Raw genomic sequence first — 57,671 nt, forward strand, 5'->3', positions numbered from 1 at the left:
ATGGAAAATTTCTGGCAGACCTGCTCCGCCCAACTGGAGCAGGAACTGACGCCGCAGCAATTCAGTGCGTGGATCAAACCGCTGGCCCCGCTCGATTTTGACGGCGGGATCTTGCGCATTGCCGCGCCCAACCGCTTCAAGCTGGATTGGGTCAAGACGCAATTCGCCAGCCGCATCAATACCCTCGCAACCCAGTTCTGGGAAATGCCGATTGATGTGCAATTCGTGCTGGACCCAAAGCTCAATGCGCCGCGTCGTCCAAACGTGAGCGCGCCTGCCGGCGATCCGATGGGCGCGCCCGTGCCGACGGATGCGCAACTGCGCTTTACCGAAACGCCGGCAGAGCCTGCGCCGCGGCGCGATCAGAGCCGTATCAATACGGCGCTGACGTTCGATAGTTTCGTTACCGGCAAGGCCAATCAGCTGGCACGCGCCGCCGCGATCCAGGTCGCCAATAATCCGGGCGTTTCGTACAACCCGCTGTTCTTTTACGGCGGCGTCGGGCTCGGTAAAACGCATTTGATCCACGCCATCGGCAATCAAGTGCTGGCCGATCAGCCGAACGCAAAAATTCGCTACATTCACGCCGAACAATACGTGCGCGACGTAGTGACCGCTTACCAGCGCAAGGGTTTCGATGAATTCAAGCGCTATTATCATTCGCTCGACATGTTGCTGATCGATGATATTCAGTTCTTCGGCGGCAAGAGCCGGACCCAGGAAGAATTCTTCTATGCGTTCGAAGCCCTGATTGCGGCAAAGAAGCAAATCATCATCACCAGCGATACCTATCCCAAAGAAATTACTGGCATGGATGATCGCCTGACCTCGCGCTTCGATTCCGGCCTGACGGTCGCGATCGAGCCGCCGGAACTGGAGATGCGGGTCGCGATTTTGCTGAAAAAAGCGACTCAGGAAGGCGTCACGCTATCGGACGATGTGGCATTCTTCGTCGCCAAGCATCTGCGCTCCAACGTGCGCGAACTGGAAGGTGCGTTGCGCAAAATCCTCGCGTATTCGGGCTTCCACGGCAAGGACATCACGATCGACGTGGTCAAGGAAGCGCTGAAAGATTTGCTGTCGGTGCAAAACCGGCAGATTTCGGTGGAAAACATCCAGAAGACGGTGGCCGATTTTTTCAACATCAAGGTGGCCGACATGTATTCCAAGAAACGGCCGGCCAATATTGCGCGGCCGCGCCAGATTGCGATGTATCTGGCCAAGGAATTGACGCAGAAAAGCTTGCCCGAAATCGGCGACCTGTTCGGCGGGCGCGATCACACCACGGTCTTGCATGCGGTGCGCAAGATCACGCTGGACCGCACCAAGAATCCAGAGTGCAACCACGAGCTGCATGTGCTGGAACAGACGCTAAAAGGTTAGAAAAAGTGGTAACTCCAGGCGTGAAGCGGCAAGATTGCTAACCGCCAGCATATTTATGGATAATGGCGGGTGCCGCTTGCTACCGCACTAGCTGCGAGCTGGCCTGAATATATGCCAGAAACGCGCCGATCTGGCGCAGAGAAGTCAGTTTTTAGTGGGTTTTACTCTGTTTTACTGGCGTTTATACCAAACGTGGCGCGACCAGCCAACGGCAACATTTAACCATGACAATCAAGGATATGACTATGCAATTGGTTAAGACTCATAGAGATGCGCTACTGCGCCCCTTGCAGATCGTGAGTGGTATTGTCGAGCGTCGGCACACCTTGCCGATTCTGGCCAATATCCTTATTCGCAAGGATGGCGAAAAGGTTTCTTTCCTGTCCACCGACATCGAAGTGCAAATCACCACCCACGCCCAGATCGGCGTCGATGCAGAAGTCGTGGCGACCACCGTTGCGGCGCGCAAATTGCTCGACATTCTGCGCGCCTTGCCGGAATCCGGCGATGTGACGCTGACGCTGACCAACAAGCGCATGACGGTGCAAAGCGGCAAATCGCGCTTTGCGTTGCAGACGCTGGCCGCCGATGAATTCCCGACGGTGGCGCAGGCCGAGCATTACAACGCCAGCCTGACGCTGCCGCAAAAGACCCTGAAGCACCTGTTCAACATGGTGCATTTTTCGATGGCGCAGCAAGACATCCGCTATTATCTGAACGGCCTGCTGCTGGTGGTCGATGGCAAAAACGTGATCGCGGTGACCACCGACGGCCACCGCCTGGCTTTTTGCCAGGTCGAGACCGAGCAGGATTTCCCGCGTCAGGAAGTCATCATCCCGCGCAAGACCATTCTGGAATTGCAGCGCTTGCTGGAAGAAAACGACGATCCGGTGAAACTCGACATTGCCAGCAATCAGGTCAAGCTGACCTTCGCCGATATCGAGCTGATTTCGAAGCTGGTCGAAGGCAAGTTTCCCGATTACACCCGGGTGGTGCCGAAGGGTTACAAAAACAGCTTCATCATCAGTCGCGACGCCTTGCTGCATTCCCTGCAACGGGCCGCCATCATGACCTCCGATAAATTCAAGGGCGTGCGCTGCATCGTCACGCCCGGCAGCCTGAAGATCAGCTCCACCAATGCCGACCAGGAAGAAGCGGTCGAAGAACTCGAAATCGATTACGGCGGCGACAGCGTCGATATCGGCTTCAACGTCTCTTACCTGCTCGATGTGCTGAACAACCTGAAGTGCGAATACATCAGCATCGCACTGGGAGACTCCAATTCATCGGCCCTGATCTCGATTCCCGACAACACCGATTTCAAATACGTGGTAATGCCGATGCGCATTTGATATAAAAATATGAGGGAGTATGCCAAATAACAATGGCATTCCCGCATATATGCATTGCGGTAGTTAAATATAGAACACCCAGTATACGTATAGCGCCAAGTGCGTGCAGCAATCAGTAACCGTTTTTTCAGAAAGTAGCCCATGTCCGAGATTCAAAAAGACAACGCCAGCCAGCCCGACAACAGTCAATACGGAGCTTCCTCCATCCAAATCCTGGAAGGACTCGAAGCGGTACGTAAACGTCCCGGCATGTACATCGGCGATACTTCTGACGGCACCGGCCTGCATCATCTGATGTTCGAAGTGCTGGACAACTCGATTGACGAATCGCTGGCCGGCTATTGCACCGAAATCAACGTCACCATCCATACCGACAATTCCATTTCGGTCACCGATAACGGCCGCGGCATCCCGACCGGCATCAAGTGGGACGACAAGCACGAACCGAAGCGCAGCGCAGCCGAAATCGTGATGACCGAGTTGCACGCAGGCGGCAAGTTCGACCAGAACTCGTACAAAGTGTCCGGCGGCCTGCACGGCGTCGGCGTGTCCTGCGTCAACGGCTTGTCCAAGTTGCTGAAATTGACCATCCGGCGCGACGGCAAAAAACACAGCATGGAATTCGTGCGCGGCGTACCCCAAAACCGCGAGATCGAAATCATCGATGGTGTCGCGGTATCCCCGATCAAGGTCGTCGGCGATACCGACAAGCGCGGCACTGAAATCCATTTCTGGGCCGATGAAGAAATTTTCACCCATGTCGAATTTCATTACGAAATCCTCGCCAAGCGCATCCGCGAACTATCGTTCCTGAACAACGGCGTCAAGATCAAACTGAGCGACCAGCGCACCGGCAAGGAAGAATTGTTCGCGTTCGAAGGCGGCACTCGCGGCTTCGTCGAATACATCAACAAGAACAAGAACGTGCTGCACCCGACCATCTTCCAGGCCACCGGCGACAAGCTGTCGGACCAGGGCACCAACGTCAGCGTCGACGTCTCGATGCAATGGAACGACGCCTACAACGAGCAGGTGCTGTGCTTCACCAACAACATCCCGCAACGCGACGGCGGCGCCCACCTGACCGGCTTGCGCGCCGCGATGACACGCGTCATCAACAAGTACATCGATGAACACGAGTTCGCCAAAAAAGCCAAGGTCGAAGTCACCGGCGACGATATGCGCGAAGGCTTGACCTGCGTGCTGTCGGTCAAAGTGCCGGAACCGAAGTTCAGCTCGCAGACCAAAGACAAACTGGTATCAAGCGAAGTGCGCGGCCCGGTCGAAGATATCGTCGCCAAGACACTCAGCGACTATTTGCAGGAACGGCCGAACGACGCCAAGATCATCTGCGGCAAAATCGTCGAAGCCGCGCGCGCCCGCGACGCCGCCCGCAAAGCACGCGAACTGACGCGCCGCAAAGGCGTGATGGACGGCCTCGGCCTGTCCTCCAAACTGGCCGATTGCCAGGAAAAAGACCCGGCGTTGTGCGAGTTGTACATCGTCGAGGGCGACTCCGCCGGCGGTTCCGCCAAGCAGGGCCGCGACCGCAAATTCCAAGCCATTTTGCCCCTGCGCGGCAAAGTGCTGAACGTCGAAAAAGCCCGTTTCGAAAAAATGTTGTCGAGCGAGCAGATCACCACCCTGATCGCCACCCTCGGCACCAGCATCGGCCCGGACGAATTCAATCCCGACAAACTGCGCTACCACCGCATCATCATCATGACCGATGCCGACGTCGATGGCGCCCACATCCGCACCTTGTTGCTGACCCTGTTCTACCGCCAGATGCCGGCATTAGTCGAACGCGGCCACATCTACATCGCGCAACCGCCGCTGTACAAGGTCAAGGCCGGCCGCGACGAGCGCTACCTGAAGGATGACATCGAAGAAGCCAGCTACATGATGCAGTTCGCGCTGAATGGCGCGGCGCTGATTCCGAGCGAAGGCGCCGAACCGATTACCGGCGACGCGCTGGCCGAACTGGTGCGCCAGTACAACCTCGCCAACACCATCATGCTGCGCCTGACCCGCGCCATCGACCGCGCCGCACTGACCGCCATCATGACCGGCGTGCTGCTCAACCTCGATACGCTGGCCGATGCCGAGCAATCGGCTGCCGTCCTGACCGCCGCCATCAACGACCCCACGGTCAAGGCGATCGTCAAATCCGATGCGCTGTCCGAAAAGCACCTGCTGCGCATCGAACGCCTGTACCACGGCAATATCAAGGTCAGCGCGATCGACGCCGACTTCGTGCAAGGCGGCGACTACCTGAGCCTGGCCAATGCCGCCGCCACCTTCAAGGGCTTGATTGGCGACGGTGCTTTCATCCGGCGCGGCGAAGGCGAAAAGGCCAAGGATTGTGCGGTTGCCGACTTCCACCAGGCAGTCGACTGGCTGCGCGACGAAGCCGAACGCAGCGTCTCCAAGCAGCGTTACAAAGGTCTGGGCGAAATGAACCCATCCCAGCTGTGGGAAACCACGATGGACCCGACCGTACGCCGCCTGCTGAAAGTGCAAATCGAAGACGCAATCGCCGCCGACCAGATTTTCACCACGCTAATGGGCGACGATGTCGAGCCACGACGGGCGTTTATTGAAAACAATGCCTTACAGGCCAGCAATATCGATATCTGATTTTGTAGGTTCTCAGTAAACTTGGAAATATTCTCACTACTTTGAAAAGCGAATGACCTTCATTTTTCACCCAGAAACATATTGCGTTAAGTTTGTTATTTGAATCGGACCTCTAAAGAATGCTTGGGCTTATTGTGACGGTACCTATAACTATCGCAACAGAGATCGCCGCGGGAAGAAAGCGAGTTGAGTTTCGTAAGAAACTCCCGCTTCGTTCAGTACAAAAGCTACTAGTATGCGCGGCGGGTACTGGCGGTCGCATTACGGCGGAAGCGATGATTAGTTCTATACGAACCTTTTCTCCTGTGGTCGCATGGGAACTTTATTCAGACGTTGCTGGAGTGAATAAAGCAAGATTTTTCGATTATGTCGGGAAGTTGAATACGATCGGTTGCATTGAAATTTTCGACGCCCAACCGGTTGAAGGAGTGGCTCTGAGTCAATTTAATATCTTACGGCCACCCCAAAATTTTCTTTACGTCGAACTATGAAATATCCATTTTCTGGCATTATTGTTAGATATGTAGCCTCGGAGATCGGTAGGGGCATGGCCGGATCTCTGGTAGAACCAAAAGATGAGCTCCATGTAAACTTATGGGAAGTAGCTGGTCGGCAATTTCTTGATATCGGTGTAATGATCAACACACCTGAGAACATAAAGGCTGTCCAAATCGATCTTCCGTGGAAATTTGACAATACAAAGGTTTTTGACCTGGGGTCGCGGTTAGTTGGCGAAAAAATTGTAGCTGCTATTTTCAATGAAGTGGTTCGTTATGATGGTGCAAACGATAGTCCCTTCGCGAGGGTATCTTTCCCTCAAAGCAACAATGACGCCAGCTTCAATTTGATTAGACTTAACTCAAATAATTTTGATACCAATCCGATTGCTCTATCAGAGGGAGGCTCGTCCACTCAGCTGACCGTTAAACTAGAGCAAGTGCCAGTATCAGAAGATAATCTACGCTGTTATATCCGTTTTCGAATCATCGATATTCCAGAAGGAATCTATACCGCGAAATTCTATCAGAAGGATCGAAATCTACTCAGTTCGAGCCTTGAAACTCGGATTGTTGATTTTCGCATTAATGTAAGACGGGGTGTTCCCGAAGATGTTTTGTCAGCCCGAACCGATTTGTTTTTTCCAAGATGGAAGAAAATTCATCTTTTTCTTACGGTAGACCGAGCCCGTGAGATGACATTTGATGGCGAGGATTTCATCGCATGCCGCTCACTCGAGGACGAGGAGATTTGGAATAGCTATATCGCGCTCGATAACCATAGCAACGAACTGCAATGCTCAGTATCAGACTACCTGGGGTACCAGTGGACTGTTAAAGCGTCAAAGCGGCACATAGGCATAGGCGCGCCTGTAGAACACGTTCCGGCGAAAGATCTGGTTGCATTGGCAAGGTTCAGTCAAGTGACATCGTCTGGCTGGTATATGTTCCGGTTCATAATCTTAGCACTGGCTATTGGGGCTGCCGGGAATGGCGTATGGGAAATTTGGAAAGCGCGGTTTCCTTCATCAGAGGTAATACTGAACCAAGCCGTTCAGAGCGATCTTGGTGACTCTAAACAAGCTTTGATGTGGCTTATTGTAATAATTGTTTGCGTGGTGTTTGTCACGCCGATTCTAATTCGTGGGGTATGGTTGAAAATTACTGGAAAACTTAAGACGATTTTTATCAGAATTGGAAAATTGTTTCAGGAGGAATAGCATAACCGGCGCAACGATACCTGCATTTACTGGTGAGTCGTCTCGACCAGAAAAACTCTAGAAGAATTAACGGGCATATCCAGCAAGCCATTGAATGCGTACTCAACCCGGCCAGCCCGATAGCGGCCTATGTACTCTGTGCGAGTTTCAAATCCAAAATGTTGGAAAATTCTACTAAATACTGGAAGCCGCTCCTCCGCCACACTAAGTAAAGGCTTGTCGGTTTCTAGTTCTTCGAATGCTCTTTCGAAAAGTCGAATTCCCAAACCATATGAATTCTGAAAATCCTCTAGGACTCTAAGGCAACAGAGCTTCTTTTCATAACCGTCATCCTTAACGATCGCAAATCCTGCGAGTCGACTGCGGCGGTATTCAACCAATATCGAGCGATCACCAGCATAAATATCCGGTAGTACTTTGTTGTCAAACCAAGAATCAAATTCTGGGTAGTAGTCCCTCAAAGCACTAAGATGAGATATTACGTCCGAAAGGCATCCGCCAGCCGTTTCAGACTCAAGCTTAAGGGTAATTCGATTGATCGTTTTGATGAACATTTTGAGCCCTTAGAAGGAAGTGCCTGTGTTTTCTATCAGGCAACACCGCTGGCTACGTTAGTTTACCGTTTGTTTCGCATTTTTGGCAAGACAATAAGTCATTTGTAGATAGTTTTTTATGTTCTGCGCTCTCCATGCCCAGATTAAATAAGATTATTTCAAGTCATCTCTAGTAACCCGTCTACGCACGTTAGCATTAGTCTCCCAACGCTCTGATGCAAGGCTCCTGATGAGGTTTTTCAGCAACGCCTCGTCATCAATAACTCGTAATTGTTCCTTTTCGACGCGCAGCCACGGTCCCAGCTCTTGTTTCAGGCAATCCTGGCATAGATCAATCGAGAGGAAATTTCCATCGCCAAAGTTCGATGAACAGCCGGCAACAAATTCAATTGACTGAATTTCTAACCAGCGAGTGTCATTGGCTGTAAAACGCGTTTTACAACAATCACATGTGATTTCGGAGATGGTCTCTGTTGGGATTAATTCAAATGTTTTCATAATCCAACTTTGTGCACGTGCAAATCGGTACCGGCAGTATGCAAGCCTTCGCCCTCCCAATCCGCCCGCCTGTACTGATAACCTGGGAAAACATCTGGCAACGTCACCTGCCGATTAAGCAGGCGAATTGTCAATGCCACCAATTGACGGAGATCGCATTCGTTGCGCACTTCGAGTGGAGTACAGAGATTGACGAAACGGCTGTATTGACACCAGTGTGCATTCAGGGACGGTTCTATCTGAATGTTTGCTGACTGCATGACTTGTTGCCGCACCTGCTGCCATTGATCGTGGCTGCCTGTTTGCGCGCGCGGCTCATACACTATGTGGATGATTTGCTTGCGATACCGTCCAACTGTCTTGTAGACCGGCATACCATCGCGCATAAAATTGTCGTATGGTAGATCCGCGGTAAGTCGATCGCGTCAATGGCATCCTAATATGCCATCCTTGGATGCGTCCACGCCAACGCCACACGGTAATCGTTCAAAACAAAGGTCGCGTCATCTCACCACGTCAATCGATCTTGGGGTAACCCGTCATAGACGTGGAAATTATGATGCCATCTTGAAAATGGTTACCTCGTCGCTCGCGATGGTGCTGTTTGGCTCGGTGTCTCAGGCGTTCGACATGTGAGTTTTTCATCTAGATGATTCTTTCACTATATCAATCTGTCCTTGGGCGCCATTAGAATAAACTCCCCAAGAAGCCAGCGTCCAAAATCAGCCGTGAACCGTGTTACCGCCAGTCGGAAATTGCCCCAGATGCTGATGTTGGACTGACCCACTTTCAATTTCGTAAATCCCAATAGTGGTAACGGGTTACAAGGCTTGCAGGTGGTGCATCAATATGTCGGCACCCAAGTCAACAAGCGATCGCTAATCAACATCAAAACTCTGAATTTTCATCCCGTCAAAAGTGCCAACCACTCACTTTATTCGGTGAATGTGTTTTCCATCTGTCTTTTCGTTGGCGCCTTCTGGCTGTCCGTCATCTGGCTTTTCTAAGGCGCATTCTGACTTCTCAACATCATTTCCTGGCAAAGTTTTCACTTCCATTTGACGTGACGGTGCTTCGATATACCAGGTGCCAATGAACATCAAAATTAGAGAAAAACTTAGAAATATATAAGGATAAAACTGATCATTTGGCAATGCAAAATAACTACCAAAGACTGCTGTCAAAATTGATATCAACAATATTGATTTCCCGACATGCACTTTTCGGGCTAGGTTAGCCGCGTCAAACTCATTTTTGCTGGCCTGAGAAAAATTTTGTGAATGCATAATGTCAGCAATAAGTTGCTCAATTTCATTCATGACTGGGTCATGCTTTTTGTCGCTCATTTCTAGCTCCGCTTTTTAGGCGACCAACTTCACCGTTTCTTCAACAACGGAATCCTCGACAATTTTCGTCGCTGAAAACTGCTTATAAAGCAGCATTATCAATTTCAGTTTCTTCTCACTGGCAATCTTCAACTTGAATTTATCTGCCCATCTCTCCACACATTGCAGGACCTCTCCCAACAGATCCCAATCAAACTGCCGGGCAGCTTCCTCTGCCATGCGACGCCCTGTAACGATGTAAAAAATATCGGCACCCAGGGATTCCGCCTTTTCGAGACTTTCACGATTTGGCTCTGTTTTGCCTGCCTCATAGTAACCAATCGTTGATTTACTCACTGATAGAGCTACGCCAAAGCTATCGAGCGTATGCCCCAGCCGCTTTCTTTCTTCTTGAAATCTCAAGTTTGCAGGTAATAAATTCATTATATATTGTATAAATTCCGATAAATTGGTATAAATATATATGGATTCCGTAAAATCATCAACTAGAACTTGCAGCGAAGCTCGAATTTGGCTCGAGACTTATGGCGTTTCTGTGTCCGAATGGGCAAGAATTCGTGGTTTCCATCGTGAAATTGTTTATGCGGTTTTGTCTGGTCGGATCCGCGGGTTACGGGGGCAAGCACATGATGTCGCAGTGGCCCTTGGCATCAAACCTTCGCCTCCAGTCACTGGCATATCCCCACTCGACGTACCGCCCGGGGGTGATGACGAGCGGCAAAAAGAAGATGAAGCCGCCCAAAGATCAGGAAGGAACTTCGCCATGTCTCCATAACCTTTTGGGATGCAGAAAGCACAACGCCCGAAATCCTCGGAAAAGGACTTCAGGCGTTATTGGAATGTGCAGAGAAAACTGACCGTCTTCTTATTCTCATATTCCATTCAAAAACCTCTTCTGTCAAGAAGTTCTGGTGCTTTCTTACGTCCCAAATTTTGCCGTTCCGTGTGAATGACAAAAATTGGTGCGTCTCCCCCTTCCCTGAAAAATACGCGCACATCTCAACAATACGGGCAACGCGTAACTCGGTGCTGGACTATTTTAAAGCCAGCCTAGTAGAACGCTTTGGCCTATCGAAAAGGAAGTCAAATGTCTGCCAGACAAGTAATGTCTCGATCGCAAAAAACAATGCGGGTCAAATTCCCTTCACAAAAAAATAATCGAATGGTCTTCTGCGAATCGCTGCTGGAACGTGACGTCGCGCGATGGCTAGAGCTTTCACCTCAAGTAACAAGTTTTTGTGAACAACCTAGTCTCGAAATCTACTATGACGACGAAGGAAATGCACGAAAGTACATCCCGGATTTTGAAGTGAACTTTAGCGACGATTCTGTTTTACACATTGAGGTAAAGCCCGCTTCTAAGCTGAAACGAAACGAGGTATCTAAAAAGTATGAACTAATCGCGCGACGATATGAGGAGCTCGGGCGACGTTTTCGAATTGTTACTGATGACCTGGTGCGCTGTGAACCATTGCACGGAAATCTAAAGCTCCTTTTTCTTCATTCCCGGTGTCCGATACAAAAAGATGATCTTGAAAGAATGATTGGACGGCTGACCATGAATGGTATTTCGACTGTTGCAGACGCTGCCAGATCGATCGGCGGAGAAAATCATGTGTACCGATTGCTGGCACTAGGCTTTCTAAGTACAGATTTTCAAAACAGCATTGGCGTTGAAAGCCCCGTGTGGATTTGCAAGGAAGGGGGCAGAGATGATCCGTTTTGCGTATAAAAAAGGCCTACGTTTTCTTGAAGGGTTGACGAGTTGGACGGTCGTACGTCGTCTCGTGTCTGGAAATATTCAGCTGGAAAACGATGAAGGCGAGTTAAAAAATCTCGAATTCAAAGAGTTAAATCGCCTGTGGATAGAAGGAGACATGACAATCGATGAGAAAAGCCTTGGAACGGCAAGCAACGTCTTTTACATGGCAACCCCGCGCGATCTCCAGTCGTTTGCGGCCAAAGACCAAGAACTTGCCAGATACCGACACGCTTATCTATCTCGGCTGGAAAAATTAGAAAATGGATTTGTATCAACTCCGGGAAAGTTGCAGCCAATACTTGATCAAATCGCTGTCGACTTAAAACACGAAAATGCCCCTCGGGCACATACCGTTTACAGCTGGTGGGTCAAATATCGTTTCACTAAATGCGTAACGAAATTAACCGACGGGCGCTGTCGATCAGGACGAAAAAAATATGGCACATTTTTCGGAATTTTCGAGGAAGCGTTGTACGAGGTCTACCTCACTTTGCAAAAAAGACATGGGAAGGCTGTCATCGAGGCGATGACCTTGAAAATAGCAAGAACAAATATGGGTTTGTCTAATAGGGAAAAGCTTGCGTGCCCAGGTCGATCGACGATTTATCGCTGGTTAAAGGACCTGCAGCAGGATTTGGTCACGCGTGCAAGGTTGGGCAAAGTGGCGTCCGAAAAAGAATTTCGCACCGTTCTTAAGAAATTCAAGGTAAAGAAAATACTGGAGCGGCTGGAAATCGATCACACACCACTTGATTTGATTGTAGTTGACTCTATTACCATGCTGCCGCTTGGCCGCCCTTGGTTGACGTTGGCCATTGATCGTGCCAGTCGAATGATCATGGGGTTTTATATATGCTTTCACGCGCCCTCCGCATTCTCTGTTTTGCAGTGCCTCAAGCGATCAATTTTGCCAAAGGACGTGTGGTTGGCACGCTTTCCTGATATCAAGGGATCGTGGCCCGCACGTGGAATTCCGGAACTTATTGCGTGTGACAACGGCATGGATTTGCATGCCGACGCATTCGAAGACATTTGTCTTGAAATGGGAATTGAGCTGCTCTATTGTCCGGCGGGGAAACCAGAACTGAAAGGGCCGATCGAACGAATGTTCAGGACTATGAATACCGGCCTCATTCATAGTCTTCCGGGAACCGTTTTTTCGAACGTTCACCAGCGCGGCGATTATCCAGCCGAAGATCTCGCGGCAATTGACATGGAAACCTTGGTCCATTTGCTAACTAAATGGATCGTAGAGGTCTATCTCCTGACCGACCACAGAGAGCTTCAAATGGCTCCGCTTACGAAATGGCTAGAGGGTGAAAAGGATCGAATCTTAGAAATGCCTGCTTATCCACAGCAATTGGAAGTTCTCGTCGGAATTCCCACCAGTCGCACGTTGTTTCACTATGGGGTTGAGTTGGACTATTTGCGTTACAACTGCCCTGAACTACAACTATTTCGAGCAAGGTCAGGTGGTACCCCAATCGTTAATCTGAAGTATTACGAGGACGATGTTGGTTACGTACACATTTTTGACGATGTCAATCAAGAATACATTCGCGTAAAAGCAGTTGACGACGAGTATGCAAATGGTTTGACGAGACACATGCATTTGTTGATTCGCGAGTACACCAAGAAAACGTACGGTGAGCGCTGGTCAGATGAGCAGTTGTTCACGTCGAAAGCGGAGATACAGGCGATTGTGAGCGCAGCGGTTCTTAGCAAAAAAATGTCAACTCGAAAGAAGAGTGCTGCTGTCTTAATGCGAGATAGTGAGGACATTATTTCACCTCCAGAGGGATTATTTCGCGCATTAGAACCTGACAACAATCCAAACGCGATCGCAGCCGACATAGATGAGTCTTTGGTAGAGGAAGATCTTCCAGATTTTGGCGTATCCACCGGTGTCGACTTGCAAAAGGTAAAAAAATGACAAATGCATTTGAAAAATTATCAGCAATTTTTGCACCTGATCCAAATGCCCCTGGCGTACCTAATCCGTTTGCCAGTTTCACGATCGGTACTAACATCGTTCAATATCCGGCATTTTGCCAGGCACTCAAACGAATTACAAATTTACACCAACGAGGTTTAGACGCAGGAGTCGCCGGGGGACTTCTTGTTACTAGTCAAACCGGCAGTGGGAAAACCACGCTTTTCAAATTTTATAAAGAACATTTTCCGGTGCGCGAGGAGAGTGATCGTACTGTAGTTCCTGTTCTCCTGGTAATCACGCCAGAGTCTCCATCAATCACCACTCTTACAGAGTCTATCCTGCGTGCACTGGGAGACCCGGCTGCATCCAAAGGAACAGCCCAAGAAAAAACAAATCGAATTTACCGTTATCTAAAGGAATGCAAAGTAGAACTTTTACTTGTCGACGAATTCCAGCATTTTTATGATAGCAAGCGCTTATCGGAAGCAAAGAAAGTGACAGATTGGCTAAAGAATTTATTTAATATTGCTGGCATTCCAGTCGTGTTGGCGGGACTACCTCGTGCGGTTATGGTTCTTAGAATGAATCCACAACTGAAAAGGCGGTTTGCTTCACCGTTCTATCTGAAGCCGTTTGGATTCGACACTGACCATGACAAGCGCGAATTTCGTGGCGTACTAAAGGCAGTCCATGGAACACTCCCTCTTCCTTGCCCAGAACTTCATGATGCAGATCTGGCGCAGCGTTTTTATTATGCGACGCATGGCCTATTCGATTACCTGAAGAAAATAATTGATCGGGCTGTTTGGACTGCTGGAGAGGAAAAGCACAGCAGCCTCACTCTGAAGAGCTTTGCCCATGCATTTGAAGAGGAGGTGTGGCGTGACGTTCCAAAAAAATTGAATCCGTTTTTGCAAAAATCGATATTAAGGCAGCTGAATAAAAACGGCGAGCCTTTCGAAATCTGGGATGACCCCGCCCAATATGTATCGAAAAAACCGTCTGACTGATTCATCTTTTGAGGTCCGCAGCAATGTCAAGAATGCTACTTCGGCCCTGTCTCGAAATCGATGAGAGTCCTCAAGGTTTCACCTTGCGGCTTGCAGAAGCGAATGGTCTTACGATTAGGGAGTTAAATACTCTTGGATTCTTTTTTCACGAAGACACATTACAAAACTGGGGATGTCTGGAGGACGCGACGGCAAGAGACGGACTTGGCCCATACGTTAAAGAAATTGCGCAGTCAATTCAGATGCAGCGAAGGGCGTGGAATTTTCGTTCCGCTCGCTTTTGCCCAACCTGTCTTAGCGAGACGCGACGATGGCATTTTTCTTGGGAGCTCTTTTTTGTTGATGCCTGTCCGAAGCATGCCACGTGGCTCGTAGACAGGTGCTCCGTTTGCAACGACGTCATATCATGGGAGCGCATGAAACTTCTGTACTGCCGTTGTGGGGCGTCGCTTCTATCCAATCAAACAGCTAGTTGTCCCGCTGCCGTATGCCTGCTTGCCCGCGTCCTCTCGGCATCAGTAGACAAAAAATTTGGTGAGAATTCTTTGAAGGTGCTTAGGCAGTTATCGATAGACCAACTGCAGCGCGTTGTAAGACTATTCGGCGCTTATGGCACCATCCAGCCTGAACGCCGCCCCCAAAAAATTTCTAACCTGGATCAAATGGAGGTGTCTTGGCGCGTTACGAGCATAGCGGCAGAAATCCTTAGCAATTGGCCAAACGCCTTTTACCAAATGCTAGAACGCATGCAAGAACAAAAACGTGATTTTGGCCGAGGAAAAATGAGTGGGCGCTTTGGGCATTTTTACGCAGTTCTTTATCGCGCGTTCCCAGAGAAAGAGTACTTGTTCTTACGTGACGCATTCGCGGATTTCATCAGTGCCCATTGGAGAGGAGCAATAAGTCGTCGCAATACGTATTTAGCGCCAGAGTTGTTAGACCGATTAGCGTGGATGCCGGCAAATCACGCCTGCGAGATGTTAAAGGTATCTAAGCGTCGACTCCTGTGTTTGATTGCGGAAGGCCATATTGCTGCCGAGCACAGCCAAGGATTATCTGGTCGTTCATTTTGGGTCGTCAGACGGGAGGATTTAAAGGCTTCATCCATAGAGCATTCCGGCGATATCGATATGAAGACCGCGGCACAAATCCTTGGTTTGAGCAAAAAAAGAATGGCGGCAATAATTGTATGGCTTGTGCCATCTGCCCGCAGATCGGGGGGCGTTGGATGCCCGTGGAACGTACCACGCCACGTGTTTGATAGATTTCGTGATATCGAAAAGACGCAAAAAAAATCACCTTGGTCGGCCCAAATGAAGTGACCTTACTTCATGTATTCCGCTACTGGAAATGGAGTGACCGCGCAATCGCTTATCTTTTGATAGCAATTCTCAGTAAGGATTTGCACGCGATAGGCATTCATGCGAATTCCAAAGGCGTCAGCGGGATGGTTTTCTTCAAACACGAACTGAAAACTTGGTATCAAGATTCGCAACTTTCACCGCCAAATTCGATTTCCGTACCACAGGCTGCATCAGATCTGAAAGTCAAGGAAGAGGTTGTTTATGCACTTGTTAGAAACGGTTTTCTCAAAGTCGAAAAAGTAGTGATGCAACGTAGACGCACCTCCCGTGTGCCGGCCGAGAATATTGCGATGTTTAACGGGCGTTTTATTTTCGGGCGCGACCTTGCAGCTTCCCTCGATACCTCGTCGACGTCACTAATACGCAGATTGATGCAGCTGAATATTTATCCTGTCTCAGGTCCGAGAATCGATGATTGCCGTCAGTTCTTATTTGAAAAAAATCCTTCCCTCTTCGTTGCAGTTGAATTGCTGAGACAATCAAAATTGACTCACAACATCGAGCACGGGCTGAGCGGAAAGATTGCCTCCATATTACAAAGCGGAATTTAAGATGGTAGATGATATTCAATCACCCCCCTACGTAAGATCGTTGTTTCGTGTTGCACCAATACCATTCGAAAGCGGTCGAGGTTTCTTGTTGCGAGCAACGGGCGTTCTCGAATATTCAGGGATTGCGCGAATAAATGAGATCGCTGGTATTGAAACGTACGCGCTCGATACAAATGAAGCAATGACTCGATACGCTCATTTTTTTCGGATCGAGCCCGCTGAGATCAGGAGACATTTTTACTACAAGGTCGAAGGTGCGAATGCTCGCAGTTACCGCTCTTTTTTTGGCCAGATAATTAGTCGAACATATCTCAATATGACCAGCCCGCGCGTTTGTTCAGTATGTTTGGCAGAGACATCCGTGTGCTACGCATTATGGGATCTGATGCTTGTGTCGGTTTGTCCAATACATAAGTGCGAGTTAATTAATCGGTGCCCCGAGTGTGAAAAACCAATTTCGTGGTACAGGCCTCGGGTGCATCTTTGCAACTGTGGATTCGATCTACGTTGTTCGGAGAGGAAGTTTGCTTCTCACGCCAGCATCGCAATTATTTCATTGATTAAAGACAATTTTTTATGCGAGAAGGTATGCCAGCGTCATGATGAGGACACCAAGTATCCTCCAACATTGCGGCGGCTCCAACTAGGAGATCTGTTCCGTGTGATCGTTTTTTTAGGCAACGCTTCCCACCTCCTCTCTCGGGGTGCCCCCCAGCCTTTTAGGCCAGGGCTAACCTTGCAAGATTCAAATAAAATTGTAGAAAATGCGCATGCCATCCTACTGAATTGGCCTCATGGTTTGCTTTCCAGCTTGAGCCAAGTAAGAGACCGCAATTTGGTAGGTAATTCTTTCCATCTAAAACTTTCCCACGCCTTTGGATCCTTCTATCGATACTTGTTCAAAGAGCTGTCAGCTTCCCAATTCGATTTCATTCGAGAGGTTTTTGAGAATTTTGTCGATGTCGAGTGGGGTGGCCAATTTCGTAGCGGAAGTCGCAGGTTTGAGAACAGTACTAATACGAGCCGTTGGGTATCGGCGACTCAAGCAGAGAAAATGGTCAAAGGAACTGCACGTAAAACATTTGTAAGGCTTGTGAATGACGGAACTCTGCGCGGGGTTTTCAAGCCACAGGGAAAAACTGCCAAGAGCGAAACGTGGATAGAGCGGAAGAGCCTAGAAGAATGGATTAAAAGTGAGGCAACTATGGTTCCTCGGAGTTATGTGGAGAAAACTCTTGGTGTCACAGGAGACGCGGTCATGTCGCTTGGTAAAGCTGGAATTTTAAAATATAAACAGAATGGAATGTCGGGACCATGGATGGCATGGTCATTTGTAAAATGTGAAGTTAATTGCATTGAAATGGCATTTGCAAAATTTCGGTGCGTACCTGTTATCTCGAAGCCTAGTGGAAAGTATATTTTTCTACGTCACGCCGTTGTATCTTGGATTGGCAACGAAATAGGTTTTCCTGCTGTGGTTCGTGCCGTCTTAGATGGACGATTGATTCCTGTTGGACGTGCCCAGAAATTGTGTGGAATATTTGATTATGTATTTCTCAAATCTGACTTAGTCCATTTTCGTCCAAAGTCACTGGAAATGGGCGAACGGAATATGGTGAATTCGGGGGACGTGGCTCGTGTGTTGGGATTGGGAAAAAGGGTTGTCGCTGCACTCTTACGTGACAAACGATTCTTCGGTATCGCAGGACAAGTAAGAGCGGAACTACTCGTCCCTGAGTGTGAACTGGATGCTTTTAGGAGCCGTTATATATTTGCCTCCGAATTGAGCCGGGAATTAGAAACGACTGCAATAAGGGTCTCAACTTATTTGAATGAATGTGGGATTCCTGGCTTTGTACTGGATATCCCTAATAGCAATAAGACTTTCCTGTATGAGAAATCAGCGATTGTAGGAGCGGAGATACCCAAATCAAAACATCCCAGTAAAACGAAAAAATGACGATATTTTGCGAAAGATTGATCGTGCAACTCGAAAAATACAGCCAATACATTACCGCCAATCGCAAGATGGGCGCTGAGCCTTAGATTATTGTCTCAGGAAGTTGCTTAGTTAAACAAGTCGAGATCGCGTATCTCCGCCCTAAATTGAGAAGGGCCTGGGAGTTGTTCGATGCCATTAAAAATTTATGAAGTAGCGACAGCAATTGGTGGATCTCAAAAAAGATGAACGCTAAATCAAACGCCCAACGTGAGAAAGGAGAGTCCGGTTCGGAAAACACCGATGCCACGTCTTGAGGAAACGGGCTGCGCTGCGCTGCGCCCGTGACCCCATGACTGCCAGGCAGTGACGGTGGTATTGAAGAGGAAAAGCCAAGGCCTGGACGGCTCTATTTATTAATCTGGATTGGTACACTTTTAACGCGCCATTTGGTACACGTTTATCCCGGCATTGACAATCCAAGACCCACAAGAGCGGTTCAGGTTTTTCGCCCCTACAACAGCTATGCAGCGGTTGCGGTCAATCTTGGCCTGATTGATACGCCGTACTGCGCTCAACCTGCCGTAGCAAGATACTTCCAACAAGGGCAGTATTCGGCGCCGTAAGATGCGCACGCTCTCCGATTTGCCATATCGGGAGGCACTACTCTTTAGGACACGGGAAGTATAAATGTCATAGCGTGATTGCCCTGCTTCGTACGTGCCGCGCCCGGCCAGCGTCGAGTATCATGAATATTTCCGTATAACAATTATCTCTCTCTCGTGCGTTATAGGTAAGTCCACCTCCGACACTCAACTAGCACATCGGAATGGGCTTCCTAACTCACCAATTCAGGAGAACTAGTTTGACTCTACGAGGAATGCTTACCGGATTCGGCGATATGCCAGGCTATCGCGAATTGCCGAAGACATTGAAAATCCGTTTGTTGCGCACGACCATGATATGGAACAGCCTACTACCCCAAGCGCCAGAAGGAGGTGGACTGCGCACAGCAATAGCGAAATATTTGGAACTGCTCAAGAAGGAGATCGATGATTATTCTGACCGCGACGTCGTATATTTTATTGTGACCCGAACTCGGATACGGATTGCAAAACAACCTCGTTACGCCTTCTGGTCCAAAAACGTGGTGGCACCGATACAGATCGGCTCTGAAAAAAAACCGCTAAACATTGTCATACCCCATGGTTACTTGAGCGCCCACGGACTGGGAATTCGCCCCAAAATCGAGAACACCGAGCTTCAAATCATATTCCGTGGCAGCGAAGGCAGAGACCTTACCGTACCTATCCACACTCTTTTACTCGATCTAGGTATCAACCTAGGGATCGACTCCATAGTGTCATACGTCGGCAAGACCGAAAGTCCAGGTGCACGAGTCATTGACGGGAACCACCGGGGCCTTTCGGATACGTTGACCGCTGCTCTAGACAAACAGGACGATGTCTTCCTGTTTTCTAATATATTCCATGCTAGACACCACACAGCTACCGCCGATGGCGGGATTGTCTTCATCGTTAGCAATTCGATGACTAATGACATCGAAGTAGCGCCAGAGGCTGACTTGATTGAGAAACTACTGATCTGCCACTTCGATCCGTTTACCATGAAGAGTCAGCGTAAATCCGATTTAACCAAACTGACCAATGCCCTGATAAAAATAAAAAAAGAAAATCACGTTATCGCGGTTAACATGGATTTAGAGGTCGATGACGAGAGTGACTACTATCGATTTGGTAACAAATCTGTCCAACCATCGAGCCGGCATGCATTCCGGTGCTCACTGACAGACGATGGCAAGCTGAACTATTCCGTTCTGCCTTGACTGGGCCTCTCACAGGAGCATCCTAGATCTATCAGTTGCGCGACCAGCAGCCCCCCACGCAATGGGCAGAAGCGGGTTCGCTCATATTGCATATTCTCACTAGAACGGCCACCGATTCTTAAGCCAAAATGGCCACATGTTCATATGTTCACATCCAAACTGTCGGCTCATTATCATTCAAATCTGCCATGCAATCACGCTTTAGCTGGTCATGGGACTGCACATTGAAGCGCTTATATTCTAGCTTGACAGTAAAGCGAGCCTCATAGTTTAGCAATTTAACTTAAATCAGCGTGTGATGTTTTCAACTGTTCGTTTAACGTACGGATATCTGTAGAAATTTGGGTAAACAATGCATCCAAATCGTATTTTTCCGTCGGTAAATAGGCTAGAGCTAATAGTGAGAGTGGATGCATCTCCAGCACGGAGGCCAGTTGTTCAACTTTTTCAATTGTCGGGGACTTAAGGCCGCGCTCCAAGCTACTGAGGTACGTACGGCTTGAAACCATTGAAAAATCTTCCTGGGTCAATTTTCGACTCTTGCGAGCCCGTTGCAAAGCCTGACCAAACTGTTTTTGTAGTGCCATCGGCGCCTCCACATTGAAGACACGATGTACTCATGATGAACACTTTAGGACTACAATCTATAGTGTTCAATTTTGAGAAGGCAAAGCAGTGTTAGTTACTGAAGATCGTCACGAATATCCAGCATTTCCATTCAGCCATGCCCCAGGATCCAAGATCTGGCGTCTAGTGAGTCTGGAGCTGTGCATACCTTATTTCTTTGTAAATTACGCCGTCAAGGAAGGCGAAGAGTGGGTCTCTCAAGTATCGATCCTTTGGAAGGAGGAGGATTTACTGGATTTTTGCCGACAGATCCACGGCGATTCCTCAACCAAGATTATTCAGGTCGCGCTGCTTGCGCCACCGGGTACAAACAAAATCAAAGCCTGGCGCATGATAACGCTCAAAGAAATCTGGAGGGGCAAAATCCAGGGCCATCAACACCGAGAAATGGTATATGTAGGGGTGGACGGTGAAAAACTGCTCAACTCGGTGGTCACTGACGACGAGAGCCAAATCAAACTTCTTGAGAGAGTCTATCCTCTGACTGCGCCCGTCGCACAGGCGCAAGAAAAACCGACGGCGGGGCGCAAGCGGCGGTGATCGGTGGATGATGCATGATGGCTAGGCGGATCAATTCTGGACTCCGTCCCTGCCTGGAGTTGGGGACGGGTGCCGGTTTGCCGGGGTTGATATGGCAACCAAGCCATGCGCAAGGAAATATTGCTGTCATGTAATTACGGGCGCTCATGCAGCGCAAGGAGATAGTGATGAAAAAATCCACACGCGCTTTCAAAGAAGGCTGTGCCTACGGCTGGACGTTGCTCTGCTCCCCGTTCATTGGCGCTTTTGACGGAATAAGGGCTGCAGCGAATCGGTCGAAGGCTGCCAATTGGAAGGAACTGGCCGTCAACGACTTCCACCTTTACTTCGCGCCGCTAACCGGTGCGATCGATGGCGTGCGAAAGGCGCTCAAAGGTTCGCATACAAATGCGCGCTGAAAAGAAATCCATGCACGTCACCCCGGTCGGCGGCAATGTCTTTGCCGACATGGGATTTGGTCCTGGCGAGGCCACGAGCTTGAAAGTCGAATCGGATATGGTCATCTCGGAACAGCTTGCTGCGCTGAAAAATTGCCGCAGCCTCGAACCGGCCGACCACGCCCCGGCGGCAATGATCGCAGCGATACAAAAAGTAGTTATCGAGCCCGGCAGTCCTTCCGGCACGACGGTTTAACGTAGCGGTGACCAGGTGTTGGTGTCAATCCGATTTGGGCCAGGGTACAGAGATTTTGTTGCACCCAAGTATGGTTCTTGTGACACGTAACAGCGGACGGCGCAGATACGAATTGTTGACGCCGGCTCCATTTTGACTTGGGTGCGGACTTCTGTTGCACCAACCGCAAACCTTGTAACCCGTTGCCACCATTGGGATTGATGAAATTGAGGGTGGGTCAGTCCAACATCAGCATCTGGGGGCAATTTCCGACTGGCGGAAACATGGCTCACGGCTGATTTTGGGCGCTGGCTTCTTGGGGGAGATTATTCTAATGGCGCCCAAGGGGCAGATTGATATAGTGAAGGAATCATCAAGATGAAAAACTCACATGTCGAACGCCTGAAACAGCGAGCAAAACAGTACCATCGCGCGCGGCGAGGCGACCCTTTTGAAGGTGGAATCATGTGTTTTCACCACTATGATGGATTGCCTGCTGATCGATTGACGTGGTGGGATGATGTGACCTTTGTTTTGAACGATTACCGTGTGGCACTGGCCTGGACGCATCCACGGATGGCGTATGAAGACGCCATTGATGCTGAGGCAGATCGTCTGACCGCGGATTTACCATCCGACAATTTCATGCGTGACGGTACGCCGGTCTACGAGACAGTTGGGAAATCTCGCAAGAAAATCATCCACACCGTGTATGAACCGCGCGCGCAAACAGACGGGCGCAATCAATGGCAGTTGGTGCGGCAACAGGTCATGCGGTCAGTAAACATTCAGATCGAGCCGGCACTGAACGCACACTGGTGTCAATACAGCCGATTCGTTAATTTCTGTGCGCCAATCGAAGTGCGCAACGTAAGCGACCTCCGTCAATTGGCGGCATTGACAAGGCGCCTGCTTAAGCGAGAGGTGACGTTGCAAGATGCTTTTCCAGGTTATCGGTACACGCGGGCAGACTGGGAGCGCGAAGGATTGCATGTTGCAGGGTCCGATTTGCACGTGCACAAAGTTGCATTATGAAAACATTCAAACTGATCCCAACAGAGGCCGTCTCCGAAATCACATGTGATTGTTGTAAGACGCGTTTTACAGCCAATGACGCTGGCTGGTTCGAAATTCAGTCAATTGGATTTGTGGCCGGCTACTCATCGATCTTTGGCGATGGGAATGCCATTTCGATCGATCTGTGCCAGGATTGTCTGAAACAAAACCTTGGACAGTGGTTGCGCATCGAAACGGAACAACGGCAAGTTATCGATGACGAGATGTTGCTGAAAAGCCTCATCAAGGCTTTGCATCGGAGCGTCGGAAGAGCCCACGCTTCGATTGATGAAACAGCCACGTTCGTCGAAGAATCAAATCACCGGATCGAGGTCATGGAAAAATCCGGCCGCCGGCCGGGAGCACTCAAAGATAAACTTGAAGTCACGGAAGATTTTGATGCCCCGCTGCCGGGCAGCATCCAGCAAGAGTTCGATAGACCGGAAAATTTAGCGCCGCCGCGAGGGTATCAAAGCTGGTTGCATTACGCCGTCGAAACGATGGAGGCACGAAACCTTGAAATTGAAGGAGTTTTTGATGTGCGGGCTGAGCATCAAGAGAAAGCGGTTTCGCGAGAAGAAATGCGGGCGGCTGCGCAAATGGAATTACATAAGTTACTGAAAGGATCCGTTCTCAAGTATGAGGATCCGACCGAACCGATCGATCTTGGGAATACAACTGAACCAATTGAAAATCTGAAGGGAGTGCTTCACAAATCTGATGCGCCGGTGTCGATCGACGACATGCGTATGGTGGACGGCCTGAAGTACCAGAAAATGTTGCGTGAAGAATGGGAGCGCAGTGAAGAATGGAATGCCGGGCTACCGGTGGGTTGCGAATTTGGCGCGGATAGCGCACGGTTCACGCGAGTGCTGCAACGGGCCATTTCAGTTTTTGGGAATCCGTTGGAGGCTGTTCAGTGGCTTACCTCTTTTAATATTGTAGTTGGCGGCGAGCCGATGAAAAGTGTGATCGGAAGTGAAGACGGATACAAACGTGTGATGGAGATCCTTTCTGCGATCGAAACCGGGTGAGTCACATGGCAACGCCAGTCGAGCGAACCTGAACTTTAAGATTGGCCAGAGAATTTCTGCAGCAAGTTCAGAATTCAGCCGCTGCGTCAGAGGGGCTAGCAGCGGCACAAAAAGCAACCATCAAGCCCGACGGTCCTTCCAACACTACATGTAACGGCTCGCATTCCATAACCGTGTGCTCGCGCTAATTGCAAATGACGGTTCGGTTCATATTGGCAACCCAGCCGCCAGCATTCGATCGCGTAGCTCTGCCGTGCGCTTCGGCTGACATGACTGCATGTAATATGGGAAAGGAGATGGTTATTTCCAAAATTCGGTTAGGGGAAATTAAATGGGATTCTATATATTAGTTTCAGCAATAGCACTAGCTGCTATTTTGGTCACTTGGTATGCTTGTAAGCATGGCGAATAAAGACTGATGCCAATCACAAACATCAGCAAAATCCCCGCTTCGCCGGGGATTTTCATTTCTTGAATACATTTTCCGAGGTAAACAAATTTTTCTAATTCGTAAACTTTTATCATAGGCAATGTCCAACAAAGGCTCGTTTGTTGAACCTCATTTTGACTAAAACGCACAAGTTGGAGCGTTTCGTTGCTGAGAGGTATTTCGCGATCGAGGTCCAAGCCGATCAGGGCGACCGGCAACAACCGACCCGGTGCTGCCGCTCGAGTCTCGATGGTCAATGTCTGCTTTGCAGCGGTTGCGGTCATTGGTTTTCTATGACGCAGTTATTAATGTAATGCCGACGGTATTTGCCTTTCTTAGATGTAATTCTAAGCGGCGGCTGCACTTCACATAGCTACCGCTCGCCGATTTAAACGACAAATGCTTTGGCGTAAGTTCTTTGAATGGTCGGTTTCTAAACTTTGTGAGGCCGGACCCGGCTACTGGTGGACATGAACCTCGCCACCTTCAACGAAGATGACAGCGCCTACAACCATGCCAACGCCCGCCGCTTCATCAAACTTAATGTGATGCGCATGCGCAATGCGGCGATCGCGCGCGAAAAATGCGGCAAATAAGCGATCCGGCGGCATTTGCCACACAGCTTTGCGGACCGTCTTGATGGCAGCACGCTTTACTTTTGTTTCCCGAATGCATAGTTTCTATAAATACTACGCCATGCATGGCAAAATGGTGCATTGCAAGCGAACCCGTCCTGATCTGGAGACAACATGTTTAAAGACATGAGCATCAAAAATAAACTTTACCTTGGTTTTGGGGTCATCGTAGCCATCATTTTGATTCTGCTCGCCCTGGCCTATACCAATTTCATTCGCGTGTCGGAGGCGAACGAGTGGGACAAACAAACGATGGAGATCTTGCTGGAGACCGACAGGGTGGCCAACGCCATCATCCAGATCCAGGCCGACGCGCGGGGTTACGTCCTGTCCGGGAATGAGAGCCGCTTCACTCTCGATAAGCATGAAATGGATGACATCAACAAGCATATCCAAAAGGTCGTTGCCTTGACGGCCCATCATCCGGTCCAGAACGAACGTCTGAAAAAGCTTGAACCGCTGGCCAATGACTACATCAAGAATGTGGCCGAGCCGATGATCGAAAAGCGCCGCGCACTCGGCAACGCGCCCGGAGCGGCCGATACGATAGGCCGTTCGCAGCTGATGCAGGACGGCGCTTCCAGTCTCGCCGCAATGAGCAAGATCTTTGAAGAAGTTTCGGTTGAGGAAAACCGCTTGCTGGCGGAGCGCACGCAAAATTCAGCCCAGCTGCAACGCGCCATGCTGCTGCTGCTATCGGTTGGCGGCGTCGTATGTATCGTGCTGGCGCTGGCGATCGCGTATCTGCTGTCCAAGGCGATTCTGTCCCCACTCAATAATCTGACCCATGCCGTGAACCGCATTGCCGGCGGCGAGCATGCGGCGCGCGCTGACATCTTCTCGAAGGATGAGCTAGGCCAGGTGGCGCTGGAATTTAACCGCATGGCGCAAACCATCCTGGACAACCAGGCCAATGAGCTGGGCGCCAACAACTCGCTCAAATCGAAGGTCGGTTCGTTGCTGGAAGTGGTCTCGAAAGCTGCCTCGGGCGACCTGACCGGCAAGGTCTCGATCACCGGAAACGACACCATCGGACAGCTTGGCGACGGCCTGGCGAAGATGTTCGAGAACCTGCGCAGCCTGCTCAACAACGTGCAAAAAGCCGGCATCCAGGTCACCACTTCGGCCACTGAAATCGCCGCCTCGGCCAAACAGCAGGAAGCAACCGGCATCGAGCAAGCCCAGACCAGCGTGGAAATCCTGAGCACTACCAAAGAGATTTCGGCCAATACCACGCAGCTGTTAAAGACCATGGAAGACGCCACCCAGATCGCCGATTACACTACCTCGGCCACTGCGGAAGCGCAAAACAACTTGAAGCGCATGGACCAGACCATGCAGCACATGGTTTCGGCGACCGACTCGATCAACGCCAAACTGGCGGCGCTGTCGGAAAAAGCCAGCAACATCAACAGCGTCCTGATTACCATTACCAAGGTCGCGGATCAAACCAACATTCTGTCCTTGAACGCGGCAATCGAAGCCGAAAAAGCAGGCGAAGCGGGACGTGGCTTCTCGGTGGTCGCCACCGAAATCCGCCGTCTGGCCGACCAGACTTCGGTCTCGACCTGGGACATCGAGCAAATGCTCAAGGAAATGCAGTCGGCGGTGTCGGCCAGCGTGATGGGCATGGACAAATTCTCGGAAGAGATCCGGCGCAGTGTCGGCGAAGTGCGGCAGGTGGGGGAGCAGCTGTCCTCGGTAATGGACCAGGTGCAGAAACTGGCGCCGCAATTTGACGCCGTATTGCAGGGCATGCAGTCGCAAGCGGTCGGCGCCTCGCAAATTTCGGAGACGATGACGCAACTGAACGACGACGCCCAGCAAACCGTCGAGTCTCTCAAGGCGACCAGCGAAGCGGTGCATCAACTGCAATATGCGGCCGGCGATTTGCAGATCAGCGTTTCCAATTTTGCGGTCACGGTCTAACACCATGAAAGTGCTGATCTTCCATATCGGGCCGGATCGTTACGGGCTCAGGCTGAGCTCGATCGTCCGCGTTTTGCCCTTGCTGGAACTGAAACACTTGCCGTTGGCGCCCGAGCACGTGGCCGGCCTGATGGATTTTCACGGCGCATCGGTGCCGGTGATCCACCTCTGCCGGCTGGCCGGTCTGGCGCCTGGCCGGGACTGCTTCGATACCCGGATCATCATCGTCAATTATCTTGCGCCGGACGGCGTTTCCCATTTACTGGGCTTGCTGGCCGAGCATGTGCTGGGAATCCAGGACGTTAACGCCGCGGTGCTGGCCGACAGCGGCGTAAGCGCGGCCCCATTTCTAGGCCAAGTCGTCAGCGACGCCAATGGCATCCTCCAACTGGTCGAACTGGAACATCTGCTGCCCGCGTCCCTGCGCACCATTCTCTTTCAGAATGGAACCCACGCAGCATGAAAGTCCAGACCATGCTGCGTCAGCTCACCGGCTTGAACCTGACCCGGGCCACGGTCGAACGCGCCGTCCGGCAGCGCATGGCGCAGCAACACTTGAGTGACCCGGACGGCTATCTGCAAGCCTTGACGCCGGATGAGCTGATGCAATTGATTGAACTGGTGGTGGTGCCCGAGTCCTGGCTGTTCCGCGACGCCCAGGCCTTCGCCGTGGCCACGCGATTTGTTCAGGAGCGTTTGCGGCGCGCGGCACGGCCGGTCCGCATTTTGTCGATCCCGTGCGCTGCCGGCGAAGAACCGTACTCGATGGCGATGGCGCTGCGCGATGCGGGCACGCCTGCCGAGTGTTTTACCATCGACGCCATCGACCTGAGCCCGTCCTGCATCGCGCGCGCGCGAAGCGGCATATACGGGCGCAATGCATTCCGTTCGCAGGACAGGGGTTTCCGCGAGCGCTATTTTTCGCATATTGGCGAAGACGATTACCAGATCAACGATGCGTTGCGCGAACAGGTTCGATTCCAACAGGGCAATCTGCTCTTGATAAACACCCTCACCCGTGCCAATTATTACGACGTGGTTTTTTGCCGTAACCTACTGATCTACTTCGACCAGCCGACGACGAGGCTGGCCATCGCAAAGTTGACAGCAATTTTGGCCGACGATGGCATGTTGTTCGCAGGTTACGCCGAAGTCCCGGCGTTTTGCCAGCACGGTTTTGTTGCGCTGCCGCAGCGACAGGCGTTCGCACTGAAAAAAGACCTGGGCTCGGTGGTGATGCCCCAGTCTCCGCAGCCGCATCGCCGGAAGAGTGCTCTCAACCCCGCGTCGCGCACGGTACGTGCCACGCCGGTGCGCGCAGTGCCGGTGCGGCCGAAGCCGGCAGCCAAGGCGATCAAGGAGGTCAAGGAGGTACCGAAGATCGCGGCCCCTGCCGCAGCAGAAAACTTGCTGGAACAGGCGCGCAAGCTGGCCGACCTGGGTTTATTTGAGGAAGCCGACCTGAAATGCCGCGCCCACCTGACCCTGGTGCCCGATGCTGCCGGAGCCTATTTTATTCTCGGCATCCTGAGCGAGCGTGCCAAACAGGTGGCTGCGGCCGAAGACTGCTGGCGCCGCTGCCTCTATCTGCAGCCAGATCACTATGAGGCCATGTGCCACTTGGCCCTATTGACCGAGAACAATGGCAACGCGCCCGGCGCGGCCCTATTAAAAGCACGTGCGGCGCGCACTTTCAAGCGCTTGCAAGCCCCCTGAGAGCAAACCATGATGACACTTCAAGCGCAAGTAGATGCAATACACGACTGCTGGAACCGGGTCGGCGTGGCCGGCGACCAGAGCTGTGAACAGCTGATCGCCCACATCCACTGCCGCAACTGCGAGGTGTACGCCGGTGCCGCACAGCGTAATTTGCAGCGGCCCGTCAGCGCCGAATACAAAAAAGAGTGGGCCAGCCATTTCCGCCAGCCCCAGAGTGACAGCAACCAGAGCGACGCCTCCGCTTTGGTGTTTCGCATCGGCCGCGAATGGCTCGCTTTGCCGACCAAGCTGTTCGTCGCGGTGGCGCCGCAAGCGGCACCGCACATACTGCCGCACCGCAGCGGCAGCGGCTTGATCGGCATCGTCAACCTGGGTGGCAAATTGTATCCGTGCACGTCGCTGGCGATCCTGCTCGGCGTCGATGAACGCGACAACCCGCCAGCCAAAGGCCGCCATATCTTCGCGCGACTGCTGCTGCTCCAATGGGAGGAACAGGCCTTTGCCTTGCCGGTGGCCGATCTGCACGGCATCATCCGCTACGCCAGTGCTGCGGTGCAAGCGCCGGCGGCCACCATCAACAAGGGCTTGTCGCGTTTTCTGTCGGGTGTGATCACGCATGAAAGCATGCATGTCGGTTGTCTCGATGCAGCCCTGATCGGCCACCAACTTGCGAGAACTTTACGATGAGCCATTACCCGCAAGGCGACCTCAGTCGATTTTCCATGCGTGAACTGTTTGGTTTCGACACCAAATACCAGGCCCAGCTCCTGACCGAGGGTTTGCTGGCGGTGGAGCGCAACCCGGGCGACGCCCGTGTGTTCGAATCGATCATGCGCGCGACCCACTCGATTAAGGGCGCGGCCGCCATCGTCAACCTTCGTGTGGCGGTGCAACTGGCGCACGCCATGGAAGGCAGTTTTGTAGCGGCCCAAGATGGCAAGCTTAAACTCACCCCTGAGCACATCGACGTGCTGCTGTCCGGCATCGACCTGATTTTGCAGCTGTCGCGCCTGGACGACGCCGGCACTGGAGCCTGGCTGTCCATCCATGCGGCCCAGATCAAGCAGACCTTGATGGCTATTAGCAATATGGCCAACTTGCTCAAGCCCGCTATGGTGGAGCTGACGGCTAAGCAGTCGGCAGAGCCAATGGTGGGGCCGCTGCCAAGACTCATCCCCGCCCAGGACGAATTTGTGCCCCTTTGCGCACCGCTGGCCGAACAGCCGGCGGCACGCGTGCAGGCACCATCAAAAAACCAGTCGCAAAACTTCGACCGCCTGCTGGCGCTGGCCAGCGAGTCGCGCACCAACGCACATCTGATGCATCCGTTTATTCAGGCGATGCAGCGCTTCAAGCGCAATCAAAGCAGCCTGTTTACCATGATCGAGCAACTGCATGAAGCCATTTCACACAGTTCCAACGCCAACCTCAAGGAAAAGTCCCTGCTGGCGCTGCAGAAAACCCATCCGCTGAAGCAGTTCATGCTGGAGCATATCGCCGAGATTGAAAGCTACGAACAGCGTTTGCTGACAGTCTCGCAAGGCATGGTCGATGAAGTGCTGGCCCTGCGCATGCGCCCCTTCCGCGATGGCATACAGTCCTTCTCACGCATGGTGCGTGACCTCGCGCGTAGCTTGGGAAAGGAAGTCCAGCTGGAGATCGAGGGCGAATCCACACTGGTCGACCGCGACATCCTGGCGCGGATTGAAAGCCCGCTGAACCACATACTGCGCAATGCCATCGACCATGGCATGGAGTTGCCGCACGAACGCACCGCCGCCGGCAAGCCGGCGCTGGGCACCATACGGATCGACGCCAAACACCGCGCAGGCATGCTCAGTATCGACATCACAGACGATGGCCGAGGCGTCGATATTGAAAAAATCCGGCAGTTGGTGGTGGAGCGTGAAATGGCCGACCCCAGCATGGCGGAGGCCTTGACCCAGACCGAACTGCTGGAATTTTTATTCCTGCCCGCCTTCAGCCTGAAAGCGTCCACCAATGAATTGTCGGGGCGTGGCGTCGGCCTCGATATCGTGCATGAAACGATCCGCCAGCAAAACGGCACAGTCACGATCGAATCCGAACCTGGACTGGGTTTTTGCACCTCGATCACGTTGCCGCTGACGCAGTCGATCGTGCGCGCACTGGTGATCGTCGTCAAGGGCGAGGGATACGCGATTCCCATTGTGAAGGTGGAACGCGTGCTCAAGGTGCCGCAGTCGGCCATTCATACTCTGGAAAACAAGCAGTTCTTTGAGATCAATGGCGAGCACCTCGGCCTGGTGTCAGCGGCGCAAGTGCTGGAATTGGGCGAGATGGAAGCGACCGGCCTTGAACTGGCGGTGGTGGTGATCGGCACCGGCGCGCGGCGTTATGCGATGGTGGTCGACGCTATCTGCGGCGAACAAAGCCTGGCGGTGCAGGCCATTGATCCGATCTTCGGCAAGATGCGCGACATCTCGGCCGCCGCCTTGCTCGACGATGGCGAGCCGGTGCTGATTCTCGATGTTCCCGACCTGTTGTTAAGCATCGACAAGCTGCTGCAAGAAGGCGGCCCGCTGCAATTGGCCAGGGCCGATCCGGCCGAGCTGCACAGGATGAAACGCGTCCTGGTGGTTGACGACTCGCTCACGGTGCGCGAAATGGAACGCAAGCTGCTGCTCGGGCGCGGCTTTGAGGTGGACATCGCCATCGATGGCATTGACGGCTGGAACGTAGTTCGCAGCGGCGCATACGATCTGGTCATTACCGACGTCGATATGCCACGCATGGATGGCATCGAACTGGTTACCTTTATAAAAAATGATCCGCACCTGAACAAACTGCCCGTGATGATCGTCTCCTACAAAGACCGGCCCGAGGACCGGGCGCGGGGGCTGTCTGCTGGTGCCGATTATTACCTGACCAAGGGCAGCTTCCACGATGAGACCTTGCTGGACGCCGTGGCCGACCTGATCGGAGACGCGCGCCGATGAAGATCGCCATCGCCAACGATGTCGCCATGGCGGCTGAAGCGCTGCGCCGCGTGGTCGCCAGCGCTCAGGAGCACCAGGTGCTGTGGATCGCGCGCACCGGACTGGAAGCGGTCAGGCTGTGCGTGGAAAACCGGCCCGACTTGATCCTGATGGACCTGAACATGCCTGGACTTGATGGCGTCGAAGCGACCCGAAAAATCATGGAACAAAGCCCGTGCGCGATACTGATCGTCACCGGATGGCCGCAGGACAATGTCAATCAGGTCTTCCGCGCACTGGGCGCAGGTGCGCTGGACGTGACCGCGACCCCAGTGCTTCAGGGCACATTGAGCGGCGGCGCCGAGCTGCTGGCAAAAATCAAAACCATTAGCAAGCTGATACGCGACAGTGGCGGCAACCAGACCCTGCGCGCAAAATCGGACGCGGGCACGAGCGAGCGCAAGGAAAGCCAGGTGACGATGCTGGTGGCCATCGGCGCGTCCACCGGCGGTCCAATGGCGATATCGAAAGTGCTTGCCGGCTGGACCCCGCCGCCCGCCTGCGCCATCGTGGTGGTACAGCATATCGACGAAAACTTCGCGTCCCATTTCGCCAAGTGGCTCGGCGACCAACTGCTGATGCCGGTCAGGGTGATTGACGAGGGCGACGAGTTAGAGGCAGGTTCGGTGCTGATTGCGAAAAGCAATGACCATTTGATACTAAATTCAAATTATCGATTACGTTACGATGCAGCGCCGCGCGATTACCCCTATCGTCCTTCGGTTAACGTTTTTTTCCATAGTGTGGCGCAACATTGGCGTAGCAATGCGATTGGCATCTTGCTAACGGGGATGGGACGGGACGGTGGCGATGGCTTGCTGGCTCTGCGGCGTGCAGGAAAAATAACCATCGCGCAAGATGAGGCCAGCAGCGCAGTCTATGGCATGCCGCGCGCGGCAGCCGAGTTCGACGCCGCACAGATGATTTTGGCGCTCGACCAGATCGGGCCGACTTTGCGCCGCAAGACCGGCGGCAAAGTGTAATGCATGGCATGGCTGGTGTTTGACCGATTAAAACCGTATAAAGAGAATGGTGATATACGACGTTACCGCCGTAATTGCTGAGCAAGATCCAAGTCTTGCCGCCTTTAAAATCAGCGTTCTGCTAGTTGATGATCAGATCATCATCGTCGAAGCGATCCGGCGCATGTTGAGTGACCAGCACGATAAGCGCTTCAACAGGGATCGCTATTGGAGCAGTTGCTCGAATTACGTGGGGATGGCTCACGTCGTGATTTCCTGGAACGATTACGACCTTGGATCGGCCCCCCGCAAACATGAAATCGGCCAATCGACTCAAGAATTCACCCACCTCACTATATTGGCGTTTTAGTTCAATCGTGCCAAGTTCGCTGTCATCCTTGACGCCCAAAACCAAGTCGCCGCTGACGATAGCAAGATCCGGAGCTGGGATCCCATCTCGTACGTACCGCTCTTGGTCAAGCCGAAGCGACTCCAGCAAAGTTGTAGTGGTGAGTCCGCTGTCGGCATCACGATGCAAATCGGAAATATGAAGAATTGTGACCATTTAAGACACGAGCCGATTCTTTTTTTGGTTCATCGTAGAGTTGCTTAACAATCCAATAGGCGGTAATTAAAGGGTGGTCTGGAATTCTCAAGATTTCGTAGGAATGTTCTTGGCCTAATGATAAATGTAAATATTACATTTTAACAACGAAAAAATCTGGACAATTGGATAATCTGGCGCATCAACTACAATTCAGTAGCATGACTACTTGCAATTAAGACCGATGCACTTGTATGAGCCCAGTTGCAAGCTCCAGTGCCTCGTTGTATATATCATCAGAAGTCTGTCGAATCCTTTCAACGACGGCGTCATGCTCATCGCTGTTAAGTACGAATTCCATGACGCCAAAACCACACTGGCCGCACTGGCCATCGAGGGCATGGCCACCGTGACGGACGAACTGGTCGACCTACACGACCGAATCATGATCAAGATGTTCAGCGCCGCCAAGAACAAGCACCAGGAGCAGTTCCAAAAGCAAGGCAAGGCGATCAACGACAAGGTACGTCTGTATTCAAAAATTGGCCGCGCGCTGGTCAATGCCAAAGAATCCGGCGGCGACCCATATGCCGCGATCGAGGCCGTGCTGCCGTGGACGGAATTTGAACAAAGCGTCACCGAGGCCGGGCAGCTCGCCCGGCCCAAGACATTTGACCATCTACAGCTAATCGAAGAGCAGTACAGCACATTGCGTCGCTACACGCCCGAATTCCTCGACGTGCTCAAGCTGAAGGCGGCGCCCGCAGCACAAGCGGTGCTCGACGCCATCGATGTCGTGCGCAAGATGAACATGACCGAAGCGCGCAAGGTGCCGGAAGGTGCCACCATCACATTCGTCAAAACCCGCTGGAAGCCGCTCGTCATCACCAGCGATGGCATCGATCGGCGTTTCTATGAGATATGCGCACTGTCCGAGCTGAAGAACTCCCTGCGCTCCGGCGATATTTGGGTGCAGGGCTCCCGCCAGTTCCGGGATTTCGAGGAATATTTGCTGCCATCGGACAAATTCAGCGAACTCAGACAGGCAGGCACGCTGCCCATTGCAATCAACCCGGACCTCGACCAGTACCTTCTCGAACGCGTGCTGCTGTTGAACCAGCAGCTGGCCACAGTCAACCGGCTTGCGCTGGCCAATGAACTGCCGGACGCCATCATCACCGACACTGGCCTAAGAATCAGCCCGCAGGATGCGGTGGTGCCCGAGTCGGCCCAGGCACTGATCGACCTCACCAGCGGGATGCTGCCGCGCATCAAGATCACGGAGCTGCTGATGGACGTGGACGACTGGACCGGATTCACCCGCCACTTCGTCCACCTGAAAAACGGCGAGCAGGCCAAGGATCGGACACTGCTGCTGTCGGCGATCCTGGCGGACGCAATCAACCTCGGCCTGACCAAGATGGCGGAATCGAGCCCTGGCGCGACCTATTCGAAGCTGTCTTGGTTGCAGGCGTGGCACATCCGGGACGAAACCTACTCGGCCGGCTTGGCCGAACTCGTCAACGCCCAGTCCCGCCACGCGTTCGCCACCAACTGGGGCGACGGCAGCACGTCGTCGTCGGACGGCCAGCGCTTCCGCGCCGCTGGCCGGGCCGAGAGTACCGGCCACGTCAACCCGAAGTACGGAGCCGAACCGGGAAAGATGATCTACACGCACATCGCCGACAACTACGCTCCGTTCAGCACCAAGATGGTCAACGTCGGCGTCCGGGACTCGACCTATGTGCTCGACGGATTGCTTTATCACGAATCGGACCTGCGCATCGAGGAACACTACACCGACACCGCCGGCTTCACGGACCACGTATTCGCGCTGATGCATATGCTGGGCTTTCGCTTTGCGCCGCGCATTCGCGACCTCGGCGACACGAAGTTGTACATTCCCGGCGCTATTGCGGACTATCCAGGCTTAAAATCCATGATCGGCGGTACCCTGAACATCAAGCACCTGCGCGCACACTGGGACGAAATCCTGCGTCTGGCGGCGTCAATCAAACATGGCACCGTCACCGCATCGCTCATGCTGCGCAAGCTCGGCAGTTATCCGCGCCAGAACGGTCTGGCAATCGCGCTGCGTGAGCTGGGCCGCATCGAACGCACGCTGTTCATCCTGAACTGGCTGCAAAGCGTCGAGCTGCGCCGGCGCGTCTATGCCGGATTGAACAAAGGGGAGGCGCGCAACGCGCTGGCAAGGGCGGTCTTTATCCACCGGCTGGGCGAAATTCGGGACCGGAGCTTCGAACAGCAGCGGTACCGCGCCAGCGGCCTGAATTTGGTGACGTCCGCTATTGTGATGTGGAACACCGTGTACCTGGAGCGGACGACGCAGGCCTTGCGCGAGTCGGGCAAGCTGGCCGAGGACGGCATGCTGCAATACCTTTCACCCTTGGGTTGGGAGCACATCAACCTGACCGGAGATTACGTCTGGCGCCAGAATCGGAAGATCGACGACGGACAATTTAGGTCGCTGCGGAACCTCAAAGACAAGTGAATTGGCTTAGCGCCCGATTTTTTCCGAATCCTGTGTGCGCCCCTAAACAAATCCGTGTCTGGCGCATCCCAAAATCTTATCGACTCCAGTCGCCCCTGCAGGGTTTGCGCGCCAGCATTCTGGTATGTTCGCTTTAGTTTATTCATTTCGCTTCCATAACCTTTCAGTTCTGCACAGTCCATTCTCAAGACGGATCGCCAGTTAGAAGGCTTGGGCGCGCAAACGATTGGTCAGACCAATCACGTTACAGTTATGCCCCTTGATAGCGCAACATATCCACTAGCAACGCATTTTTTCCAGAAGAGAGTTTTTTCCCCCATCCGGCCTAAAGCGAGTCAGGTTCACCAAGGGCAACTATTTCACCAAGAAAAACTATGGAACTCATCGATATCATCTTGAAGGCGGGCCGCTCCGCCGTCGAGATCGCGTTCTTTTTGCTGCTGCCAATCATGATCGTGATGTTGTTCCTCATGCGGCTGTTGGAAGCATGGGGAGTGTTGGACTGGATAGTGGCGCGATTAGCGCCAATCCTTAAACCGGCTGGCTTAACGGGACTTAGTGTATTCGCAGCGCTGCAAGTGAATTTCGTCAGTTTTGCGGCACCGATTGCGACGCTGAGCATCATGCAGCATCGCGGTAGCTCGGATCGACATTTAGCAGCGACGCTAGCCATGATCCTGGCTATGGCGCAGGGCAATGTAATGTTTCCCTTTGCCGCAATCGGCTTGCATCTGGGCCCGACTTTGTTGTTTTCGTTTGCAGGGGGAGTCATTGCCGCAGCGGCGACTTACTATCTTTTTGGCCGCAGCTTGTCGATGCGAGAAGCGTTAATAGACGAAACCATCGCGCATTCCGCTGCGGAGGGCGCCAAAGGTGTACTTGACGTCATTAACCGAGCCGGCGCGGAGGCTTTCAAGATAGCTGTAGGCACCATACCGATGCTCGTTCTTTCTTTTGTGGTCATCACGTATTTGCGCAGTATTGGCGCTCTTGATTGGCTTGCTTTGCAAATTACTCCGGTGTTAGGTCAGCTAGGGATTGATCCTGTAATAGTGCTTCCCACATTGACCAAAATTATTGCTGGAGGAACGGCCATGATGGGATTGGTGACCGACATGCACCGCAGCGGTCTTATCGACGCAAAGGTCATTAATGAAAGTGCTGGGTGGCTCATCCATACCTTCGATATTCCGGGCGTAGCGATAATCTTGTCAGCAGGGAAGCGCGTAGCGGCCGTTTGGAAGCCAGCAGCGCTTGGTGCTTGTGTCGGCATTGCGCTGCGCGCATTGGCTCATGTCGCCATAGGATGATGATTGAATGCCTGCTTTGGGTCGATTTTTGCCGGTCGACCTGACCAGCTTGGACGTCGGCCACAAAATACCGTCGAACAACGAAACGCTCCCACTTGTGCGTTTTAGTCAAAAATAGTGTTCAACAAACGGTCGTTTTTGAAAGCGGCCATGGCAAAGCCTGTGCGGTAGCGGCGTCAAGCCGGCGCGTGAGGGTGGAACAGGTGCACCGTTTCGTAACTTTCCAGAGCCCATTTTCCATAGGGATATATGATGCACATCAATGCTGTTTTATGTGTCTATGTTAAGGCGCATCAAGGTGGGATGGCGTACTATGCGTATCAAAGACCTATAACACATGAGACGTTTTGGCAGGAATGCGGCGCGGTTTAGCCGTGCAACGAGAAAACAGGTGTACCTATGTCACATGCTTGGGAGCAGTTACGCAGAGCCGTGAATGCCTTCAGTGGGGTCGAGTCGCAACGCGAACGCCTCATTGACGCTTATACCAGCTTGATAGGTCTTAAGCACAAAGACCTTCCGGTGGAAATCCATAGCGCTTTTGACGCGCTGATGCATGGCATGACGCCCTTTTGTGGACAGGAAAAGCAACGGGCAGCGCGCAATAAGGTCGATTTGCTCGATGACGCAGAAGTCATGCTGATGATGCATTCCATCCTCGAAATGTATGACCTTACAACGCGCTATGAACCGATACAGCCTGTAAATAAAGCTGTAGCGGCTGTTTAGGCCACGCCTCTTCGACAGGATGCTCACGCCAGCAGAGCTTGGCTGCTGGGGTTGATGTCTGTGACCACACGGTTGCGTCCCTGGTGTTTGGCGTTGTACAGACGTTGATCGGCTATGCCCAGAAGCGCCTCGAGGGTGTCGCCGTCGCGGCCGAACTGCGATATGCCGATGCTCACCGTAACTGCAGTGAGCCGCTGCAGGCCGCTTTCAAATGCCGTATCTGCAATCGCGCTTCGAAGGCGCTCGGCGACTACGCGTGCGCTTTCGAGTAAAGTCTGAGGCAGCAGTATCATGAACTCTTCCCCGCCCACGCGGGCCACGCCGTCATAGGGCCGGATCGCATCAAGGCATTTCTGCACGAACCCTTTGAGGACGTCATCGCCCGCCTGGTGGCCGTAGCGGTCGTTGATGGCCTTGAAATTGTCCAGATCGAGCGCCAGCACGGAGAACTGCGCACCGCCGCGCTGGACCCGGACCATCTCGGTTTCGACTTGCTCGATGAAGCGCCGTCGATTATCCGCGCCCGTCAGCGGGTCGGTCGCCGCCAGGCGCTCGAGCGTTCGATTGGTGCGCTGGAGTTCGTGCAGGGCGGTCTCGGTACGCGCCATCGCCTCGGCGAGCCGCGCCATTAATTCCTCCTGGCTGTAAATCGTCGAGAACGACCGCGTGGTGAGGAACGCCTGCACCACCCCATAGCTCAACAGGAAGAATCCAGCAGCGAAGATCGCATGCGCGAGCCACCACATATGGTTCCATGGACGCGCAAGGATGAATGCCAGAGAGGATAGCGCGAACGCCGTGACCGCAATGGCGAAAATCACCATCAGCGGCGAACGGATACGGCGCAGCAAAAGCGTCGTCACGTTCAATATGGAAAAAATGAGCGCGCCGCCTTCCATCGAAAGGCGCACTGCGGGGTTGCCGGCAATGGGCGCATGCGCGAGGTACGCCACTGCCAGGTCCAGCAGCAGGAACAGTCCTATCCAGGTCAACCACGCGCGGGGTTGCATGCGCTGGGTTGCGGCGTCGGGGGCGCGGCGGTACGACAGCAGTGCGACGAAGAGCAAAATCGCCATGACCAGTCGAGAGGCTGGACCATATAGCAGGAAGAGCCAGATATTGTGGTGCGCGAACCTCGTGAAGGCGCCATGCAGCGCGTAGATCAGTACAAAACCGAGAAAGCCGAGCGTCAACCAGCGCAGCAGCGGTTCGCCGGAGGACTGATAGCAGCGCCACGTCACGTAGGTAACAAAAAGGCCTTCCAGGGTGGCTGCCGCAATCGCAATGACATGGAATGCGTGGTTCTCGAATGTAAGGGTGGGGTCCTGGAAGAAAAACACGTAGCCTATCAGGTAGGCCGGCAGCAACGCAAAGCTGACCAGGAGCACGCTGGCATAAAGCTTGGTCACGACACGCACGACTCCAAGCGCCTCGTCGGCGCTGATGCTATCGCTCATGTTATCGCTCATATGCTGCTCCGAGGTCGCAGGGATGTCGCAAACACCGATACGGCGCCGGCCCCCAAACTGCCTGCAGCCCCACGATCGCGCGTATCGATGCAGGGCAGCAGGATCGCAATACAGTGCTTTAATTCCAGAATTTTTGCCATTTTGCTGCAGAAGGTGCACTGTTGAACAAATACAGTATCGCGCAAAACTTACCGCAGATCACTATTTCTCTTCCCGTATTGCTCCTGACAACACAGCCAAGACACGCTTATCGTGTCATTGGCAGTGTCAACAAACGGAGTGTGCGTATACCGTGAGTGATGTAAAACAGACAAAGAATGCGGCGGCTTTACTGACGCATGCAGCGCAAGCTGCTGGCTGATGCGGCAAAGGCAAGGGCAGAACGGGCAGCTGGATTTATTGATGCATTGCTGCGCGCGTGCGATCTAAAAAAGCATGGCGGCGCAGTCATGGCATTCGAGCTGGTGGGTAAGGAAAGAATCAAAGATGCGTAGTGTCCAACAAACGGCCGTTTACTGAACACTGTAAAAAACGCCTAAATTGGGCGTTTTTTTGATGTATAAGTGTTCAATAACTTATCTGTTTTTCTACGTTTTTAAAGTGTGAAGAAATGGCAGGCTCTAAAATCCGCTACGGTACATGCAGAGCTTTCCCAGTGCCTGAAGGCGCTATGTATCGGCCACACACTCTCACTGTTTGGCGGCTCGATCACTTGGGGCACTGCCCGACTGAGTGCGGATGGTGGGCAAATAGGAGGCGCGTGAAGTCGGCTTTGAGTCGATTACGGAGCAAATCGCCACAGGTAGCGCATTTGGAAAACTGATTTTTCATGTGTTTGCGAGCCTGGCTAAGTTTGAGCGTAACCTGATTCGCGAGCGCACCAGGGCTGAATTGCTTGCCTTTTTTGATCCGGAAACGGGTTGGTCCCGACGCCAAATTGATCCAAGTGCCGACATTCATTGGCCCAATCACAACCTGTGTAAATCGTTGCCTTCATTGGCATTTTTGAGCATGAAGGTGGGGCAGCACCACAGCATCTGCGTCAATTCCTCACTGGCCGCAACAAGTAAACAACTATTGTGAGAAGTGCGTAGGTTTTTTGCAGGTTTTCTGAGACAACGTGCTCATCGATTCTCAGAAAAGGTGAGTAAGCCCTTGATTCCTTATGGGGTAAGTTTGCAATTATTGTGAGAACCTACAGATTTTTGTCGGCTGTCACAGATAATGAAACAATCGTAAAAATTGAAAAAGCCAACCGGTTCGGTTGGCTTTTTCAATTTGGCCTGTTACGGCGTCTGGCTTCAATTGTTACCTGAAGATATGTGCTTGGATTCTTTACCGGAAATCTGTTTTAGCTTGATGACTTTTTTCCGGAACCGTCATTTTTCCACGATACGAAAAGTTAATGCCACATCGTGATATATGGATGCGGAACAAATTAGGAAAACCACTCCGTTTTTTTGAGATTGAATTTCACATCGCAAAAAAACATATATAAGCAATTGAAATTAAACAGATTAATTTAAGTTATATGTCTTATATAAGACATTGTTGCTATGTAAAAAAAAGCCTATTATTCTTTCATGCAGTTTTGCTTCTATTTCACCATCCTGTTTTTCGTATGAGAGTCAACAGATCTACCGACACGCAATACGATTTTCTCAATCATGCTTTATTATTAATTTAGGATATACACATGTCACAGTATCAAGAAGACATCAAAGCCATTGCCGGCCTGAAAGACAAAGAAGGTAGTGCTTGGAACGCGATCAATCCAGAGTCCGCTTCACGTATGCGCGCCCAGAACAGATTCAAAACTGGTCTGGATATCGCCAGGTACACCGCCAAGATCATGCGCGACGACATGGCGAACTACGACGCTGACTCGTCCAAGTACACCCAGTCTTTGGGTTGCTGGCACGGTTTTATCGGCCAACAGCAGATGATTTCTATCAAGAAGCACTTCAATGGCACCGACCGTCGCTACTTGTACCTGTCTGGCTGGATGGTTGCTGCGCTGCGCTCTGAGTTCGGCCCGTTGCCTGACCAGTCCATGCACGAGAAGACTGTTGTTGCCGACCTGATCAGAGAGCTTTACACTTTCTTGCGTCAAGCGGATGCACGTGAGTTGAGCGGTTTATTCCGTCAATTAGACGCTGCTCAAGGCGCTGCCAAGCAAGCGATCCAGGACAAAATTGACAACCACATCACCCACGTAGTGCCAATCATTGCCGATATCGATGCCGGTTTCGGCAATGCTGAAGCGACCTACCTGATGGCCAAGCAGATGATTGAAGCGGGTGCATGCTGCATCCAGATCGAAAACCAAGTTTCTGATGAAAAGCAGTGCGGTCATCAAGACGGTAAAGTAACTGTTCCTCACGAAGACTTCCTCGCGAAGATTCGTGCTGTACGTTACGCGTTCCTGGAACTGGGTGTAGACGACGGTGTGATCGTTGCGCGTACCGATTCACTGGGTGCAGGCCTGACCAAGCAAATCGCGGTAACGCGTGAGCCAGGCGATTTGGGCGATCAATACAACGCCTTCCTGGACGTTGAAGAAATTTCTGCTGAATCCCTGAACAACGGCGACGTTGTCATCAAGCGCGACGGCAAACTTGTTCGCCCTAAACGTTTGCCAAGCAACTTGTTCCAGTTCCGCGCTGGCACAGGGGAAGAACGTTGCGTACTGGATTGCATTACTTCTTTGCAAAACGGTGCCGACCTGATTTGGATCGAAACTGAGAAGCCACATATTGCTCAGATCGGCGGCATGGTCAATGCGATTCGTAAAGTTATTCCAAATGCCAAGCTGGTCTACAACAACAGCCCATCATTCAACTGGACACTGAACTTCCGTCAGCAAATTTTCGACATCATGAAAGGCGAAGGCAAAGACGTTTCTGCTTACGATCGCGCTGCACTGATGGGTGTTGAATACGACGCAACTGAATTGGCGATTGCTGCAGATGAAAAAATCCGCACTTTCCAAGCTGACTCAGCCCGTGAAGCCGGTATTTTCCATCACCTGATTACTCTGCCGACTTACCACACTGCTGCATTGTCTACTGACAATCTGGCAAAAGAATACTTCGGTGACCAGGCTATGTTGGGTTATGTTGCTGGCGTTCAGCGCAAGGAAATCCGTCAGGGTATCGCTTGTGTTAAGCATCAGAACATGGCCGGCTCAGACATGGGCGATGATCACAAAGATTACTTCAGTGGCGAAGCTGCTCTGAAAGCATCTGGTAAAGACAACACGATGAACCAGTTCTAACAACTGAGTCTAGTGTGAAAAAAGCTCGCTGCGGCGAGCTTTTTTTGTGCGCCCAGCATGGGTGCGCAATTGAGGGCCCGATGCGGCAATTCTCCGGCGAGGCCGCCGTCGAAATCTTGAACTTCCTTCCGGTGTTCACGCTGGACTTCGAGATCCGGTACGGCGACCAGATCCGCCGTTATTGCGATGAGCGCTCTCAGCACAACATCGTCGCGCACACGCCCTCCGCGGTGACCGACGATCCTGCAGTCAAGCAACGGCTGATTGATAACACCGAGGGCGCGGCTGCCGAAGGCGTATTCGGTGTCCCGAGTCTCGCAGGGCGCGGGCAATTCTTCTGGGGCGCCGATACGATCGGGTGGGCAAACGCCTTTGTCGATGATCCGCACATGTTCGAATCAGTCGAAATGAAACGGGCGGCCGAGATCGAGATCGGCGCCCAACGCAAGGAACAGCGATGATCGATGTCTACAATGGACTGGCGCCGAACGGCAACTTGCTCTTGATTGCGCTCGATGAGACCGGCTGGCCTTATGACGTTCAACGGAACAGATGCGCACTTATTCACAGACTTAGGATCATAAAATGGAGGCAACTTCGTTTTGGCTACTAGTCAGATATTCACGAGACCGATTTAGTGCTTCCAACACTTTGAGCGCCGCGAAGGCATCGTTCGCTGCATAGAGCAATTGATTGTTTGTCAGCTGGTGTAGAGCCCAATTGGAGGTTGTCATTTTTTTTGATTTACGAAATTTCTGATGGAGTACGATCCCGACCGCGGCCCGGACCCCCATCTCGTCACGGTAGCCCTCCTTGCGAAAGACGTGGTTGAGATCGAGCACCGCGCGCAACTTGATACCAAGTTTGGCGTGGATTTGTCCGCGATCCGATTGCAGGCCGAATCCAACCTTGAGGACATGGTCTGATTGCAGCAGCTCGATCAAGTATTGCCGGCAGTCCGCCCGGTGAAGTTGAAATATGAACGCTTTGTTGTGGACAGCGAACTGAACAATGTGCGGGCCGTCACTGATATCTCCTGTCACAAATGTCGGCTTCGATTCGGTGTCGAATCCTACGATTCCCGATGCTTTTATTTCGGCTGCGGCAGACGCAAATTGCACTTTTGTCGTTGGGACGTGGATGTGTTCAAGCGGGAGTCCAATGAAAAGTTCCAGCAATGCGGTGTCAGCCTTGGAGGGGATAATTTTTTTCATGTTGCGGGAATGCCTTAAATAATCGTGCAAAGCAACAGGTCGAATCGTAAGGCTTCAGCATACACGCGGTACGCACGATAGGTTGCTTGAGGGGAATTTCATAAAATGTAGGTTCTGGCTGGCTTGTGCCAGTCACAACCGGAACAATTCGACCCAGAGGAAAAAATTCAACTTTGATGTCGAATGACGGCTTCGCAGCGGAAGCGGGTAGTTAAGTTTCACTCAGGCATCCAAATGGTTGATAGAATGAAAATTAAATCACATTAGGCCTAGCATGACCTGCAATCCACACTGGACAGCATATCTTTCGGCACTACTAACTCCGATTGTCGCGGTACTCGGCTCGTTCATCGCGTACCGGCAGTGGTGCCTCGCGCAAAACAAGTTGAAGCTCGACCTCTTTGATCGTCGCCTGTCGGTTTATCACGCATCTACAACTCTGGTTGCTTCCATCATGACGAGTGGCAAAGCCAAAGACGAAGACGTATTGAAGTTTATGGTGGCAACGCGGGAGGCAAAATGGCTCCTGAGCCAAGAGATTGCGGAATACTTAGACAAGCAGCTTTATCACAAGGCAGTCGAACTTCAAACGCTCTCCGCAGAACTCGAAGGTGTCGGTGTAAGCGACGTACGCACAAAGAACGTCCGTGAGCAGGCTGAGATCAAGAAGTGGTTTCTGTCCCAATACGATGCCCTTGATGAATACTTTGCACCGTTCCTCAAGTTGGCGCACTAAGCCCAACCATTCCATCAAGCGGACCTGTCTACGGCAGGCCGCTTATGTCAAACGTTAGAAATCTAATGGCAGAGCACAGAATCGAACCTCACAAAGTCACCAAACCAATTCAGCTGTTAGCTGCTTGGTTGGTTGGTCTCATCCTAATAGAAGGGATTTTTCTAATCGCCGCAGACCGCATGCCGGAAGGAGGCTGGGAGCGTGGCGCCCTGACAGTTGCGGCAATTCTCTACGTGCCAACATTTCTCATGGCACTATTTCTTTTGCAGACAAAATTCCGAGCAGAATTGCAAGAAGATACTTTTTACGCCGAATACCTGAGTAAAAAGTCGCCAGGCATTATTAGAGTTGACAAGGATTCGGGGCAAGACGCGAGGATCGAAGCAATTGAAAGAAGGGTGATGCTTATTTCGGAGGCCACCTCTCAACGGCAGCCTTCCTCGCAAGACAGTGCGACCAAATTAAACTGGTCGAACTGGCGCGTTGCAGTTAACAAACTACACCCTTGCTATACGGAGATACGCAAAGCCTTGCGTGCCACAGAAATCGAGATAGCAGCGCTGTTTGGGGCGAGTATTGCGCCTGCACCTTCAAAATGGGTGATCTCACTGAGCATTCATTTGCCGGGCGCGCACAAGATGCAAATTCTTAACGCAATAGCTCACCTCGGCTTTGATGGAATGCAGTTTTGGGATCCTCGCCCCGAAGCGGAAGAGAACGAGGATGTGTACATCGGTAGCTATGGTGAATCGTTCTTTGCCCATATTAGCCAGGAATTCCTAGATATGCTCAAGGCGGGTGGTGAATGGGCTGATGTCAACGAATACTATGTATTGAATGCGAGAGGACAAAAGGATGAGTAATCGATTGCAGCAAGATTTCTAACTAGCGGTTCAACGCGGACGTCAATGCTCCACATTGACGCTGGTTAATCTATTCATTAAATCGTCCGCTTTTGTGAAAGCCAACCGTACGGTTTAGGGTCGCCACCTGCCGATCGCCCAATAAACTGACTGACCGCAACCAGTCTAAAACGGCCAAAGCCCTGTCTACTCATTCAGAGCCGACATACGCCGCAGGAATCGTAAGCTGGCGTTGTGATTTATTACGCACGCAGCCCCCTGTCGAACAGAGATTGGAGAATAAGATGCTGGAAAGCGCGGCATTCAAATGTTGCTTTGAAGTTCGGTGGTCGGACTTGGACGGAAACCGTCATGTACGGAACCCTGCCTTTAGCGAATATGCAAGCCATACGCGTTTCCAATTGTTCGCCATGCACAACTTTATGCGGAGTAATGGCTCAAAATCCTATGGGACTTTGTTGTCGTTTGTTGAAACTCACCAATAGGATCTCGATATGTCTTCACGTTCTGCCCCCGGAAAAACACCTTTTCTAAATTTTCTTGCGTTCCTATTTGCTTTTGGATGGGAGGGGCCGGTAATTATTTCAATTGGTTTGCGTAACGATTCAACCCTTGAAATTTTGATGGGCTTGCTTTTTGCCATTTTTTTCTGGGCGCTATTCGGAATCAAACTGCTGTCTGACCTTGTTAAGCACTTGTTGAAGTCGAAGTCCCCGGAGGATGCATTGGCGGCTAAACCCCCGGCAAACAGGGACCAGTAGCACTGCCGGTTTTAACTGCCCCATATCCAACTTCCAAAACCCCGCAGAAGGCCATCGTTTGCCGATCATGCGGGTGAGTCGATGCAAGCAGTCCGGCGCGATTTTTCTGGCGCAGCAACTTCCAATCTCGAATTCTTTGATCTAGATGATATTTCTGTTTGTGCATAAGTGGTAAAACATGCCCCTCTTTTCTCCGGTGTGCACCCTATGCTAAAGCTTAACCTTGTTGATTTTTCACTCGAAGACTTTCTTGCGCATTATTGGCAACAAAAACCTGTGGTGATCCGTCAGGGATTTGAACATTTTTCCGATTTGATCAGCCCGGATGCATTGGCTGGCCTTGCCTGCGAAGAAGAGGTTGAGTCCCGCCTTGTCTACAAAAAAGCCGGTGAATGGCAAGCCGAAGTCGGCCCATTTGAGTCTTATGAACATTTAGGTGAGGAAGGTTGGTCTTTGATCGTGCAGGCGGTAAATCATTGGTCGCCGGAAGTGGCCGCGCTGGTGGAACCTTTTTCCTTTATTCCAAAGTGGCGCCTGGATGATGTGATGATCAGTTACGCCACGCCGGGCGGCGGGGTTGGACCGCATATTGATCTTTATGACGTATTCATTTGCCAGGGCTCGGGGCGGCGTCGCTGGCGCGTCGGCGACTTGGGAAATCACAGGCAATTTGCCGCCCATGCCGCGCTGCTGCATACCGATCCCTTCGACGCCATTATTGATGTTGAATTACTGCCCGGCGATATTCTGTATATTCCGCCCGGCTTTCCCCATGACGGCGTAACGCTTGAGCATTCGATGAGCTTCTCGGTCGGGTTTAGAAGCAAATCGGCCAAGGATATGCTCAGTGGGCTGGCCGATTATGTGATTGATAAAGAGCTTGGCAATGCGCTCATTTGTGATCCCGAACGGCCGATTCACCGCCATCAAGGCCAAATCAATGCCAGCGATTTTGCCAGGATCAAAGCGCAACTTCAGGCCATCCTTGATAACGATGCATTGGTAGCCGATTTTGCCGGCAGTTTCCTGTCGAAGACAAAATGCGCGCTGGATCTGCAAGTCCTGGATGAACCATTTGACGCGACGGAACTGGCCGATAAATTGATCCAGCATTCCTTGACAAGGATAGGTGGCTTGCGGTGTTTTTATGTCGATCAGACAGTGGGTCAAGGCGTTTGCTACATCGAAGGCGAGCGCTTTGAATTCGGCGCTGCTTGCCAAGGCGCTGTGCTGGCTCTTTGCGATAATGAATGCCTCAGTTATGCGTTGTTGCACGCAGGTCTGCAACATCCAGAGTTCGTGCGCGCATTAACGCAGTGGGTGAATTGCGGTTATTGGTATTTTCAAGACTAATAGCTGATAGTCAGAGTTTAGTGCGCTTCAGAAAAAAGCCCCTTGGGAAACCACGGGGCTTTTCCTTTGGCCGCTATTAAAGTTCATTGCTGGAAAGGCCATTATAAAGAGCGGCTCTATGTGATTTGCCGGGGGAAAATTGCTCATGTTAAGCACAGGTATTCCGCACTGCTTTACTCGGCTAATGTTGCTCGATATAACTAAAGCGCATAGCATTGGAATCTGATATATCACCACGGCCATTACAAACGGCAAGGATGAGAACAGCACTCCGGAAAATAAAAATTCCCCGGGTAGAACCAGAGAATCTGGTTTGACATTTCACTAGGAGTACATGCATGAATAATCAATTGCGGCGCAAGGGGCTTCCCGTCGCCTTGGCTTTGTTTGCCGGCGGCTTGCTGCTGTCGTGGTTCACCCACGGCACCGGGGTGGTGCACAACGATCCAAAACGCAACATCAGCATCCCTAAGCAACTGACCGTGCCGCTACAGGTACAAGCTGCTTACAACGATACCAACATGTTTTTTCGCTACCGCTGGCCGGCTGAGAAACCCGGAATTTTTCATGATGTAGTGAAGTTTGAAGACGGCAAATGGGTCACCAAGGGTAAGGGCGTTGCCGGCTCGGAACCGGACGGATTGCAGGAAGATCGGGTGGCGATGATGCTCGACGATGGCAGCGTGCCGGAGTTCGCGCGTTACGGTGGCTACCTCGCTATTGGCGCAGGCATCGACACCTTCACCAAGCATGCAAGCAAGGAGGAGGTTGAGGCGCACCCCCATATGGGCAAGAAACTCAAGGGAGATGTCGTCAGCAAGTCGCTGCCCGAAACTCGCACTGACATCAATAATTGGGCTAGCGTGCAGCCTGAAGAAACGCTCAAGGCGCAACGCGAAGCCGGCTATTTCCTCGACCTGTGGCACTGGCGCGGTCACCGCTCCAACCCGATCAATATGTCGGATGACCAGTTGATCGCCGAAGGGCGCATGGGCGACGATGGCAAGAGCGCCGCCGGCAGTAATTGGGATAGTGAGAAAAAGCAACCCAAGCTGATGTTCAATGCGGTTGCCACCGGTTACAAAGCCCTGAAATGGGATGACGTCAAGCAAGGGAAAATTGCTCAGGATTCCACTTATTTCCTGCGCGAAGGCGAGGCGGTACCCTTTGATCCGGCTGCTGGCTGGGTCAATGGCGACACGCTGCCAAGGCGCGTTTTGCGTACACCAGAAGGCTCGATGGCCGATATTGCGGTGCAAGGCAAGGGACGCTGGGCCGACGGCTACTGGGATGTCACGCTGTCACGCAAACTCGATACCGGTCATCCGCTGGATGACAAAATTCTCAAGGACCAAGGTGCTTATTCTGTCGCATTTGCAATCCATCGCAATGCCACGGGCGGTCGCTGGCACTATGTTTCGTTGCCCGCTTCACTCGGCCTGGGGCGTTCCGGCGACATCGTGGCGCAGCGTTTTGCAGGAGATGCTCCGCAATGGAAAGATAAGTGGTCCAACGTTGAGCTGTTCTACCCCGGTCAGGTCAGTTGGCCTGACCTCAACAGTAAAAAGCATGCGGGTGCCGAATTTATCCGCAAGGGGCAGCCTGTGACCACACACCACAACGTCGATCAACTTAAACACTACGGCATTGAAGCCGAATTTGCCGACGAGATCCGCCGCCAGTGGCTGTGGACTCTTTTAGCCGGCGTCGCTTTGATCGCCGCCTTCGGCATCGCCCTCAACCAGTTACTCAAACGCAACCAAGGAGTTTGACTATGGCCCCGTATCACGTCTTAATGGTGCACTTTCCTATCGCGTTGTGGATGACTGCCACGCTGGCTATCCTGCTCCGCGTTTTTTCTGACGGCCAGTTGGCCAAAGCGGTAGACCGTGCGCTGGTGCCTCTGCTTAGCGTCAGCCTGATATTCGGCATCATCGCTTTCTCTATTGGTCTCATGGTGTGGCCGTGGGAAACCATTTCCGCGTCAGCCATCGGACGCAACCACGTGCTGTCAGCGAGCTGGACGGTGGCATTCTGGACCGTTGTCCTGTTTGTGCGTTGGAGCCGTGGTGAAGCTGTGTGGGACGGCATTACGCGCTGGATCATGGCCGGTTTTGCACTGCTGGGTAGCACGCTGCTAGGCATTACCGGAACGCTCGGCGGTCATTTAGTGGGTATCTATACCGCATGGTCAGACGGATTGCGCTTATTGGGTTGGGAGGTCTACACCACCTACTACGTGCCGAATATGACCTTGGCAGTCCTCGGCATCACTGCCGTGCTGCTGCTAGTCATTGGGTTTTCAAGCCGCAGCAAGCCACAGTAAGCTGTTGTAAACAGAAGTAAAGAGAAATAAGTGTACCGTTTGGGCGGTGCTGGCGGGATATGATCTCTGCCAGAGCCGCCCCAAATGCGACACTTATTTTTTTGCGATTTTTTTAGGATTGGCTTTGCATATCACGCTGTTGCAAATCGAAAGGAACCCATGGAAACCTTGTTGTCGGCGTATGGCGTCGAATGGCTGAATCTGATCGTGCGCTGGCTGCACTTGGTTGTCGGCATTGCCTGGATCGGCGCTTCGTTCTATTTTGTCTGGCTCGATAACACGATACGGCCGCCCAAGCCGGGTTCCGAGCTGGCCGGCAAAGGCGTGTCGGGCGAGTTGTGGGCGGTGCATGGCGGCGGCTTTTATAATCCGCAAAAATATCTGGTCGCGCCCAGGGAATTGCCGCCCGAGCTGCACTGGTTCAAGTGGGAAGCGTATTCGACCTGGTTGTCGGGTTTCGCGCTGCTGGTCATCGTGTACTACTTCAATGCGTCGGCGCTGATGATCGACAAGTCGGTGGCCGATTTGGCAAGCTGGCAGGCGGTCGCCATCGGTCTGGGCGCACTGGTGGTTGGCTGGATTGTGTATGACGTGCTGTGCCGATCGAAGCTGGGCCAGCATGATCTCTGGTTTGGCATCGTGATGTTCGTTTTGATTGTTGCTGCCGGGTATTTTCTGTCTAAATTTCTCAGCGGGCGCGCCGCGTATATCCATGTCGGCGCGATGATCGGCACCATGATGGTGGGCAATGTGCTGATGCTGATCATCCCCGGCCAGCGCAAGATGGTGGATGCGATGCTGGCCGGCAAGACGCCCGACGCCATTCACGGCCAGAAGGCCAAGCAGCGCAGCGTCCACAATAATTATTTCACGCTGCCGGTGCTGTTCATCATGATCAGCAACCATTACGCGATGACCTACAACCACGCGTACAACTGGCTGCTGCTGGCTTTGATCATGGCGGCCGGCGTGCTGATCCGGCACTTCTTCAATTTGCGCCACAAGGGCCGCATCGAGTGGCGCTATCCGGTGGCAGGCGTCGCCATCCTGCTGACGGTGGCGGTAGCGATTGCGCCGAAGCCGGTTGCTCCATCTTCCACCATTGCCGATTTCAGCCGCGTGCAAGCCATCGTCGGCCAGCGCTGCGCCGGTTGTCATGCGGCGCAACCGAGTCAGCCGGGCTTTGCCGCCGCGCCGGCCGGGGTGCTGCTCGATACGCCGGAATCGATCCGGCAGAACGCCGCCAGAATCTATCTGCAAGCGGTGCAACTGAAAGCGATGCCGCTGGGAAATATGACCAACATCACCGACGAGGAGCGCGCCGCGCTGGGCAGTTGGTTCGTTGGCGGCGCCAGATAAATCAACACCGTAGGGGCGGGTTCCAAACCCGCCCTTTCGCCGTCAAAATGCGAGGGCGGGTTTGGAACCCGCCCCTACAAACGCCAACAGGAAGCCACACGCGATGACCGAAACCAATCTGCACGCCCAACTTGCCGCCTGGATCGACGCCCATTTCGATGAGGAAGTGGCGTTCCTGCAAGACATGATCCGGATTCCGACCGACACCCCGCCGGGCAATAATGCGCCACATGCCGAGATGGTGGCCGCCAAGCTCGCCGCCTTTGGCTGGCATGCCGAAAAATACCCGGTGCCGGCGCAACTGGTCAGGGATTACGGCCTGACCAGCATCACCAACTTGATCGTTCGACGCCAATATGCGCAGCCGGGACCGACGATAGCCTTGAATGCCCACGGCGACGTGGTGCCGCCGGGCGAAGGCTGGAGCAAGCCGCCCTACGGCGGAGTGATCGAGAATGGCCGCATTTATGGCCGTGCGGCGGCGGTATCCAAATCCGATTTCGCCACGTTCGTGTTCGCCGCGCGCGCGCTGGAAGCACTGAACGTCGCGCTGAAGGGTGTGCTGGAACTCCATTTCACCTATGACGAAGAATTCGGCGGATTGCTGGGGCCGGGCTGGTTGCTGGAGCAGCAACTGACCAAGCCGGATTACCTGATTGCGGCCGGATTCAGCTACCAGATCGTGACCGCGCACAACGCCTGTCTGCAACTGGAAATCACGGTGCACGGCAAAGCCAGCCACGGCGCGATGCCGGAAACCGGCCACGACGCGCTGCAAGCCGCAACCGCCATTCTGCAAGCGATTTATGCGCAGTTGCCGGCGTTGCAAAACATCAGTTCCGCCATTCCCGGCATCACGCACCCGACCATGCTGGTGGGCCAGATCGAGGGCGGCACCAACACCAATGTGGTGCCCGGCAAAGTCGTGCTGAAAATGGACCGCCGCATGATTCCGGAAGAAGACCCGGCGCAGGTCGAAGCGGCATTGCGCGCCTTGATCGAGAACGCGGTCGTTGGTTTGCCGGGCATCCGGGTCGAGATCCGGCGTCTACTGCTGTCGCAAGCGCTGCGCCCGTTGCCCGGCCATGAAAAGCTGGTCGACAGTCTGCGCAAGAATGCACAAGAAGTGCTGGGCGAGGAGATTCCTGCGGTCGGCGTGCCGTTGTATGCGGATGCGCGCTTGTACAGCGAGCATGGAATTCCGGCGGTGCTGTATGGTGCCGGGCCGCGCACGGTGCCGGAATCGAACGCCAAGCAAGCCGATGAAAATTTGCTGCTTGCAGACTTGCGCGGCGCCACCAAGGTGGTGGCGCTGACTTTGCTGGATTTTCTGGCGGCTGCTTGATTTTTATGTAGGGGCAGGTTCCAAACCTGCCTTGGTTGATCCACCGAGGGCGGGTTTGGAACCCGCCCCCTACGATCGTGGCGTAGGGTGGGTGAAACCCACACAAATCGGCCGCAAAAACGGCGTGGGTTTCACCTACCCTGCGAAGCCCTTTAAAATAGCGACTCCAGTTCAGTCTCGAAATCTTCTCCTTTGAAATCCTCTCTACCGATCCGCGACGGCGTCGCTCCTAGTTACCTCTGGTTGCAGCCTGGCGCGTGGCCGCACATGCTGGCTTTTCTGACCGAACACTTTCCGGACGTCGCTCCGGCTATCTGGCTGGCACGCATGGAACGCGATGAAGTGGTGGATGAGGCCGGCGTGTGCCTGCGGCCCGACAGTCCTTACCGCCCGGACATCCGTATTTTTTACTACCGCGAAATCGAGGACGAGACGCCGATTCCGTTTGAAGAGCGTGTGATCTATCAGGACGACCATATTCTGGTGGCCGACAAGCCGCATTTCCTGCCGGTGATACCGAGCGGGCGTTTTTTGCATGAAACCTTGCTGGTGCGTCTGAAAAAAAAGCTGCAATTGCCCGACTTGACGCCGATCCACCGGATCGACCGCGAAACCGCCGGCGTGATCATTTTTTCGCACAATATCGCCAGCCGCGGGGCCTATCAATCGTTGTTTCAAAAACGCGCGGTGCACAAGGTGTACGAAGCGCTGGCGCCGACTTTGCACGGCCGCACATTTCCATTCACTTATCGCAGCCGGATGGTGGAGGGCACGCCGTTTTTCCGCATGCAGGAAGCTGCGGGCGAACCGAATTCCGAAACGCATATCGATCTGATTGAGCAGCGCGGCGCACTCAGCATGTACCAGTTGCAACCGGTCACCGGCCGCAAGCACCAGTTGCGCGTGCATCTGGCGGCGCTCGGCATCCCGATTGTCAACGATCCTTTTTATCCTGATTTACAGCCTTTCAAGGCGGACGACATGTCGCAGCCGTTGCAACTGCTGGCGCGCGCGATTGCTTTCGAGGACCCGCTCAGCGGCCTCAGGCGGCATTTTGAAAGCACCCGAAAGCTGTAATCAGGCGCTCTGTTGCAACTCTATACATCAGGCGAGTATGGTAATAAATAGTTAGTTTTCCGCACAATATCAGTTGGCCTATGAAAATACCCCTGTAATAATTTGACGCATTCCGGGTTTGCAGCGGGCTGCATGCCAGATTGTGCGCAGTTGTTGATATTTGTCGTGGCCGACTCGCTGCCGGCGGCCGCGCGCGGCTAAAAAATATTCTATACTGATATCAAATTGACACATCGCGACACATCGGCTGTATTCCACCAACGTCGTTATACCGATCGATATTTGATATTTCCCTTATGGACACTGGCGACTTGCTGCGGCACCAGGTAATTAAAAGTCGCATGGCGCAGCACACTGAAAAAGTTTCAGATGCCGCGGTTGTCCTATGGGAGCAGATGGCGACCCAAATTATTTCTATCGTCGGCGAAGGTGGCTTCAATTCGCTTTACGCGAGAAGCGTATTCCTTACCCAGTCCACCTTTGCCTGGCTCGCGGCCGGCGCACTGTCAGCGCAAACGGAGCACAGGTTCGCGCAATTGCAAATCTGCCTTGAAGCACAAACGCCGGCAGAAGCCAGCGCCGCAAACAGTCTGCTGCTGATCACCTTCACCGACATCCTGGCCGCGTTAATCGGCGAACCGTTAACCACCAGTATTTTACGTTCAGCTTGGGGCCTTGATGCTTCAGATATGGCCGGTAAGGAGTTGAAAAATGGGTAAAAAAGTAAGCATCCGTAGTATAAAAACCGGCGTACCTGGTCTGGACAGCCTGTTGGGCGGAGGCTTGCCGGAGTTCTCGTTTAACCTGATTGCGGGCACCACGGGGAGCGGAAAAACCACGCTTGCGCACCAGATCATGTTCTCGCTGACAAGCCCGAAGAATCGGGCGCTGTATTTCACGGTGCTCGGGGAACCCGCCTTGAAGATGCTGCGTTATCAACAGCAATTTACGTTTTTTGACATCAAGAAAATCAACCAATCGATCCGCTACGTCAACCTGTCTGCAGACATCCTGGAAGGCGATTTTGCCCGCGTGTTGTCACGCATTGCCGAGGAAGTCAAAGACTATGCTCCCAGCCTGGTATTCGTTGATTCGTTTCGATCGGTCATGCAGTCGGCGAAGCAGGGGCAACAGGGGACACCCGAGCGGCAGTGGTTCGTACAGCAGCTGGCCATGCAAATGACGAACTGGCAGGCGACCACATTTTTAATCGGCGAATATGTGTTGCCGGAATCGGAGTCCAGCCCGAACTTTGCAGTGGCCGATGGCATTCTGGTGCTTTCGCAAAATTTGCACAACGATTCGATGGTGCGCAAGATGCAAGTGGTCAAAATGCGCGGCCAAGCCCAGGCACCCGGTTTGCATACGTTCCGCATTAGTGATGAAGGCCTTCAGATTTTTCCGCGTGCGATTATCCAGCAGGGCACAGCAGTTGGCTCGACAGTCAAGTCGTCCACTGGAGAACAACGGGTTCCGATGGGAATCCCCGGCCTGGATCAGATGCTGGGCGGTGGCTTGCCAGTCGGATATTCGCTACTCGTGGTGGGGCCGTCCGGCTCCGGGAAAACCATCCTGGCGACGCAGTTTCTGGCCGAAGGAGTGCGCAGGGGCGAGCCAGGCGTGATTGCGGCATTCGAGAAGAGCCCGAGCCAACTGTTGAGCAAGAAGCTGCATGCGCTGGTCAAGGCCGGACAGGTCGGGGTGATCGACACCCGTTCGCTGGATTTGTCGATTGATGAAACCTTGCATGACTTGATCGAAATGATTCATCGGATGCGGGCCAAGCGGGTCGTCATCGACTCCCTGTCCGGCTTCGAGCTGGCGCTGGCGCCCCAGTTCAGCGAAGATTTTCGCGGCTCGCTGTATCGGATGATTGCCGAGCTTACCGGCATGGGCGTGACCATATTAATGACCTCGGAACTGGAAGACCGCTACACCGATTTGCGCTTCAGTCCGTTTGGCAGCGCTTTTCTGGCCGACGCCATTATCGTGCAGCGCTATATCGAAATCGTGGGCCAATTCAAACGCGTCTTCTCGGTGGTTAAAGTCCGTGGCAGCGAGCACAGCAAGGACATTCGATTGTTTGACATTACCGACGATGGCATCATTATTGGCCAGACCTTATCCGAGTATGCGGGAATCATGACCGGCCGGCCGGTGGTCAGCCCATAAGCAAAACAATCAGAACGACCAGCGGTGGAGGGCGGTAATGAGCAAAAAAAACAATGACGGCGCTTCTGCTTCTGCTGCCGATGACAGCGTTCAGGCGGGTGTCCCCGGCCAGCGCAAAGACAAGTTGCCAGCCGTCTCCGAGAAAAATATCAGGCGCCGGAAAAGCGCTGCGATTGACGCTGCAGCGGCTGTTCTAAAACGCGAGAAATCGGTCACTGCACGCGAAGATGTCGCGCATTTGCGTGAAACTGCGGCCGATTTGCGCGAAAACCAAGCCAGCTCGCGCGAGCGGGAAATTGGCGCGGCAGAGACGATACAGGCCACCTCCGACGAGCGCATGGTTATGCTGCAGCAAGCGAACGCACATCTGGTCACCGCTATTATCGAAGCCCACAAACTGGCCGAACAAGTCGCCACAGCCAAAATTCAGCTGGATCATTTGGCCCATCACGATGTTCTGACCGATTTGCCGAATCGCATGCTGCTGCAAGACCGGCTGAGTCAGGCCATTGAGTTGGCCCATCGTCAGGGCAGACGACTGGCGGTGATGTTTCTGGACCTGGACCGCTTTAAATACATCAACGATTCGCTGGGGCATGCGGTTGGCGACCAACTGCTGCAGTGGGTTGCGCAACGCCTGGTCGGTTGCGTGCGTCACTCGGACACCGTGAGCCGCCAGGGCGGGGATGAATTCGTGCTGCTGCTTTCCACTATTGAGCATGCGGAAGATGCGGCGCTGTCTGCGCAAAAGCTGCTGGCGGCGACCGCGCTGCCGTACAGCATCGACCGCCACGACCTCCATATCAGCGCCAGCATTGGCATCAGCATCTACCCCGACGATGGCCGGGATGCGGAAACCCTGATCAAGAATGCGGACATCGCGATGTACCATGCCAAGGAAAACGGCCGCAACAATTACAAATTCTTCGAGCCCGAGATGAATGCCCGGGCGGTCCGGCGCCAATCGGTCGAAGCCGGCCTGCGCCGCGCTTTGGCCCGGCAGGAATTCGTGTTGTACTACCAGCCCAAAATAAATTTACGCAGCGGCACGATAGTCGGGGTCGAGGCGCTCATCCGCTGGCAGCATCCGAAGCGCGGGCTGCTGCTGCCAGCGCAGTTCGTTCCGATTGCCGAAGACTGTGGGCTGATTCTGCCGATTGGCCGCTGGGTGCTGCGCGCAGCCTGTCTCCAGGCCCGGGCCTGGCAGCAGGCTGGCCTGACGCCGATCACGGTCGCAGTCAACACCTCGGCGCTCGAATTCCGCGCCAAGGATTTTTTCGAAAATATACGCACGACGCTTCAGGATACGGGGCTGGAGCCGCGTTTTCTGGAACTTGAACTGACCGAAAGCGTCCTGATGCGGGATGCCGAGGCTACCGATTCGGTATTGCATGCGCTGGCGGACTTGGGCGTAAAGCTGGCGATCGATGACTTCGGCACCGGTTATTCCAGCCTCAGTTATCTGCGGCGGTTCCCGATCGACACCCTGAAGATCGACCAGTCGTTCGTGCACCAGATGACCAGCAACCCGGACGATGCCACCATCGTCAGCGCCGTGATCAGTATGGGTAAAAGCCTCAAGCAACGCGTGATTGCCGAGGGCGTCGAAACACCGGAGCAGTACGCATTTCTGATGGCCCAGCATTGCGACGAGGGCCAGGGCTACTATTTCGGCCGTCCGGTGGCCGCAGATGCGCTGGCCGCCTTGCTGCAAACCGGCGTATCGCTGCCCCGGCCCGATTGATTGCTCATCAACTCCCCTCCCCTTCCACTGGAGATACCGAATGCGCCACTCTTTCATCCTGCGCCCGCTGGCCTGCCGCACCTTTGCCTGCCTGCTGATACTGAATCTCGTCGCCTGCGGTGAAATGGCAAGATTGCCGGAACAGGCCGGAATCGGCCCCCATCCGGCGCTGCCGCCGCCGAATCCGACGCTATTCCCCACCGTCAATATAGCCCCGGCCAAAGGCTGGCCGGCTGGCGCGACGCCGACGGCCGCCGACGGCCTTTCGGTAAGCGCCTTCGCTACCGGCCTGGATCACCCGCGCTGGCTGTATGTGCTGCCGAATGGCGATGTGCTGGTGGCCGAAACCAATGCGCCGCCCAAGCCGGAAGATGGCAAGGGCATCAAGGGCTGGATCATGAAGCGGGTCATGAAGCGCGCA

Annotated in this window: 53 protein-coding genes and 3 pseudogenes (1 of these 56 running past the window's edge); 46 read left to right on the forward strand and 10 right to left on the reverse strand. The window is 52.9% G+C overall.

Annotated elements, in window-relative coordinates; genetic code table 11:
- The 4 genes from dnaA (at position 1) to KGFNPO_RS00020 (ending at position 7,092) form a co-directional block, all read left to right on the forward strand.
- Positions 1–1,383 (forward strand): chromosomal replication initiator protein DnaA, encoded by a 1,383-nt coding sequence (dnaA, locus tag KGFNPO_RS00005; RefSeq protein WP_472632529.1) that lies wholly within the window; start codon positions 1–3, stop codon positions 1,381–1,383.
- Positions 1,384–1,628: 245 nt separating this feature from the next.
- Positions 1,629–2,735: a DNA polymerase III subunit beta gene (dnaN, locus tag KGFNPO_RS00010; protein ID WP_472632530.1), complete on the forward strand. Its 1,107-nt coding sequence runs from the start codon at positions 1,629–1,631 to the stop codon at positions 2,733–2,735.
- A 141-nt stretch (positions 2,736–2,876) separates the two neighbouring features.
- Positions 2,877–5,375, forward strand: a complete 2,499-nt coding sequence (gene gyrB, locus KGFNPO_RS00015; protein ID WP_472632531.1) for a DNA topoisomerase (ATP-hydrolyzing) subunit B — start codon at positions 2,877–2,879, stop codon at positions 5,373–5,375.
- A 487-nt stretch (positions 5,376–5,862) separates the two neighbouring features.
- Complete coding sequence (locus KGFNPO_RS00020) at positions 5,863–7,092, forward strand: hypothetical protein (RefSeq protein WP_472632532.1); 1,230 nt, start codon at positions 5,863–5,865, stop codon at positions 7,090–7,092.
- A 26-nt stretch (positions 7,093–7,118) separates the two neighbouring features.
- Here the strand turns inward: KGFNPO_RS00020 and KGFNPO_RS00025 are convergent, their stop codons facing one another.
- The 5 genes from KGFNPO_RS00025 to KGFNPO_RS00045 all read right to left on the reverse strand — a co-directional run bounded on the left by KGFNPO_RS00025 (position 7,119) and on the right by KGFNPO_RS00045 (position 9,913).
- The gene (locus tag KGFNPO_RS00025) at positions 7,119–7,646 is read right to left on the reverse strand and encodes a GNAT family N-acetyltransferase (protein WP_472632533.1); all 528 of its coding nucleotides are present in this window, start codon (positions 7,644–7,646) and stop codon (positions 7,119–7,121) included.
- Between the two features lie 153 nt (positions 7,647–7,799).
- The gene (locus KGFNPO_RS00030) at positions 7,800–8,144 is read right to left on the reverse strand and encodes a hypothetical protein (protein ID WP_472632534.1); all 345 of its coding nucleotides are present in this window, start codon (positions 8,142–8,144) and stop codon (positions 7,800–7,802) included.
- Entirely contained in the window at positions 8,141–8,530 is a 390-nt protein-coding gene (locus KGFNPO_RS00035) for a hypothetical protein (protein WP_472632535.1), read from the reverse strand. Before KGFNPO_RS00035 ends, KGFNPO_RS00030 begins: the two co-directional genes overlap by 4 nt.
- A gap of 543 nt (positions 8,531–9,073) precedes the next feature.
- Positions 9,074–9,490, reverse strand: a complete 417-nt coding sequence (locus KGFNPO_RS00040) for a hypothetical protein (protein WP_472632536.1) — start codon at positions 9,488–9,490, stop codon at positions 9,074–9,076.
- 15 nt (positions 9,491–9,505) lie between these two features.
- On the reverse strand, positions 9,506–9,913 hold the full coding sequence (locus tag KGFNPO_RS00045) for a helix-turn-helix domain-containing protein (RefSeq protein ID WP_472632537.1): 408 nt from the start codon (positions 9,911–9,913) through the stop codon (positions 9,506–9,508).
- A gap of 40 nt (positions 9,914–9,953) precedes the next feature.
- Here KGFNPO_RS00045 and KGFNPO_RS00050 point away from each other — a divergent pair, with 40 nt between their 5' ends.
- The 10 genes and pseudogenes from KGFNPO_RS00050 to KGFNPO_RS00095 all read left to right on the forward strand — a co-directional run bounded on the left by KGFNPO_RS00050 (position 9,954) and on the right by KGFNPO_RS00095 (position 19,898).
- Positions 9,954–10,265 carry a DNA-binding protein gene (locus tag KGFNPO_RS00050; RefSeq protein WP_472632538.1) on the forward strand — a complete coding sequence of 104 codons (312 nt, stop codon included), beginning with the start codon at positions 9,954–9,956 and terminating at the stop codon, positions 10,263–10,265.
- A 312-nt stretch (positions 10,266–10,577) separates the two neighbouring features.
- Positions 10,578–11,222: a TnsA endonuclease N-terminal domain-containing protein gene (locus KGFNPO_RS00055; RefSeq protein WP_472632539.1), complete on the forward strand. Its 645-nt coding sequence runs from the start codon at positions 10,578–10,580 to the stop codon at positions 11,220–11,222.
- Positions 11,203–13,185, forward strand: a complete 1,983-nt coding sequence (locus KGFNPO_RS00060) for a hypothetical protein (RefSeq protein WP_472632540.1) — start codon at positions 11,203–11,205, stop codon at positions 13,183–13,185. The genes KGFNPO_RS00055 and KGFNPO_RS00060 overlap by 20 nt, the downstream gene beginning before the upstream one ends.
- Positions 13,182–14,198 (forward strand): TniB family NTP-binding protein, encoded by a 1,017-nt coding sequence (locus KGFNPO_RS00065; protein ID WP_472632541.1) that lies wholly within the window; start codon positions 13,182–13,184, stop codon positions 14,196–14,198. Before KGFNPO_RS00060 ends, KGFNPO_RS00065 begins: the two co-directional genes overlap by 4 nt.
- A 32-nt stretch (positions 14,199–14,230) precedes the next feature.
- Positions 14,231–14,551, forward strand: a pseudogene (locus KGFNPO_RS00070) (TniQ family protein); the annotation flags it as partial.
- 63 nt (positions 14,552–14,614) lie between these two features.
- Complete coding sequence (locus tag KGFNPO_RS00075; protein WP_472634527.1) at positions 14,615–15,520, forward strand: helix-turn-helix domain-containing protein; 906 nt, start codon at positions 14,615–14,617, stop codon at positions 15,518–15,520.
- Positions 15,499–16,113 carry a hypothetical protein gene (locus KGFNPO_RS00080; protein ID WP_472632542.1) on the forward strand — a complete coding sequence of 205 codons (615 nt, stop codon included), beginning with the start codon at positions 15,499–15,501 and terminating at the stop codon, positions 16,111–16,113. Before KGFNPO_RS00075 ends, KGFNPO_RS00080 begins: the two co-directional genes overlap by 22 nt.
- Before the next feature lies 1 nt (position 16,114).
- A pseudogene (locus tag KGFNPO_RS00085) lies at positions 16,115–16,525 on the forward strand (TniQ family protein); the annotation flags it as partial.
- Positions 16,526–16,849: 324 nt separating this feature from the next.
- Complete coding sequence (locus KGFNPO_RS00090; protein ID WP_472634556.1) at positions 16,850–18,073, forward strand: hypothetical protein; 1,224 nt, start codon at positions 16,850–16,852, stop codon at positions 18,071–18,073.
- An 844-nt stretch (positions 18,074–18,917) separates the two neighbouring features.
- Positions 18,918–19,898 carry a hypothetical protein gene (locus tag KGFNPO_RS00095; RefSeq protein ID WP_472632543.1) on the forward strand — a complete coding sequence of 327 codons (981 nt, stop codon included), beginning with the start codon at positions 18,918–18,920 and terminating at the stop codon, positions 19,896–19,898.
- 278 nt (positions 19,899–20,176) lie between these two features.
- On the opposite strand, the gene KGFNPO_RS00100 is transcribed toward KGFNPO_RS00095, so the two are convergent.
- Positions 20,177–20,485 (reverse strand): helix-turn-helix domain-containing protein, encoded by a 309-nt coding sequence (locus KGFNPO_RS00100; RefSeq protein ID WP_472632544.1) that lies wholly within the window; start codon positions 20,483–20,485, stop codon positions 20,177–20,179.
- 88 nt (positions 20,486–20,573) lie between these two features.
- Between KGFNPO_RS00100 and KGFNPO_RS00105 the strand changes: the two genes are divergently transcribed.
- The 5 genes from KGFNPO_RS00105 to KGFNPO_RS00125 all read left to right on the forward strand — a co-directional run bounded on the left by KGFNPO_RS00105 (position 20,574) and on the right by KGFNPO_RS00125 (position 23,767).
- Entirely contained in the window at positions 20,574–21,065 is a 492-nt protein-coding gene (locus KGFNPO_RS00105) for a hypothetical protein (RefSeq protein ID WP_472632545.1), read from the forward strand.
- A 167-nt stretch (positions 21,066–21,232) separates the two neighbouring features.
- Positions 21,233–21,463 carry a hypothetical protein gene (locus KGFNPO_RS00110; RefSeq protein ID WP_472632546.1) on the forward strand — a complete coding sequence of 77 codons (231 nt, stop codon included), beginning with the start codon at positions 21,233–21,235 and terminating at the stop codon, positions 21,461–21,463.
- Positions 21,453–21,698, forward strand: coding sequence for a hypothetical protein (locus KGFNPO_RS00115; protein ID WP_472632547.1), 246 nt, complete (start codon positions 21,453–21,455; stop codon positions 21,696–21,698). Before KGFNPO_RS00110 ends, KGFNPO_RS00115 begins: the two co-directional genes overlap by 11 nt.
- 357 nt (positions 21,699–22,055) lie before the next feature.
- The gene (locus KGFNPO_RS00120) at positions 22,056–22,712 is read left to right on the forward strand and encodes a hypothetical protein (protein ID WP_472632548.1); all 657 of its coding nucleotides are present in this window, start codon (positions 22,056–22,058) and stop codon (positions 22,710–22,712) included.
- Entirely contained in the window at positions 22,709–23,767 is a 1,059-nt protein-coding gene (locus KGFNPO_RS00125) for an antitoxin Xre/MbcA/ParS toxin-binding domain-containing protein (protein WP_472632549.1), read from the forward strand. Before KGFNPO_RS00120 ends, KGFNPO_RS00125 begins: the two co-directional genes overlap by 4 nt.
- A gap of 339 nt (positions 23,768–24,106) precedes the next feature.
- On the opposite strand, the gene KGFNPO_RS00130 is transcribed toward KGFNPO_RS00125, so the two are convergent.
- Positions 24,107–24,481, reverse strand: coding sequence for a hypothetical protein (locus KGFNPO_RS00130; protein ID WP_472632550.1), 375 nt, complete (start codon positions 24,479–24,481; stop codon positions 24,107–24,109).
- Between the two features lie 186 nt (positions 24,482–24,667).
- On the opposite strand from KGFNPO_RS00130, the gene KGFNPO_RS00135 reads away from it, so the two are divergent.
- The 7 genes from KGFNPO_RS00135 to cheB all read left to right on the forward strand — a co-directional run bounded on the left by KGFNPO_RS00135 (position 24,668) and on the right by cheB (position 32,480).
- Entirely contained in the window at positions 24,668–24,793 is a 126-nt protein-coding gene (locus KGFNPO_RS00135; RefSeq protein WP_472632551.1) for a hypothetical protein, read from the forward strand.
- Positions 24,794–24,946: 153 nt separating this feature from the next.
- Entirely contained in the window at positions 24,947–26,761 is a 1,815-nt protein-coding gene (locus KGFNPO_RS00140) for a HAMP domain-containing methyl-accepting chemotaxis protein (RefSeq protein WP_472632552.1), read from the forward strand.
- Positions 26,762–26,765: 4 nt separating this feature from the next.
- Positions 26,766–27,224, forward strand: coding sequence for a chemotaxis protein CheW (locus KGFNPO_RS00145; RefSeq protein ID WP_472632553.1), 459 nt, complete (start codon positions 26,766–26,768; stop codon positions 27,222–27,224).
- Positions 27,221–28,477, forward strand: a complete 1,257-nt coding sequence (locus KGFNPO_RS00150; RefSeq protein ID WP_472632554.1) for a CheR family methyltransferase — start codon at positions 27,221–27,223, stop codon at positions 28,475–28,477. Before KGFNPO_RS00145 ends, KGFNPO_RS00150 begins: the two co-directional genes overlap by 4 nt.
- Positions 28,478–28,486: 9 nt before the next feature.
- A complete protein-coding gene (locus KGFNPO_RS00155; protein WP_472632555.1) occupies positions 28,487–29,167 on the forward strand; it encodes a chemotaxis protein CheW in 681 nt (226 codons plus the stop codon).
- Entirely contained in the window at positions 29,164–31,458 is a 2,295-nt protein-coding gene (locus tag KGFNPO_RS00160; protein ID WP_472632556.1) for a hybrid sensor histidine kinase/response regulator, read from the forward strand. The genes KGFNPO_RS00155 and KGFNPO_RS00160 overlap by 4 nt, the downstream gene beginning before the upstream one ends.
- Positions 31,455–32,480: a chemotaxis-specific protein-glutamate methyltransferase CheB gene (cheB, locus tag KGFNPO_RS00165; protein ID WP_472632557.1), complete on the forward strand. Its 1,026-nt coding sequence runs from the start codon at positions 31,455–31,457 to the stop codon at positions 32,478–32,480. The genes KGFNPO_RS00160 and cheB overlap by 4 nt, the downstream gene beginning before the upstream one ends.
- Before the next feature lie 121 nt (positions 32,481–32,601).
- Here cheB and KGFNPO_RS00170 read toward each other — a convergent pair whose 3' ends face one another.
- Complete coding sequence (locus tag KGFNPO_RS00170) at positions 32,602–33,024, reverse strand: metallophosphoesterase (protein WP_472632558.1); 423 nt, start codon at positions 33,022–33,024, stop codon at positions 32,602–32,604.
- A gap of 352 nt (positions 33,025–33,376) precedes the next feature.
- Here KGFNPO_RS00170 and KGFNPO_RS00175 point away from each other — a divergent pair.
- The 3 genes and pseudogenes from KGFNPO_RS00175 to KGFNPO_RS00185 form a co-directional block, all read left to right on the forward strand.
- Positions 33,377–35,515, forward strand: a pseudogene (locus tag KGFNPO_RS00175) (Tn3 family transposase); the annotation flags it as partial.
- A gap of 374 nt (positions 35,516–35,889) precedes the next feature.
- Positions 35,890–36,825: a nucleoside recognition domain-containing protein gene (locus KGFNPO_RS00180; RefSeq protein WP_472632559.1), complete on the forward strand. Its 936-nt coding sequence runs from the start codon at positions 35,890–35,892 to the stop codon at positions 36,823–36,825.
- Positions 36,826–37,224: 399 nt separating this feature from the next.
- Entirely contained in the window at positions 37,225–37,554 is a 330-nt protein-coding gene (locus KGFNPO_RS00185) for a hypothetical protein (RefSeq protein WP_472632560.1), read from the forward strand.
- A 23-nt stretch (positions 37,555–37,577) separates the two neighbouring features.
- Here the strand turns inward: KGFNPO_RS00185 and KGFNPO_RS00190 are convergent, their stop codons facing one another.
- Positions 37,578–39,011 (reverse strand): GGDEF domain-containing protein, encoded by a 1,434-nt coding sequence (locus KGFNPO_RS00190; protein WP_472634528.1) that lies wholly within the window; start codon positions 39,009–39,011, stop codon positions 37,578–37,580.
- A gap of 350 nt (positions 39,012–39,361) precedes the next feature.
- On the opposite strand from KGFNPO_RS00190, the gene KGFNPO_RS00195 reads away from it, so the two are divergent.
- From KGFNPO_RS00195 to KGFNPO_RS00210, 4 genes are all read left to right on the forward strand, one after another.
- Complete coding sequence (locus tag KGFNPO_RS00195; protein ID WP_472632561.1) at positions 39,362–39,517, forward strand: hypothetical protein; 156 nt, start codon at positions 39,362–39,364, stop codon at positions 39,515–39,517.
- A gap of 298 nt (positions 39,518–39,815) precedes the next feature.
- Positions 39,816–40,106, forward strand: a complete 291-nt coding sequence (locus KGFNPO_RS00200) for a recombinase family protein (protein WP_472634529.1) — start codon at positions 39,816–39,818, stop codon at positions 40,104–40,106.
- A gap of 613 nt (positions 40,107–40,719) precedes the next feature.
- On the forward strand, positions 40,720–42,300 hold the full coding sequence (locus tag KGFNPO_RS00205; protein WP_472632562.1) for an isocitrate lyase: 1,581 nt from the start codon (positions 40,720–40,722) through the stop codon (positions 42,298–42,300).
- Positions 42,301–42,314: 14 nt separating this feature from the next.
- A complete protein-coding gene (locus KGFNPO_RS00210; protein WP_472632563.1) occupies positions 42,315–42,761 on the forward strand; it encodes a hypothetical protein in 447 nt (148 codons plus the stop codon).
- Positions 42,762–42,878: 117 nt separating this feature from the next.
- Here the strand turns inward: KGFNPO_RS00210 and KGFNPO_RS00215 are convergent, their stop codons facing one another.
- Positions 42,879–43,514 (reverse strand): 3'-5' exonuclease, encoded by a 636-nt coding sequence (locus tag KGFNPO_RS00215; protein ID WP_472632564.1) that lies wholly within the window; start codon positions 43,512–43,514, stop codon positions 42,879–42,881.
- A gap of 274 nt (positions 43,515–43,788) precedes the next feature.
- On the opposite strand from KGFNPO_RS00215, the gene KGFNPO_RS00220 reads away from it, so the two are divergent.
- The 13 genes from KGFNPO_RS00220 to KGFNPO_RS00280 all read left to right on the forward strand — a co-directional run.
- Positions 43,789–44,250, forward strand: coding sequence for a hypothetical protein (locus tag KGFNPO_RS00220; RefSeq protein ID WP_472632565.1), 462 nt, complete (start codon positions 43,789–43,791; stop codon positions 44,248–44,250).
- A gap of 65 nt (positions 44,251–44,315) precedes the next feature.
- Positions 44,316–45,113 (forward strand): hypothetical protein, encoded by a 798-nt coding sequence (locus KGFNPO_RS00225; RefSeq protein WP_472632566.1) that lies wholly within the window; start codon positions 44,316–44,318, stop codon positions 45,111–45,113.
- Between the two features lie 494 nt (positions 45,114–45,607).
- Entirely contained in the window at positions 45,608–45,874 is a 267-nt protein-coding gene (locus KGFNPO_RS00230; RefSeq protein ID WP_472632567.1) for a hypothetical protein, read from the forward strand.
- Between the two features lie 168 nt (positions 45,875–46,042).
- Entirely contained in the window at positions 46,043–47,227 is a 1,185-nt protein-coding gene (locus tag KGFNPO_RS00235; RefSeq protein WP_472632568.1) for a JmjC domain-containing protein, read from the forward strand.
- A gap of 338 nt (positions 47,228–47,565) precedes the next feature.
- Positions 47,566–48,999, forward strand: a complete 1,434-nt coding sequence (locus KGFNPO_RS00240; RefSeq protein WP_472632569.1) for an ethylbenzene dehydrogenase-related protein — start codon at positions 47,566–47,568, stop codon at positions 48,997–48,999.
- Positions 49,000–49,001: 2 nt separating this feature from the next.
- On the forward strand, positions 49,002–49,553 hold the full coding sequence (locus KGFNPO_RS00245; RefSeq protein ID WP_472632571.1) for a DUF2231 domain-containing protein: 552 nt from the start codon (positions 49,002–49,004) through the stop codon (positions 49,551–49,553).
- A gap of 159 nt (positions 49,554–49,712) precedes the next feature.
- The gene (locus tag KGFNPO_RS00250; RefSeq protein WP_472632572.1) at positions 49,713–50,912 is read left to right on the forward strand and encodes a urate hydroxylase PuuD; all 1,200 of its coding nucleotides are present in this window, start codon (positions 49,713–49,715) and stop codon (positions 50,910–50,912) included.
- A 103-nt stretch (positions 50,913–51,015) separates the two neighbouring features.
- Complete coding sequence (locus KGFNPO_RS00255; RefSeq protein ID WP_472632573.1) at positions 51,016–52,257, forward strand: M20/M25/M40 family metallo-hydrolase; 1,242 nt, start codon at positions 51,016–51,018, stop codon at positions 52,255–52,257.
- Positions 52,258–52,449: 192 nt separating this feature from the next.
- Positions 52,450–53,334 carry an RluA family pseudouridine synthase gene (locus KGFNPO_RS00260; protein ID WP_472632574.1) on the forward strand — a complete coding sequence of 295 codons (885 nt, stop codon included), beginning with the start codon at positions 52,450–52,452 and terminating at the stop codon, positions 53,332–53,334.
- Positions 53,335–53,630: 296 nt separating this feature from the next.
- Positions 53,631–54,053, forward strand: a complete 423-nt coding sequence (locus KGFNPO_RS00265; RefSeq protein ID WP_472632575.1) for a hypothetical protein — start codon at positions 53,631–53,633, stop codon at positions 54,051–54,053.
- Entirely contained in the window at positions 54,046–55,506 is a 1,461-nt protein-coding gene (locus tag KGFNPO_RS00270; protein WP_472632576.1) for an ATPase domain-containing protein, read from the forward strand. Before KGFNPO_RS00265 ends, KGFNPO_RS00270 begins: the two co-directional genes overlap by 8 nt.
- A 37-nt stretch (positions 55,507–55,543) precedes the next feature.
- Positions 55,544–57,250 carry a putative bifunctional diguanylate cyclase/phosphodiesterase gene (locus KGFNPO_RS00275; RefSeq protein ID WP_472632577.1) on the forward strand — a complete coding sequence of 569 codons (1,707 nt, stop codon included), beginning with the start codon at positions 55,544–55,546 and terminating at the stop codon, positions 57,248–57,250.
- A gap of 40 nt (positions 57,251–57,290) precedes the next feature.
- Positions 57,291–57,671: the 5' end (the start) of a PQQ-dependent sugar dehydrogenase gene (locus KGFNPO_RS00280; protein WP_472632578.1), read on the forward strand. It continues 960 nt past the right edge of the window; the window shows 381 of its 1,341 coding nt (coding positions 1–381); the start codon lies at positions 57,291–57,293; its stop codon lies beyond the right edge, outside the window.

It is taken from the genome of Gelidimonas diazotrophica (assembly GCF_055694025.1).

Coding starts and splice junctions, on each gene's coding strand:
- dnaA (WP_472632529.1), top strand. CDS start 1: ATGGAAAATTTCTGGCAGACCTGCTCCGCCCAACTGGAGCAGGAACTG.
- dnaN (WP_472632530.1), top strand. CDS start 1,629: ATGCAATTGGTTAAGACTCATAGAGATGCGCTACTGCGCCCCTTGCAG.
- gyrB (WP_472632531.1), top strand. CDS start 2,877: ATGTCCGAGATTCAAAAAGACAACGCCAGCCAGCCCGACAACAGTCAA.
- KGFNPO_RS00020 (WP_472632532.1), top strand. CDS start 5,863: ATGAAATATCCATTTTCTGGCATTATTGTTAGATATGTAGCCTCGGAG.
- KGFNPO_RS00025 (WP_472632533.1), bottom strand. CDS start 7,646: ATGTTCATCAAAACGATCAATCGAATTACCCTTAAGCTTGAGTCTGAA.
- KGFNPO_RS00030 (WP_472632534.1), bottom strand. CDS start 8,144: ATGAAAACATTTGAATTAATCCCAACAGAGACCATCTCCGAAATCACA.
- KGFNPO_RS00035 (WP_472632535.1), bottom strand. CDS start 8,530: ATGCGCGATGGTATGCCGGTCTACAAGACAGTTGGACGGTATCGCAAG.
- KGFNPO_RS00040 (WP_472632536.1), bottom strand. CDS start 9,490: ATGAGCGACAAAAAGCATGACCCAGTCATGAATGAAATTGAGCAACTT.
- KGFNPO_RS00045 (WP_472632537.1), bottom strand. CDS start 9,913: ATGAATTTATTACCTGCAAACTTGAGATTTCAAGAAGAAAGAAAGCGG.
- KGFNPO_RS00050 (WP_472632538.1), top strand. CDS start 9,954: ATGGATTCCGTAAAATCATCAACTAGAACTTGCAGCGAAGCTCGAATT.
- KGFNPO_RS00055 (WP_472632539.1), top strand. CDS start 10,578: ATGTCTGCCAGACAAGTAATGTCTCGATCGCAAAAAACAATGCGGGTC.
- KGFNPO_RS00060 (WP_472632540.1), top strand. CDS start 11,203: ATGATCCGTTTTGCGTATAAAAAAGGCCTACGTTTTCTTGAAGGGTTG.
- KGFNPO_RS00065 (WP_472632541.1), top strand. CDS start 13,182: ATGACAAATGCATTTGAAAAATTATCAGCAATTTTTGCACCTGATCCA.
- KGFNPO_RS00075 (WP_472634527.1), top strand. CDS start 14,615: ATGAAACTTCTGTACTGCCGTTGTGGGGCGTCGCTTCTATCCAATCAA.
- KGFNPO_RS00100 (WP_472632544.1), bottom strand. CDS start 20,485: ATGGCACTACAAAAACAGTTTGGTCAGGCTTTGCAACGGGCTCGCAAG.
- KGFNPO_RS00110 (WP_472632546.1), top strand. CDS start 21,233: ATGAAAAAATCCACACGCGCTTTCAAAGAAGGCTGTGCCTACGGCTGG.
- KGFNPO_RS00115 (WP_472632547.1), top strand. CDS start 21,453: ATGCGCGCTGAAAAGAAATCCATGCACGTCACCCCGGTCGGCGGCAAT.
- KGFNPO_RS00120 (WP_472632548.1), top strand. CDS start 22,056: ATGAAAAACTCACATGTCGAACGCCTGAAACAGCGAGCAAAACAGTAC.
- KGFNPO_RS00125 (WP_472632549.1), top strand. CDS start 22,709: ATGAAAACATTCAAACTGATCCCAACAGAGGCCGTCTCCGAAATCACA.
- KGFNPO_RS00130 (WP_472632550.1), bottom strand. CDS start 24,481: ATGACCGCAACCGCTGCAAAGCAGACATTGACCATCGAGACTCGAGCG.
- KGFNPO_RS00135 (WP_472632551.1), top strand. CDS start 24,668: ATGAACCTCGCCACCTTCAACGAAGATGACAGCGCCTACAACCATGCC.
- KGFNPO_RS00140 (WP_472632552.1), top strand. CDS start 24,947: ATGTTTAAAGACATGAGCATCAAAAATAAACTTTACCTTGGTTTTGGG.
- KGFNPO_RS00145 (WP_472632553.1), top strand. CDS start 26,766: ATGAAAGTGCTGATCTTCCATATCGGGCCGGATCGTTACGGGCTCAGG.
- KGFNPO_RS00150 (WP_472632554.1), top strand. CDS start 27,221: ATGAAAGTCCAGACCATGCTGCGTCAGCTCACCGGCTTGAACCTGACC.
- KGFNPO_RS00155 (WP_472632555.1), top strand. CDS start 28,487: ATGATGACACTTCAAGCGCAAGTAGATGCAATACACGACTGCTGGAAC.
- KGFNPO_RS00160 (WP_472632556.1), top strand. CDS start 29,164: ATGAGCCATTACCCGCAAGGCGACCTCAGTCGATTTTCCATGCGTGAA.
- cheB (WP_472632557.1), top strand. CDS start 31,455: ATGAAGATCGCCATCGCCAACGATGTCGCCATGGCGGCTGAAGCGCTG.
- KGFNPO_RS00170 (WP_472632558.1), bottom strand. CDS start 33,024: ATGGTCACAATTCTTCATATTTCCGATTTGCATCGTGATGCCGACAGC.
- KGFNPO_RS00180 (WP_472632559.1), top strand. CDS start 35,890: ATGGAACTCATCGATATCATCTTGAAGGCGGGCCGCTCCGCCGTCGAG.
- KGFNPO_RS00185 (WP_472632560.1), top strand. CDS start 37,225: ATGTCACATGCTTGGGAGCAGTTACGCAGAGCCGTGAATGCCTTCAGT.
- KGFNPO_RS00190 (WP_472634528.1), bottom strand. CDS start 39,011: ATGAGCGATAGCATCAGCGCCGACGAGGCGCTTGGAGTCGTGCGTGTC.
- KGFNPO_RS00195 (WP_472632561.1), top strand. CDS start 39,362: ATGCAGCGCAAGCTGCTGGCTGATGCGGCAAAGGCAAGGGCAGAACGG.
- KGFNPO_RS00205 (WP_472632562.1), top strand. CDS start 40,720: ATGTCACAGTATCAAGAAGACATCAAAGCCATTGCCGGCCTGAAAGAC.
- KGFNPO_RS00215 (WP_472632564.1), bottom strand. CDS start 43,514: ATGAAAAAAATTATCCCCTCCAAGGCTGACACCGCATTGCTGGAACTT.
- KGFNPO_RS00220 (WP_472632565.1), top strand. CDS start 43,789: ATGACCTGCAATCCACACTGGACAGCATATCTTTCGGCACTACTAACT.
- KGFNPO_RS00225 (WP_472632566.1), top strand. CDS start 44,316: ATGGCAGAGCACAGAATCGAACCTCACAAAGTCACCAAACCAATTCAG.
- KGFNPO_RS00230 (WP_472632567.1), top strand. CDS start 45,608: ATGTCTTCACGTTCTGCCCCCGGAAAAACACCTTTTCTAAATTTTCTT.
- KGFNPO_RS00240 (WP_472632569.1), top strand. CDS start 47,566: ATGAATAATCAATTGCGGCGCAAGGGGCTTCCCGTCGCCTTGGCTTTG.
- KGFNPO_RS00245 (WP_472632571.1), top strand. CDS start 49,002: ATGGCCCCGTATCACGTCTTAATGGTGCACTTTCCTATCGCGTTGTGG.
- KGFNPO_RS00250 (WP_472632572.1), top strand. CDS start 49,713: ATGGAAACCTTGTTGTCGGCGTATGGCGTCGAATGGCTGAATCTGATC.
- KGFNPO_RS00255 (WP_472632573.1), top strand. CDS start 51,016: ATGACCGAAACCAATCTGCACGCCCAACTTGCCGCCTGGATCGACGCC.
- KGFNPO_RS00265 (WP_472632575.1), top strand. CDS start 53,631: ATGGACACTGGCGACTTGCTGCGGCACCAGGTAATTAAAAGTCGCATG.
- KGFNPO_RS00270 (WP_472632576.1), top strand. CDS start 54,046: ATGGGTAAAAAAGTAAGCATCCGTAGTATAAAAACCGGCGTACCTGGT.
- KGFNPO_RS00275 (WP_472632577.1), top strand. CDS start 55,544: ATGAGCAAAAAAAACAATGACGGCGCTTCTGCTTCTGCTGCCGATGAC.